The following is a 45702-nucleotide window of genomic DNA, read 5'->3' on the forward strand; positions in this document are numbered from 1 at the left end:
TCAAACACTTGGCTCGCTGCGATCTCTCGTAGCGGGAGGCGAATCATACAGCGTTTAGAAGCGCTGTCAACCACCATCTTAACCGCTTGCGATCAGTTGATCGTAGCCCTTTCAGCATCTTCCGAACTATCTAACTCGTTGAATTTCAAGGAGTTTGTCGTTCCGTTGTCGCTGGAAGTGGGGCGCATTATAAGGGGATTCGAGAGGGCGTCAACCTTTAATTTCAAGAAAGTGAAATATAAGGGGAAAAGACCGCATTAAGGCCGCAGGTGCTCGCCACAGCCCTTGCAGCGCCTATGAGATCGAGCGCCGCCCGCGCGGCGCTTCGCGGGACAAGCCCGCTCCCACATTTGTTGCAACGTGACCACGCCTGCGGGTGAGGCGCTGCCCGCCTTGGTGTATGGCTCAAGGCAGATGGGGCGGCGGCAGAGCCACCGAAGAATCGAGCCGGCCCGACAAGGCTGGCAACCATGGCCTGTCAGGTTCGGCACGTTGCAACAAATGTGGGAGCGGGCTTGTCCCGCGAAGCGCCGCGCGGGCGGCGCTCGATCTCACAGGCGCTGCATATGTTGTGGCGGACACCTCAAACCCAACACTATCAATAGACAGGCCCATCGCCGCTCTGCCCCAGCAACAGCCAAAAACCCAAAAACAAAGCGGGGAGGCCTACCGGCCTCCCCGCTTTAGTTACCCGCCTTAAAGGCTAGGGAATGCAAATTGCGATGCTTCATGACTTGCCCGCTGCGGCCAGCGCTGGGTAATCGCCTTGCGACGGGTATAGAAGCGCACCCCGTCCGGGCCATAGGCATGCAGGTCACCGAACAGCGAACGCTTCCAGCCACCAAAGCTGTGATAAGCCACCGGCACCGGCAGCGGTACGTTCACACCGACCATGCCCACTTCGATCTCGTCGCAGAACAGCCGCGCCGCTTCACCGTCACGGGTGAAAATGCAGGTGCCGTTGCCATATTCGTGATCGTTGATCAGCTGCATGGCCTGCTCCAGGCTGTTCACCCGAACCACGCACAGCACCGGGCCAAAGATCTCTTCCTTATAGATGCGCATTTCCGGGGTCACCTTGTCGAACAGGGTGCCACCGACGAAGTAACCATCTTCATTACCGGCTACACGGAAACCACGGCCATCCACCACCAGCCTGGCGCCAGCGGCAATACCGTCATCGATGTAACCCACCACCTTGTCACGCGCAGCTGCAGTTACCAGCGGCCCCATGTCCAGGCCACACGAAGTGCCAGCACCAATCTTCAGCGCCTTGATCTGCGGCTCCAGCTTGGCAATCAGGGCATCGGCTACCTGGTCGCCCACGCAAACCGCCACTGAAATAGCCATGCAACGCTCACCGCACGAACCGTAGGCGGCACCCATCAATGCGCTCACGGCGTTGTCCAGGTCAGCATCGGGCATCAGCACCGCGTGGTTCTTCGCACCACCCAGGGCTTGTACACGCTTGCCGCGCTTGGTGCCTTCGGCATAAATGTACTCGGCGATCGGCGTCGAACCAACGAAGCTCAGTGCCTTCACTTCCGGCGCTTCGATCAGCGCATCCACCGCTTCCTTGTCGCCGTGCACCACGTTGAGGATGCCTTTCGGCAGGCCGGCCTCCAGCAGCAGCTGGGCAATGAACAGCGTCGAGCTTGGATCACGCTCGGAAGGTTTGAGGATGAAGGCGTTACCGCAAGCGATGGCCAGCGGGTACATCCACAGCGGCACCATGGCCGGGAAGTTGAACGGGGTGATACCAGCGACCACTCCCAGCGGCTGGAAGTCGGACCAGGCATCGATGTTCGGGCCGACGTTGCGGCTGTACTCGCCTTTCAACACTTCTGGCGCTGCACAGGCGAACTCGACGTTCTCGATGCCGCGCTTCAGCTCGCCGGCGGCGTCTTCCAGGGTCTTGCCATGCTCCTCGCTGATCATCTGCGAGATCTTGGCTTCGTTCTGCTCCAGCAGTTGCTTGAAGCGGAACATGACCTGGGCGCGCTTGGCCGGCGGGGTGTTGCGCCAGGCCGGGAAGGCTGCCTTGGCAGAATCGATTGCTTCCTGCACGGTCGCGCGGCTGGCCAGCTCGACCTTGCGTACTGCCTGGCCGGTGGACGGGTTGAAGACATCGGCAGTGCGCTCGCCCTTGGTAACCAGCTCGCCGTGAATCAGGTGCTGAACAATGCTCATGCATAACTCCAGATAAAGAAGGTAGAAGCAGGCGCGCTACACATACACGCGCCTGGCATCAAAATCGGAAAGATCAGTCGATCAGGTTCAGGTTTTCGCCCACGGCATCAAACAGGCGATCCAGTTCCTGCGGCGTGGTGTTGAACGTTGGGCCGAACTGCAGGGTGTCGCCACCGAAGCGTACATAGAAGCCTGCCTTCCACAACTTCATCGCCACTTCGTACGGGCGGACGATGGCATCACCGTCACGGGCGGCGATCTGGATGGCGCCGGCCAGGCCATAGTTACGAATATCGACAACGTTCTTGGTGCCTTTCACGCCGTGCAGCAGCTTCTCGAAGTGCGGCGCCAGCTCGGCGGCGGACTGCACCAGGTTTTCCTTCTGCAGCAAGTCCAGCGCGGCGATACCGGCGGCACAGGCGACCGGGTGGGCCGAGTAGGTATAGCCGTGCGGGAATTCCACCGCGTATTCCGGGGTCGGCTGGTTCATGAAGGTCTGGTAGATCTCGCTGCTGGCAATTACCGCGCCCATCGGGATAGCGCCGTTGGTTACCTGCTTGGCGATGCACATCAGGTCCGGAGTAACGCCGAAGGCTTCAGCGCCGGTCATCGCCCCCATGCGGCCGAAACCGGTGATCACTTCGTCGAAGATCAGCAGGATGTTGTGCTGGGTGCAGATTTCACGCAGGCGCTTCAGGTAACCCTTCGGCGGCGGCAGTACCCCGGCCGACCCGGCCAGCGGCTCGACGATGACTGCCGCGATGTTAGAAGCATCGTGCAGCTCGATCAGCTTGAGCATTTCGTCTGCCAGGGCAATACCGCCCTCTTCCGGCATGCCCTTGGAGAAGGCGTTCACCGGCAGCACGGTGTGAGGCAGGTGATCGACATCCAGCAACTGACCGAACAGCTTGCGGTTGCCGTTGACGCCACCCAGGCTGGTACCGGCGATGTTCACACCATGGTAGCCACGGGCGCGGCCGATGATCTTGGTCTTGGTGGCCTGGCCTTTCAGGCGCCAGTAGGCACGTACCATTTTCAGCGCGGTGTCGGCGCACTCGGAACCCGAGTTGGTATAGAAGACGTGATTCAAGTCACCCGGCGTCAGCTCGGTGATTTTTTCCGCCAGCTGGAACGACAGCGGGTGGCCGAACTGGAAGGCAGGGGAATAGTCCAGGGTACCCAGCTGGCGGGTTACCGCTTCGGTGATTTCCTTACGGGTATGCCCGGCACCGCAGGTCCACAGGCCAGACAAGGCATCGAAAATCTTGCGCCCCTGGTCATCGACCAGGTAGTTGCCTTCTGCCGCCACGATCAAACGTGGGTCGCGGTGGAAATTGCGGTTGGCGGTGTAGGGCATCCAGTGCGCATCCAGCTTGAGCTGGCTGGCGATACCGGCTGTAGCGGTTTCGGGCATGTTCATCGGCGGTTCCTCGGAAGACGATTAGGCAACGATGGATCTTGTTGCAGCTAAATTGGCACGCAGATAAAGTCTGAAAAAGACTACATTTCTAATCTTCAGAAAGGCCACGACTAAACTAATGAGCCGACGCCCCGATCCACTCGCCCAAGTCAGCGACTTCGACATCCGCCTGCTGAAGATCTACCGCAGCGTCGTCGAGTGCGGCGGCTTCTCGGCCGCCGAAAACGTACTGGGCATCGGCCGCTCGGCCATCAGCCAGCAGATGAACGACCTCGAACAACGCCTTGGCCTGCGCCTGTGCCAGCGCGGACGCGCCGGCTTTTCGCTAACCGAAGAAGGCCGCGAGGTCTACCATTCAGCCCTGCAACTGCTCAGCGCCCTGGAAAGCTTCCGCACCGAAGTCAACGGCCTGCACCAGCATTTGCGCGGCGAGCTGAACATTGGCCTGACCGACAACCTGGTCACCCTGCCGCACATGCGCATTACCCATGCCCTGGCCGAACTCAAGGACCGCGGCCCCGACGTGCGCATCCAGATCCGCATGATCGCCCCCAGCCAGGTTGAACACGGTGTGCTCGACGGCAGCCTGCATGTGGGCGTGGTCCCCCAGACCAGCCCGCTGTCGGGCCTTGAATACCAGCCGTTGTACAGCGAACGTTCGCTGCTTTATTGCGCCGTTGGCCATCCGCTGTTCTATGCCGATGACCTGCAGATCGATGACCAACGCCTCAACAGCCAGGAAGCCATCACCCCAACCTTCCGCCTGCCGGCCGAGGTTCAGGCCCATTACCAGGCGCTTAATTGCACGGCCAGTGCTTCGGACCGCGAAGGCATGGCGTTCCTGATCCTCACCGGGCGCTATATCGGCTACCTGCCAGACCATTACGCCATGTTCTGGGTGCAGCAAGGCCGCTTGCGTGCCCTCAAGCCTCAGCAGCGCTTCTATGACTTGAGCCTCAGTTGGGTAACACGCAAAGGCCGGCGGCCTAACCTGGTGCTGGAAAGCTTCCTCGAGAGCCTGGCTGCGACACGTTGATGCCAGTCTCTGCCGCAAATGCTTGTCACTTCGGCGCAGGCAGGTAATCTTGTCCGACAGCCGCAGCCACTGACCCGTACGGAATCGTCCATGACCCTAGAAGTCCCTGCGCACCGCCTCTCTGCCTCGGGCAAGCCCGCAGGCCGCATTCGCCAGAAGAACGAACAGGCCATTATCCAGGCCGCCGAGGACGAATTCGCCCGCCATGGTTTCAAGGGCACCAGCATGAATACCATCGCCCTCAAGGCGGAGTTGCCCAAGGCCAACCTGCATTATTACTTCACCAACAAGCTGGGCCTGTACATTGCCGTGCTCAGCAACATCATCGAGTTGTGGGACAGCACCTTCAACGCCTTGAGCGTCGAGGACGACCCAGGGGAAGCCCTGAGCCAGTACATCCGCACCAAGATGGAGTTCTCGCGGCGCAACCCGCAGGCCTCGCGCATTTTCGCCATGGAAGTGATCAGCGGTGGCACCTGCCTGACCGAGTACTTCAGTGCCGACTATCGCGAATGGTTCCGCGGCCGGGCTGCCGTGTTCCAGGCCTGGATCGACGCCGGCAAGATGGACCCGGTCGACCCGGTGCACCTGATCTTCCTGCTCTGGGGCAGTACCCAGCACTACGCTGACTTCGCCACCCAGATCTGCCAGGTCACCGGCCGCAGCCGCCTGACCAAGCAAGACATGGAAGACGCGAGCAACAACCTTATCCACATCATTCTGAAGGGCTGCGGCATCAAGCCGGCTGTGTGACCGTCATTTATGCCTTCTACCCTGCTTGACCTCTGCGAATACCGCGAGGAAATTCGCAAAAGCCGCTTCATTACCCTCGCCGGGCCGATCAGCAGTGCCGCCGAAGCGATGAGCTTCATCGAACGCCACAGCGACCTGGCCGCCACCCACAATTGCTGGGCCTGGAAGCTTGGCGCGCAGTACCGCAGCAGCGATGACGGCGAACCCGGCGGCACTGCCGGGCGGCCGATTCTGGCAGCCATCGAGGCGCAGGACTGCGACCAGGTGGTGGTGCTGGTGATCCGTTGGTATGGCGGTATCCAACTGGGTACCGGCGGCCTGGCCAGAGCCTATGGCGGCGGTGCCAACAAGTGCCTGCAGCAGGCGCCCAAGCGGCTGCTGGTGCAGCGCAGCGAATTCACCTGCAGTTGCAGTTTCAGCGAACTGGCACTGGTGAAGTTGCGCCTGGCTGAGGTTGATGGCCTGGTGCTGGATGAACAATTCACGGCCAATGGCGTCGACCTGCTGATTGCGCTCGGCGACGCCCACCTGGCACCGCTACAGCAGCAACTGGCCGACCTGAGCCGCGGGCGCATCCTGCTCGAAGCACGCTGAACATTGCCCACAACAACTGTGGGCCGGGCTGTGGATAAGCTTGGGGCAGCCCCTTGCAGCCTGCGACTCTAAAGGCCTACAGCGCTTTGATCATATTTTGATCACCGTTTGATGACAGCCGCAAACTGCTGAAAGGTGGAGAGTTATCCCCAACATGCAGCCAAGCCAGCTTCCCAGTAGCCTTCTGGGCTTGCACACAATAACTGTGGACCAGCCTGTGGATAACCCGTGCGCCAACAGGCGAAGCGCCCGGTCAGGCAAGGGTGCGGCGCGACTGATCGTTTTTTAGCCAGGCGGCGGGCAAGGCTTGAGATTGCCGGGGCTGCTTTGCAGCCCTTTCGCGACACAAGGCCGCTCCTACAAGAGTACGCGATCCCCTGTAGGAGCGGCCTTGTGTCGCGAAAGGGCCGCAAAGCGGCCCCCGGTTGCACTATGCTCAATTCCTTTTCCTGAACCGATAAAGGAATGTTCCAATGGCTAATTCAAAAACCGCATTGATCATCGGCGCCTCCCGCGGGCTTGGCCTGGGCCTGGTGCAACGCCTGCACGAAGACGGCTGGAACATCACCGCCACCGTCCGCAACCCGCAGCAACCCGGTGCACTGGCGGACGTACCCGGCGTGCGCATCGAGCAGCTGGAAATGAACAACACCGCCCAACTCGATGGCCTGCAGCAGCGCCTGCAAGGCCAGGTGTTCGACCTGGTGTTCGTCAACGCCGGTGTCATGGGCCCCCTGCCGCAAGACCTGGAGGCGGTAAGCAACAACGACATCGGCGACCTGTTCATGACCAACGCCGTTGCACCGATCCGCGTCGCCCGCCGCCTGGCTGGCCAGGTACGTGAAGGCAGCGGCGTGCTGGCCTTCATGAGCTCGATCCTGGGCAGCGTGACTATCCCCGACGGGGGTGAAATCTGCCTGTACAAAGCCAGCAAAGCCGCGCTGAACTCAATGATCAACAGCTTCGTCGTCGAACTGCAGCGCCCCGACCTTTGCGTGCTGGCCATGCACCCTGGCTGGGTTAAAACCGACATGGGCGGCGAAAACGCCGAAATCGACGTGCTCACCAGCACCCGCGGCATGCTCGACCAGATCAACGCACAAAGCGGCAACGGCGGCCTGCGCTTCATCAACTACAAGGGTGAACCCTTGGTCTGGTGATTCACCGGGTCGCAGCCTGGCCGGGCGCAATGCCCGGCCAGGCCCTGTAGAATGGCGGCAACCGTACCTGATTGAGAAACCCCTATATGTATGACTGGTTGAACGCCCTGCCCAAGGCCGAACTGCACCTGCACCTGGAAGGCTCACTGGAGCCCGAGTTGCTGTTCGCCCTGGCCGAGCGCAACAAGATCGCCCTGCCCTGGGGCGATGTGCAGGCCCTGCGCAGCGCCTATGCCTTCAACAACCTGCAAGAGTTCCTCGACCTGTATTACCAGGGCGCCGACGTGCTGCGCACCGAGCAGGACTTCTACGACCTGACCTGGGCCTACCTGCAACGCTGCAAGGCGCAGAACGTGATTCACACCGAACCGTTCTTCGACCCGCAAACCCACACCGACCGCGGCATCCCCTTCGAAGTGGTGCTCAATGGCATCAATCAGGCGCTGAAGGATGGCCGCGAGCAACTGGGTATCAGCAGTGGCCTGATCCTCAGCTTCCTGCGCCACCTCAGTGAAGAGGAAGCGCAAAAAACCCTCGACCAGGCTTTGCCGTTCCGCGATGCGTTCATCGCCGTTGGCCTGGACAGCTCGGAAATGGGCCACCCGCCGAGCAAGTTCCGGCGCGTGTTCGACCGTGCCCGCAGCGAAGGCTTCGTCGCCGTTGCCCATGCCGGTGAAGAAGGCCCGCCCGAGTACATCTGGGAAGCGCTGGACCTGCTGCACATCAAGCGTATCGACCATGGCGTGCGCGCCATCGAGGACGAGCGCCTGATGCAACGCATCATCGAGGAACAGATCCCGCTCACGGTGTGCCCGCTGTCCAACACCAAGCTCTGCGTGTTCGACCACATGAGCCAGCACAACATCCTCGACATGCTCGAGCGCGGCGTGAAAGTCACAGTCAACTCGGACGACCCGGCCTACTTCGGCGGCTACGTCACGGAAAACTTCCACGCCCTGCACACCCACCTGGGCATGACGCAAGACCAGGCCCGACGCCTGGCGCAGAACAGCCTGGATGCCCGGTTGGTCTGATTGAAGGACGGCGTTGCGTTCACCCGACCTGCAACGTCGCCACGCGGGCGATGCGATTGATCTGCTGGATACCCAGCGCCGAGATATGCAGTGCCCGCGTGTCCTCTGCCTCACGCATCCAGCCAGATTGCAGGAACAGCCTGAACAAAGCCTGGCCCAGCACGCCCCCCAGGTGCGGCGCCTGGTCGTTCCACTCGGTGCAGCGGCAGATCACACAGCCGCGTTGCTGGTCTGGCGCCAGGGCATCGATGTAAACCCCGACAAGCGCCAATTGCGCTCGTCCCTCATCACTCACCATCAGTTGCCTGCCGCTGCCCTCCAGCCAACCGGCCACTATCATGCGGTGATACAACTCACCGGCCATCTCACCGCCCAGGTGGTCACCGCAGCGGCGCGCCCTGCGCATCGACATGGGCAGCGGTGATGCAGGCGCCTTGGCCCGCTCGCCCCTGGCGCTTTGCAGTTGCACGCTGGCCAGGGCCTCGACCGCCGCCCCTACCTGCGGGGTCGCCAGCCGGAAATAGCGTTTGCGGCCCCGTGCTTCATGCCTGAGCAAACCCGCCGACGACAGCAGCGAAAGATGAGCGCAAGCTGAAGACGACGTCAGGCCGGTCATAATTGCAAGTTCATTGGCCAGCCGTGGCGTACCGTCAATCAATGCCCACAACATGGCACTGCGTTTGGGGTCGGCCATCAGGCTGGCGATCTGGCTGATACTGCTGGCTGCGTTCATGTCCTTGTAACTCCCTGCAAGTTCACGGTGTGGATGCGATGGCCAACCCTGGCAGGGAAGCCCCTCTCGCTGGCACTGGCCTGGTTCGCCAGTATAAGCCGCTACAAACGTCGCTCAGACGGCGACGCGCCGCAGCTTTTGCGTCAAAAGCCACTGGGTATGCCTACCCATGGCAAGCAGTGAACAGGTACCGAAAAGTGGCGCGAGTCCCGGTCAGCCAGCGCGCCGATAGCACTCGCCAGCGTGCTGAAATATCTTGATGAAAAAAGGCTTGCTGCAATTTCAGATACGGCCCACAGCCGTCTTCCGTAAATAGCGCGAGATAAAGCGAAGGTTCCACAGACTAGCGGGCGTTACGCCCTTCGACCGTCAGTCAGGACACTGAGCCAGCTCATGGCAGCTGGGGAAGGCGGCGCTACACTTGAGCGGCTCCCCCCTCTGGAGGTATGCCGCGATGAAAATTGTCGTCAGTGCATCGAGCCGCAACCCTGCCTGCCCCTGGCAGGTCCAGCTCGATCAACACGTGGTCAGTTTCCGCAGCGAGGCCGAGGCGCGGGCCTTTGTCGCCACGCTGGAAACCCGCCTGCAGGCACCTCACCCGCTCATGCGGGACGCTTGGCCTGCAAGCGCCGGGTCAGCAGCGCGACACTGACCGCCAGTGCCCCGCACAGGCTGATCACCAGCGCCATCGGCACCGCACTGCCATCATGCAGCAGCCCGACCAGCGCCGCCGCGCCTGCGGCGACGCTGAACTGCACGCAGCCCATCAATGCCGAGGCGCTGCCGGCCCGTGCACCCTGCCCGCTCATGGCGCATGCAGAGGCATTTGGGATGATGCAGCCAAGGCTGGCAATGCAGACGAACAGCGGCACCAGCAACGGCCACAGCTGCGTTGGCCGCAGCGCCGCCACGCCCAGCAGCACCAGGCCCGCAGCCAGATACAGCCACACCGCACGCGCCAGCAGGAAAGCCGGCCCACGCTTGGCCAGCAAGCGGGCATTCACCTGTGCCACCAGGATAAAGCCCGCAGCATTGCTGCCGAAGAACCAGCCGTAGTGCTCGGCCGGTACGTCATAAAGCTTGATGAACACGAAAGGCGAACCGGCGATGTAGGCAAACATACCGGCGATGGCGATACCACCGGTCAAGGCATGGCCCAGGAACACCCGGTCAGCCAGCAGGCGCAGATACTGGCGCAGCGCACCGGACAGCGGCTGACGCGGTATGTGCGCAGGCAGGCTTTCCGGCAGGCCCAGGCTGACCGCCAGCAGGCAGCCTGCACTGAACAGGCTCAGTACCAGGAAGATCGACTGCCACCCGGCCAGGTTGACCAACACCCCACCCAGCATCGGTGCCAGGATCGGCGCCAGGCCCATCACCAGCATCAGTTGCGAAAACACCTTGGCCGACGCCACCGGGTCGCACTTGTCGCTGACGATGGCCCGCGACAGCACCATGCCGGCACAACCGCCCAATGCCTGGACGAAGCGCGCCAACACCAGGGTGTCGAGGTTAGGGGCGTAGGCACAGGCCAGTGACGCCAGGGTGAACAGGGTCACCCCGAACATCAGCGGTTTGCGGCGCCCAAAGCGGTCAGCAACCGGCCCGTAGCCCAACTGGCCGATGGACAGGCCCAGGAAGTAGGCGGCCAAGGTGGCCTGCACGTGTTTTTCATCGGTAGCGAACGCCTGTGCCATGGCCGGGAAGGCGGGCAGATAGAAGTCGATCGCCAAGGGCCCGAACGCACTGAGTGCGCCCAGGATGAGCACCATTCGCAGGTTCATCAGGAATCCATAGCAGGCTAAGCAAGTGGGTGATTCTACCTGCTGTGGACCCCATCAGTATGAAAACATTTGCAACAAACCAGGTAAGCCTTCAGGCAAGTTCGGCCTGGTAACCTTCATCCCGGATAGCCGTAAGAATCTGCTCCTGGGCCAACTCACTCTGCACGCGCACCTGTTTAGCCGCCAGGTCGATCTCGACCTTGGCCGCAGCATCCTGCTCCTGCACTGCCCGGGTCACGGCTTTCACGCAATGGCCACAGGTCATGCCTTGTACATTGAACACTTGCATGGGGGACTCTCCTTCAGGTTTTCAACAAGTCTCAAGCTTGCCATCGGGGCAAGGTCAAGCACTGCCAACAACAGCCGGGCTGGCAATCCGCGGCGGCGTCGGCCAAGCTTCGCGTTTGACGATCAGGCAAGCAGGAGACTTTTCATGTTCAGGGCAGCATTGGGCGTCGTCGGGCTATTGAGCACGCTGGCTGCGGTGCCACCGGCCAGCGCCGAGGGCAACTCGGACTACAGCGTACTGATCATTTCCCGGGAGCGCCTGGAGGTGGCCACCAGCTGCGAAATTGGCGTCTACCTCAACGACCAGCTCTCCGGGCGCGTGTTCCAGGAGCAATCCACCTCGTTCAACCTGCCACCCGGCCCGGTGGATGTGCGTCTGCGCCTGCTACCAGGGCAGATGCCAGGCTGTGCAGCGGGCATCGAAGACCAACGCAGTACACGTTTGAACCTGCAGGCGGGCCAGATCAACAAATACCGCATCGCCATGGGGCAACATGGGCTGGAGTTGAAGCGAGCCGGCCTGGGCTATTGACCTTACCTGGGTGGCAAGGTTGATGCTGGAGGCCTGTCCAAGGAGGAGAGCCATGCCCGCATCCACCACTTACGACCTGCCGATCTCCGGCATGACCTGCGCCAGCTGTGCCGGCCGAGTCGAGCGCGCCTTGCGCAAGGTCACCGGCGCTGAACAGGTCAGCGTCAACCTCGCCACCGAACAGGCCCGGGTCCAGGCCCCGGCCAACAGCCTGCCCGCCCTGGTCGACGCCGTGCGCGAAGCCGGCTACGGCGTGCCCACCCGTACCGTCGAACTGCAGATTGGCGGCATGACCTGCGCCAGTTGCGTCGGGCGCGTAGAGCGCGCCCTGGGCAAGTTGCCCGGGGTCGAGCAGGTCAGCGTCAACCTGGCCAGCGAACGCGCGCACCTCGAGGTGCTCGCTGCCCTCGACAACCATCTGCTGATCGCCACCGTTGAAAAAGCCGGCTACAGCGCCAGCTTGCCGCAAGCGGCCAACAACGACCAAAGCACTGCCCAACGCCGCTTGCGCAATGAGCGCTTGGCAGTCGGGGCAGCCTTGCTGCTGGCCCTCCCGCTGGTCTTGCCAATGCTCGTGCAGCCGTTCGGCCTGCACTGGATGTTGCCGGCGTGGGCGCAGTTCCTGCTGGCCACGCCGGTGCAGTTCATTCTCGGCGCCCGCTTTTATGTAGCGGCCTGGAAGGCCGTGCGCGCCGGTGCCGGCAACATGGACCTGCTGGTGGCCCTGGGCACCAGCGCCGGGTACGGCCTGAGCCTGTATCATTGGGCACAGGCCCCCGCCGGCATGGTCCCGCACCTGTACTTCGAAGCCTCCGCAGTGGTCATTGCCCTGGTGTTGCTGGGCAAGTACCTGGAAAGCCGTGCCAAGCGCCAGACCGCCAGTGCCATCCGCGCCCTCGAAGCCCTACGCCCGGAACGGGCCTTGCGTGTGGTCGATGGCCGGGAGGAAGACGTGGCCATCGCCCAGTTGCGCCTGGGTGACCTGGTCCTGGTCAAGCCCGGCGAGCGCTTCCCGGTCGATGGTGTGGTCGAAGACGGCAGCAGCCATGCCGATGAGGCCCTGATCAGCGGCGAGAGCCTGCCGGTGCCCAAGCAACCTGGCGACAACGTAACCGGCGGCGCCATCAATGGCGAAGGCCGGTTGCTGGTACGCACCCAGGCGCTGGGCACCGAAACCGTGCTGGCCCGAATCATCCGCCTGGTCGAAGACGCCCAAGCCGCCAAGGCGCCGATCCAGAAACTGGTCGACCGGGTCAGCCAGGTGTTCGTCCCAGCCGTACTGGTGCTGGCCCTGATCACCCTGACCGGCTGGTGGCTGGCCGGCGCACCACTGGAAACAGCGCTGATCAACGCTGTTGCCGTGCTGGTCATCGCCTGCCCCTGCGCCCTGGGCCTGGCCACGCCTGCAGCAATCATGGCCGGAACCGGGGTAGCCGCCCGCCACGGCATCCTGATCAAGGACGCCGAAGCCCTGGAGCGTGCCCATGCGGTGAACCGTGTGGTCTTCGACAAGACCGGTACCCTTACCTCCGGCAGCCCGCGGGTGGTCCACAGCCAGGCGCAGGCAGGCAGCAGCGCCGACCTGCATCGCTTGGCCGGCGCCCTGCAGCGCGGCAGCGAGCACCCACTGGCCAAAGCGGTGCTGGATGCCTGCGCCGAACAAGGGCTGGACGTGCCGAGCGTTACCGACAGCCAGTCGCTGACCGGGCGTGGCATCGCCGGGCGCGTGGAGGGCCGCGAGCTGGCGCTGGGCAACCGCCGCCTGCTCGACGAAAGCGCCCTGCAACCCGGCGACCTGGCTGCCAAGGCCCAAGCCTGGGAAGCCGAGGGGCGCACCCTGTCGTGGCTGATCGAACGCGGCGCGCAACCGCGTGTGCTGGGCCTGTTCGCCTTTGGTGACAGCCTCAAGCCCGGTGCTGCGCAAGCCATCGACACCCTGCATGCACAACACATCACCAGCCACCTGCTGACCGGCGACAACCGCGGCAGCGCCAAAGTGGTTGCCGATGCCCTGGGCATCGACGACGTGCACGCCGAAGTGCTGCCCGCCGACAAGGCGGCTACCGTGGCCGCGCTCAAGCAGGATGGCGTGGTCGCAATGGTCGGCGATGGCATCAACGATGCCCCGGCACTGGCCGCCGCCGACATCGGCATTGCCATGGGTGGCGGTACCGACGTGGCCATGCAGGCCGCCGGTATCACCCTGATGCGCGGCGACCCACGCCTGGTGCCGGCAGCCCTGGAGATCAGCCGCAAGACTTATGCGAAGATTCGCCAGAACCTGTTCTGGGCGTTCATTTACAACCTGGTTGGTATCCCGCTGGCCGCGCTGGGTTACCTCAACCCGGTACTGGCTGGCGCCGCCATGGCCCTGTCCAGCGTCAGCGTGGTCAGCAACGCGCTGTGGCTCAAAGCGTGGAAACCCACCAGCAGCAACCAGGAGACACCATGAATATCGGCCAGGCCGCCCGCCGCAGCGGGCTCAGCACCAAGATGATCCGCTACTACGAATCCATCGGCCTGCTAAAGCCTGCCACACGCAGTGACAGCGGCTACCGCCTGTACCAGGCCGAAGACTTGCACAGCCTGGCCTTCATCAAGCGCTCCCGTGACCTGGGCTTTTCCCTCGAAGAGGTCGGCAAGCTGCTGACCCTGTGGCAGGACCGCCAACGAGCCAGCGCCGATGTGAAGGCGCTGGCCCTGCAGCACATCGATGAGCTGAACCGGCGTATCGAGGAATTGGTGAGCCTGCGCGATACCCTTGGCGAGCTGGTTTCGCATTGCCAGGGAGACGACCGCCCGGACTGCCCGATCCTCAAGGACCTGGCCAACGGTGCTGCTGGCAGCTGTTGTCACTGAACTGTCAGCAGGGTTTGGTATGCCATATACGTCCAAACGCGACCGAATAGTCACCAAGTACGACTTAATCCAATAAATACGGGCGTTTTCCTACATAAAACCCGGATGCTGCCGATGCAGTTGCTACCTGCCTCGTGTGTCGACAATAAAAATTTCGGGAGCGTCGATGAGCATCAAACAGAAACTGACCTGGGCATTCGCGGTCATCGCCGGCTTGCCCATCGTCCTTGTGGCCACCCTGGTGGTCCTCAACCTGCGTGGTGAAGCCCGCGACGGATTCCTCGACGGCAGCAGCCGGGAAATCCGCCAGGTCAGCAACGCGATGAACATCTTCTTCCAGGGTATCAACCAGAACGTCGAGTACCTGGCTGCGCAACCCATGGTCGCCGCCACCGGCAGCAACCTGAACAAGTTCACCAGCGCCAACCCGTCCTACGAACTGGGCGAGCAGGACAAGCAACTGCTGGACTTCTTCACCCGCCTGGCAGACTCGCACCCAAACTACGCCTACGTATCCTACGGGGTCAGTGACGGTGGCTATGTCGGCTGGCCGGCCGGGCAAAAGTTCGTCAACTACGACCCGCGTCCACGCCCTTGGTACCAGCTGGCCATGGCCAACCCGGGCAAGACCGTGCGCACCGGCGCCTACTACTGGGCCGCCGACGACGCGGTGCTGGTCAGCACCGTGCGCGCCGTCGCCAACCAGCTTGGCAACCCCGGTGGTGTGGTCAACATTGACGTGTCGCTCAAGGGCCTGACTGAAATCGTCAAGCAGATCAAGCTGGGCGAAAGTGGCTACCTGATGCTGGTGGAAAGCAACGGCAACGTGATGGTCGACCCACGCGACGCCGGCCACAACTTCAAGCAACTGGCGAGCTTTGGCGACGGCTATGCCGAGTTGGCCAAGGCCGGCAAAGGCCTGGTCGAGGTCGAGCTCAATGGCGTGCGCTTCATGGCCAACGTCTACCCCGACGAGCAACTGGGCTGGACCTTCATCGGCCTGATCGAACAAAGCGAAGTGATGCAGACCACTACCCGGCTAACCTGGCTGATCGGCGCCATCGCCGTGGTGCTGGCCGCGTTGTTCGCCGTAGTCGGAGCGGCCTTCGCCAAGCTGATCGTGCGCCCGATCAACAGCGTTACCAACGGCCTGGAAGACATTGCCCAAGGCGAAGGTGACCTGACCCGCAACCTGGAAATCCGTGGCCGCGACGAAACCGCGCAACTGGCCAGCTGGTTCAACCAGTTCCTGGGGGCCATTCGTAGCCTGATTCAGCACATCGGTGCGGCCGCCGGCAAGATCCTCAGCACCTCCACCAGTTCAACCCGTGTCTCCAGCGACATGGCCGAGGCCGCAGGCCGCCAGCGCGAAGCCGTGGACATGGTGTCCACCGCCTTCCATGAAATGGTCGCCACCGCCAACGAAGTGGCTCGCTCATGCAGCCAGGCGGCGCAATCGGCCGACAGCGGCCAGCAGCAGGCCCGTGAAGGCCAGCAGCAGATTGATGCTGCGGTAAACAGCGTCGATCGCCTGAGCCAGGAAATTGAACAGTCGGCGCAGTCGATCCAGCAACTGGAGCGCGACAGTAACGCTATCCAGTCGATCCTCGGCACCATCCGCTCGATTGCCGAGCAAACCAACTTGCTGGCACTGAACGCCGCCATCGAAGCGGCCCGAGCGGGTGAACAGGGCCGCGGCTTTGCCGTGGTGGCAGACGAAGTGCGGGCACTGGCCAAGCGCACGGCCGACTCCACCGCAGAAATCGACGGCCTGCTGGGCAACCTGGCCAGCCGCACGGCCGAAGTGGCCGAGCAGATGCATGCCAGCCTGGAAGTGTCGCAGCAATCGGTGAGCCGCATTGGCCTGGCCCGCGACAGCTTCGGGCAGATCCGGGAGTCGGTGGACGTGATCCGCGACATGAACACGCAGATCGCCACGGCAGCCGAGGAACAGCACCAGGTGGCCGAGGACATCAACCGGCACATCAGCCAGATCCACGGGGATGCGCAGCTGGTAGCCGAACTGGCCCAGGCGGCCCGCCACGACTCCGAGAGCCTGGCAGGGCTATCCAATGAGCTGGATGCGCTGGTGCGCAGGTTCCGTACCTGATTGATGCACTACCTGTACCGGCCCTATCGCTGGCAAGCCAGCTCCCACAGGACCCCGCTGCCCTCAAGGGCTGTGCAGTACCTGTGGGAGCTGGCTTGCCAGCGATAGGGCCTGTACAGGCTGCACAATACCTAGAGCTTCAACTCCCCCGGAGTCGCCCCAAACAACTGCTTGAACGCTGCAATGTAGGCCGAGGTGGAGTCATACCCACACCCCAGCGCCGCCTCGGTCACACTCTCCCCCGCCTCCAGCAACGCCAGCGACGACAGCAACCGCATACGCTGGCGCCAGCTACGAAAGCTCAACCCGGTCTCCCGCTGAAACAGCCGCATCAGTGTCTTCTCCGAACACCCCAGCTCCCGCGCCCACTGCTGCAACGTCTGCGCCTGGTCCGGCGAGGCGATCAAACCGTTGCACAGCGCCAGTAACCCCGGGTGGCGTGGCAACGGTAGCGAGAACCCGACCTCAGGCAAGGTCCGCAACTGGTCAAGCAGCACTGCCACCAGGCGCGCCTCGGCGCTGTCACCCTCGGGGTAATCCGCCGGGAACAGGCAGAACTGCTTGATCAGCTCGCGCGCCAGCGGCGTCACTTCCAGCACCCGGCATTGCGCCGGCGCCCACGGGCAGGCATCGCGGCGCACGTACAGGCTGCGCATCTCGGCTTGCATCGATGTGACCACTTCGTGCTCGGCATCGGCAGGGATCCACACGCCCCACTGGGGCGGAGCAAAGTAACTGCCGTCATGGGTGTAAATGCCAAGTACGCCACTGATGGCGTAGGAAAACTGCACCCAGTCGTGCTGGTGCCGAGTAGTCCAGGACCCCGCGCCGAGGCTTTCGGCACGGGCATAGAGGGGCCTGGGCAGATGGTCCAGCGCTGGAATGGCGCGGGGGTGTCCGATGATCGGCATGGTGGCTTCTTGTAGTTCTGAGCAGACAAGCCTAACAGCTCACTTATAGTCCAGTCAGGCGCAGTCCCGATGTGGGAGACTTTTATTCAAACCTGAAAGCCTGCGCGATCCCTGTGGGAGCGGGCTTGCCCGCGAACACCGGCAAAGCCGGTGCCATCCACTGCGTTGCCTGTTTCGCGGGCGCGCCCGCTCCCACAGGAAGTCCGGTCATCGCTCAACGATGACCGTGACCCCCTGCCCACCCGCCGCACAAATCGATATCAACCCTCGCCCCTTCCCCGCGGTCGCCAGCAACTTCGCCAGGTTGGCCAGTATCCGCCCGCCAGTCGCCGCAAACGGGTGCCCGGCCGCCAGCGAGCTGCCTTTTACATTCAGCTTGCTGCGGTCAATCGCCCCAAGCGGTGCCTCCAGCCCCAACCGCTCCCGACAGTAGTCAGCATCTTCCCAGGCCCTGAGCGTGCACAGCACCTGGGCAGCGAAAGCTTCGTGAATCTCGTAGTAGTCAAAGTCCTGCAACGTCAGGCCGTTGCGCGCCAGCAAGCGCGGCACGGCATACACGGGCGCCATCAACAGCCCTTCGCGACCGCTGACGAAGTCCACCGCTGCCGTCTCACCATCAACCAGATAGGCCAGCACCGGCAGCCCTTGCTGCGCTGCCCATTCTTCGCTGCCCAGCAGCAGCAGCGAAGCACCGTCGGTCAGCGGCGTGGAGTTGCCGGCAGTCAACGTGCCCAGCCCACTTCGGTCGAAAGCGGGCTTGAGCCTGGCCAACTGCTCAAGGGTCAGGTCCGGGCGCAGGTTGTTGTCGCGGGTGAGCGATAGAAACGGCGTCAGCAGGTCATCCTGCCAGCCTTCGGCATAGGCGGCAGCCAGCTTCTGGTGGCTGTGCAGTGCCAGTTCATCCTGCTCGGCGCGGCCTATGCGCCAGGCCTGGGCCATGCGCTCGCAATGCTCGCCCATCGACAGCCCGGTGCGCGGTTCGCCATTGCGTGGCAACTCGGGCTTCAGGTGGTGAGGTCGCAGTTGCAGGAAGGGTTTCAGCCGCTCGCCCAGGTTCTTGCCACGGTTCGCCGCTAGCAGGATATGGCGCAAACCTTCGCTGACCGCAATCGGCGCATCCGAGGTGGTGTCCACCCCGCCGGCAATACCGCTGTCGATCTGCCCCAGGGCAATCTTGTTGGCCACCAGCAGCGCCGCCTCAAGCCCCGTGCCACAGGCTTGCTGGATGTCATAGGCCGGCGTCTGCGGCGACAGGCGCGAACCCAGCACACATTCGCGGGTCAGGTTCATGTCCCGCGAGTGCTTCAGCACCGCACCCGCCACCACCTCACCCAGCCGCAGCCCATGCAGGCGGTAGCGTTCAATCAGCCCTTCGAGGGCGACGGTGAGCATCGCCTGGTTGCTGGCCGTGGCGTAGGCGCCATTGGAGCGGGCAAAGGGGATTCGGTTGCCGCCCAGGATCGCGACCCGGCGAAGTGAACGCATGTGCTTGTTCCTCCTGAAACATTTTGATCCGTACAGCCTAGGTGTTTTTACCGCGTTCGAACGACCTTGCCACAAAGTTGGTCCACACTTTCAAGCTTGCCTTTGCGGAGACCCACTCATGAGCGATCGCTACCTCGGTTTTGCCAACTCCAACCTCGGCCGCCGCCTCGTGGATGCCCTTGGCCTGCCACGCCCGGCGCCACTGGAGCGCTGGCAGGCCGGCCGCCTGCGCCCGGTGGAGGGGGCCCTGGTACTGGGTGGCGGGCCACTGGCAAGCCAGGTGGAAGCCATCGCTCCACGCCTGACCGACGAGGTTTACCGCTTCAATGCCGACAACCTTCAGGCCGACGCCTGGGTGGCCGGCCTGGGGCCGAAAATCCAGGCCGTGGTGTTCGATGCCAGTCATTTGTCCGACAGTGATTCACTGAAGCAGTTGCGCGAATTTTTCCAGCCGTTGTTGCGTAGCCTGGCGCCCTGTGCCCACGTGGTGGTGCTGGGCCGTGCGCCGGAAAGCCTCGACAATCCGCTGGCCAGCGTTGCCCAGCGGGCCCTTGAAGGCTTCAGCCGCTCGCTGGCCAAAGAACTGCGCAATGGCGCGACGGCCCAGCTGCTGTATGTCGCGACCGGTGCCGAGAACCAGCTGGAGGGTGCCCTGCGCTTCTTCCTTTCGCCCAAAAGCGCGTTCATCTCTGGCCAGGTACTGCGCCTGGACGCCTGCACCCAGCAGGTGGAGGACTGGACCCGCCCGCTGGCCGGCCGCCGCGCGCTCATCACCGGGGCAGCGCGCGGCATCGGCGCTGCCATTGCCGAAACCCTGGCACGGGACGGCGCCGATGTGCTGCTGCTCGATGTGCCGCCAGCCAGCCAGGACCTCGACGCCCTTGCCGCACGCCTGGGCGGCAAGGCATTGCCACTGGATATCTGTGCCAGCGACGCGGCAACGCAACTGCTCGCGGCCCTGCCCGACGGCATCGTGGTGCACAACGCTGGCATCACCCGCGACAAGACCTTGGCCAACATGACGCCGGACTACTGGGACGCGGTCATGGCGGTCAACCTCAAGGCACCGCAAGTACTGACCCAGGCGCTGTATGACAACGGCGCACTGGGCGAAAACGCGCGCATCACCCTGCTGGCCTCGGTCAGTGGCATCGCCGGCAACCGCGGTCAGGCCAACTATGCCGCAAGCAAGGCCGGGCTGATCGGCCTGGCCCAGGCCTGGGCACCCCGCCTCGCCGAGCGTGGTGGCAGCATCAACGCAGTGGCCCCCGGCTTTATCGAAACCCACATGACAGCCGCCATGCCCATGGGCCTGCGCGAAGCCGGGCGGCGCCTTAGCTCGCTGGGCCAGGGGGGGCGCCCACAGGACGTCGCCGAAGCCATCGCCTGGCTCAGTCAACCTGGCTCCGGCGCGGTGAACGGCCAGGTGCTGCGGGTGTGCGGCCAAGCATTGATGGGGGCCTGAGCATGAGCCGACACTGGCAAGACCTGCACAGCCCGGCGTCGCGCGCCAGCCTGTACCTGCGTGCAGCACGCAAGCGCGCGATCAGCGGTGACCGCCTGCCGGACGATGGCCTGCGCTGCTTCATCCGGGTTCAGCCGGGCAACCTGAGCGCCTATCGCAAGCTCTGCCACTTTCCCGACGATGGCCGCCTGCCGGGCACTTACCCCCATGTCATGGCGTTCACGTTGCAGTTGCAGTTGATGACCGCCCCGGGTTTCCCCTTTCCGCTGCTGGGCCTGGTGCATCTGTACAACCGCATCGAAGTCCTGCGCCCGCTTGGCGGTATCGAAGGGCTGCGTTTCTCGGTGCACGCACACAACCTGCAACCCCATGCCAAGGGCGGCACCTTCGACCTGGTCACCGAAGCCGAAGATGGCATCGGCCTGCTCTGGCGCGAAACCAGCCGCATGCTGGTGCGCGGGCTGAAGCTGGAGGGCGAAGCAGCGGCCCCGGCCGAAGATGAGCCTGCGCCATTGCAGGAGGCCACCCGCTGGTACGCCGACAGTGACATCGGCCGGCGTTATGCCAAGGTGTGCGGGGACTACAACCCTATCCACCTCAGTGCCGCCAGTGCCCGGCTGTTCGGCTTCCCCACGGCCATTGCCCATGGCATGTGGAGCAAGGCCATGGCGCTGGCGGCACTGCGTGGGCACCTGCCGCACAGCGGCTATGCCTTTGAAGTGGACTTCCGCAAACCGGTGCGGTTGCCGTCGGAGGTGGTGCTCAGTGCCAGTGAGGCGGGGCCTGCCGGAGCGCTGCGGCTCGATGGGCACGGAGACATACTGCATATGTCAGGACAGTGGGGTCCCCTGTAGGAGCGGCCATGTGTCGCGATCGGGCCGCAAGGCGGCCCCAGCAATTTCAGCGGCGAAGCTGAAACCCGGGGGCCGCTGTGCGCCCCATCGCGACACAAGGCCGCTCCTACAGGGACCGTGCAAGCCCTGGTGTTATGCGCTTGCTTTGCATCGGGCCTGGGCAGAAGCTATGCAGCATTAGGAGACCCCCGATGAACCTGCAAGAACTCACCCAACGCCTGCACCAGATCCGCGACAACAACGACTGGCGCGGCTTCCACAGCCCGAAGAACCTGGCCATGGCCGCCAGCGTCGAAATGGCCGAGCTGGTGGAAATTTTCCAATGGCTGAGCGAAGACGAATCGCGCCAGCTGCCTGACGACAAACTGGCCCACGTTGGCCAGGAAGTCGGTGACGTAGTGCTTTACCTGTTGCTGCTGTGCAGCGAACTGGGCCTGGACATGGACCAGGTGGTGCGGGCCAAGCTGGCCGACAGCGAGAGGCGCTTCGCCCGATGAACGACCGTCACTTCGATGAACTGGCCACCCGCTTTGCAGAGAAGATCTACGGTGGCGCCAAAGGTGCGATCCGCCTGGCCGTGCTCCAGGCCGACCTGGCCGAGGCACTGCCCGACCGCCCCCTGCGCATCCTCGACATCGGTGCCGGGTTGGGCCACATGGCCTTGTGGCTGGCCCAGCGTGGCCATCACCTGACCCTGGCCGAACCCGCCGCCCCCATGCTTGACGGCGCCCGGGCACGCTTCGCCGAGGCCGGCCAGGCCGCCACGTTCATCCAGGCCCCCTGGCAAGACCTGCTTGGCCAGCTCACCGAACCCTACGACCTGGTGCTGTGCCACGCCGTGCTCGAATGGCTGGCAGAACCGGAAAGCATCCTGCCCGTACTGCACCAGCTCACGGCGCCCGGCGGGTGGCTGTCACTGGCCTTCTACAACCGCGACGCACTGGTCTATCGCAACCTGCTCAAGGGCCATTTCCGCAAGTTGCGCAGCAACCGGCTGGAAGGCGAAAAACAGAGCCTGACCCCACAAAAACCGCTTGATCCACGCGAACTCAAGGCGCAACTTGACCCTATGTGGCAGGTTGAAAGCGAGAGCGGTGTGCGGGTTTTCCACGACTACATGCCCAAAGAGTTCCAGGGCAAGGCCGAGCTGCTCGACCTGCTGGAAATGGAACTGGCCTACCGCCGTCACCCAGGCTTCGCCGGGCTTGGCCGCTACCTGCACTGGGTGTGCCGCCCCCGCTAACCCGCCCCGCCGGGAGGAATACATGCCGTACCGTCTGTTGTGCCTGGCCCTGCTGCCGCTTGCCTTGGCTGGCTGCCAGGGCAGCAACCCCTACGTAGCCAGCAGCCGCCCGTTGCCGCCGGCCCCCGCCCAGGCGGCCAACACCTTCGACAGCAGTGCCTACCCGGCACCCGCCCGGGATTACGGGCGCTACCGCAGCTGGAGCTGGCGCAACGGCCAACTGCCCAGCGGCTCGGCCAATGCCGACCCGGCGCAACTGGCCGATGCCGTCAGCGGCGCACTCGACCAGCATGGCCTGCGCCCTGCCCGAGGGGCATCCGGCGACCTGCTGGTAAGCGCCGACATGCGCCTGGAAAAACGCTTGCGCCAGGTGCGTGACTACGACACCTACGACCCCTACTACGGGCCCTACCCTTACGGCGGCGTCGGCTATGGCGGTTATCGGCATGGCTACGGGGGTTATGCCAGCGTGCCCATCGTGCGCACCTACGAGGTGGAGGTGATGGTGGTGCGCATCGACCTGTACGACGCCCGCAGCGGCCAGCCGGTGTGGAGCGCCAGCGCCGAAAGCGGCAGCGACAAGGACTCGCCGCGTGAACGCGAAAGCGCCCTGCGCGATTCTGTGCACAAGGCGCTGAGCGGCTATCCTCCCAGTTAACGCTTAACGGAGAACCATCATGTTGCGCCGTCTCGTTCTACTGTCATTCGCGTTATTGCTCGCCGCCTGCTCCAGCAATAACGTCCAGCAGGATTTCGATGCCAGCCGCGATTTTGCCGCCTACCGCAGCTGGGCGTGGCAAGAGCCGGGCCTGCAGTACCGCCCGGACGACCCGCGCATAAAAAGCGACCTCACCGAGCAGCGCATCCGCCAGGCGGTCGCGGACCAGCTCGACCAACGCGGCCTGCGCCCTGTCCAGCCTGGCGCGCGGCCTGATCTGGGCGTGCGCGCGTACCTGATCGTCGAGCAACGCCAGCAACAGATCACCACCAACTACGGCGGTGGTTGGGGTGGTTATTGGGGCGGTTACTGGGGTGGGCCGATGTACAACGAAACCCGCAGTGTCGACTACAAGGTCGCCACCATTCAGGTGGACATGTTCGACGGGCGTGACGGCAAGCTGGTATGGCGCGGCAGTGCCGAGCAAATCATGAACAACTACCCGCCAAGCCCGGAAGAACGCAACAGCGCCATTCACAACACCGTGACCAAGGTGCTGGCCAACTACCCGCCGGGTAGCAAGAAGTAAAGTTTAAAACTTGATATCGCTACGCGCCGCGGTCCCCTGTGGGAGCGGGCTTGCCCGCGAAGCAGACGCCGCGGTGGATGGCATGGGCATCGCCCGTGTTCGCGGGCACGCCCGCTCCCACATGAATGGTGTCAGGAACGACAAAATCGATTCCGACTACGCCTTTTTCCCCTTCCCGACCACTCGTCCGCCGGTTCCCGTCTATCTTCACTTAAGGAAACCTGACTGACCGGGTAGATGTGTTCAACATTTGGGAAAGGCGACCTGCCAATGCAAAGCATTGTTCTCCTGCTGTGGCTTGCCTTGTGCTCCGAACAGGATGTGCGTCAACGCCAGATATCCAACCTGCTGACCTTGGGCGTGGCAACTGGCGCGCTGGTCTGGCTGTTCGCCACCGGCCACAGCTGGATCGGGGCCGATGCCAGCGATGCTGGCTGGGCTCTGGCCATCGTCATGCTGCTCACGTTGCCTGGCTACATGCTTGGCCGTTTTGGTGCCGACGATGTCAAGCTGATGGGCGCCCTGGCCCTGGCCACCAGCCCGCAATACGTGCTCGGCACCTTCATCGGCGCCGGCGTCAGCGTGCTGGTGTGGCTCCTTACCCGCCAGCGCCTGTGGACCCTGCTCAACCCTAAAGTGAAGAAGCGCTTGCAGGCCCTGACCGAAGAAATGGGCGACAAACAGGCATTCGTACCCTACGTGTTATCAGGTTTTCTTCTAACTGCCGTATGGATCCAATAGTCACTCCTGTGGTCCGAATCCTTGTACACGCCTTGTACATAATCGCAAAGTAGGACTATTTTTAAGCTGCCAGAGCGTCTGGCCCGGGAGCAGGGCCGCATACGAACAGGGAGTTGATCGTGTCCAGACCGTTCAGTGAAGTGAAGATATTGGTAGTCGATGACCAAGCAGTCATCGTCGAGCAACTGTGTGAATTTCTCGAATCCCAGGGTTACCACGCCCTGCCGGCCCATTCCACCGACGAAGCCATTGCGCGCTACCTGGCCGACGAGGCCATCGGCCTGATCATCTGCGACCTGCACATGCCCGAACGCGATGGTATCGAACTGGTCCGCGCACTTAAGGAAGTCCCTGGGCAACGCATGTTCGAAGCCATCATGCTGACGGGCCGTGCGGACAAGCAGGATGTGATCCGCGCCCTGCGTGAGGGCTTTGCCGATTACTACCAGAAGCCCATGAACCTCGAGGAACTGCTGGAGGGCGTGCGCCGTCAGGAAGAAGCCCTGCAGGAGCGCCAGCGAAACTTCCGCGACCTGGGCGGGCTGAACCAGCGTTTGCAGGAGCTGGCCGAGTCGGTGGACGAACTGTACCAGGACCTGGAGAAGGCCCGCGGTCAAGGTACTCACCGGCGTGCCACCGATGTGGAAGAGAGCGAGAGCGAGAGCGAGCTTCCCGCGGCGTTCGAGAAGCTGTCGCCACGGCAGCTGGAAGTGGCGCGGCTGGTGAGCAAGGGCAAGACCAATTACCAGATTGCCTGTGAACTGGGCATTACCGAAAATACCGTCAAGTTGTATGTGTCGCAGGTGTTGCGTTTGACCCACATGCACAACCGTACCCAGCTGGCCTTGGCGCTGACGCCCAGCTCGTCGCCGGTGCATCTGAGGTTTACTACCCATTGAATTGAGGGGGGGCTTCGAGATCTTGGGGCTGCTGTGCAGCCCATCGCGACACAAGGCCGCTCCTACAGGTACCGCGCAACCCTCAGGATAACGGTGGACCTGTGGGAGCGGCCTTGTGTCGCGAAAGGGGCGCGCAGCGCCCCCCTTACAGTTGAAAACCCAACATCAGGGTCAGCCGGGGGCCACGGTCCATGCTATCCAACGCTACATCCGCCAAAGGCTTCGCCAGCTCCAGCGCAACGTTGAACATGCGCCCATCCCCCAGCCGTACACCCATTGCCACTGAAGCCAAATGGGCATCGTCCACCGGCCCCCGGTTATGCCAGGCCTGCGCCATATCCACTGCCGCATACGGCTGCATCAGCGCCAGCCCGTAGCCTCGCAAGCTGTAGTTCAGCTCATAAGCCACGCCCCACCCCTTGTCCCCATCCGCCTGGTCTCGCGGATAACCACGCCCGAAGCTCTGCCCGCCAAAATCCACCCGTTCGTTGTCGGGTAGCCGGTCATCACTCCAGTACAGCGCGCCCGAAACCACGCCCTGCAAACCTACTGACAGCTGGTCACTTTGCAGCCCCGACAACCTGAACCGCAGAAAGTCCATGTCGTAGTCGGCATCGCTGCGTGCGCCCAGGTAATCCAGCCCTTGATAGACCCCGGCACTGACAATGCGCAGGCGCCCTGCCTGCACTTTGCGCCAGTCGCCTTCAAATGACAGTGCACGCACAGCGGTGTCGTAGTCCGCTGACAAAGGCTGCCGCTCTTCGACGTGTTCACTGACCGCATACAGGTGCCCTTGCACGGCCAGCCATTCATCCGGCCTGACAATCACCGGCTGAAGCAAGCCCACCGCATAGCGCTGGCTGTCGCGCTCACGGGTGATATCGCGGCCATCGTCCAGGCGAATGCGCGTGCCTGGCTCACTGCGGTAGCGCGAAGCCGACAGCAGCAGTTGGCTGCCGGCAGCGTCCAGGTACTGGCTGTAGTCCAGCCGCTGGTAATGCACCTGGTCATCACCCGGGGGCAGCAACAGGCTGGCCTTGAACTGCTCGGCAAAGCGGGTCTGGGCATTGCTGGTGGCCGTCAGCAGCGCCTGCGCATCGTCACGGTTGGAATCCGCCGCGGTAACCGCAGCGCTGAACGGCTTGCGCCACGCATGCAAGGTCAGGTGGGCTGCACCGTCAGCGGTTTGCGCCATCGCCAGCTCAGCCTCTGTCGACACGCCCGGCAGGTGTTCGGCGAGCCCCAGGTAGCGCTCCAGCGTTTCACGGGTCAGCGGACGCTCGGCTTGCAGCCGCGCCAGCAACTGATGCAGGTAGTCGCTGGCCGGGCCGATATCGCCTTGCACGCGATAATCCCGGATGTACCCTTCGACCAGCACCACGTTGACCCGGCCCTCGGTCACATCCTGAGGTGGCAGGTAGGCGTAGCACAGCAGGTAACCTTCCTGCCGGTAGCGCTGGGTCAGGCGCTGGGTGTACTGCTGCAACTCGCCCAACGTGGTCTTGCGCCCGATCAGTGGCTGATAGTGCTCGCGCAGGTCGCTCAAGGGGAACACCGTGCCACCCTCGAAGCGCACTTTATGCACGACCATGGGGGTATCCGCAGGCGCCCAGTCGAGGCTGCTGCCATCCGGCCCGACCCGCGTCAGGCTGGGGCTGACGGGGCGGTAGTGGTTGATCGGCAGGTTGGCCTCGGGCAAGCGGCGTTCGTACTCTTGGCTGTCGAGAAAACCCGGCAACCGCTCGGCTTGGGCCGCAAGCGCCCAAGGCAGCAATAACAGGGGCACGGCCACAAGACGCATAGGGCGCTCCATGTTCCCTTGGTTCGCGGGGCGCCAGCCGGTCACTCCCGTTACGTGCAAGCGTAGGTGCTGGCCCGACTGCCGTCGAACGCCTACTCGCTGACCTGGAACGCCACCCGCGCCGTCTCGCCGCTTTCATCCAGCGCACTGAGCTCGGCTTGCCCGGCCTGCGGCAACCGCACCAGCAGGCTGCCCTGCCCTTGGGTTTCGCCCAAAGGCTGGCCGTTGAGGAACCACCAGCGCCGCCCGCCACCGCCCAAGGCCGACACATAGAGCTGCAACGGCTCGCTGCTGGTAGCCGGGCGACGCAGGTTGTCGCCAGGGCGTACGCCAACGATCGACAGCGGCGGCGCGCTGGCAGGCACCTGCGGTGGGCAAGACGGGTCAATCGCCGGCAGGCGCACGGCACGCTGCTCCACGCGGGGCAGCCAAGGTTCCAGCGGGGCCGGCCATAAAGCGATGTCGCGGGTTATGGCGCCTGGGCAGCTGCCATCCACACGCAGCCCCTGTTCGTTGACCCACACACGTTCGCGCAGGCCCAGGCCCAGCGGCTGGTCAGCGGCTTGCAGGGTTGGCGGCGTAGTGCCGTCCAGGGTCCAGGCAAAACGCTGACGCCGGCAGTTGGGGTCCTGCTTGCTCATCGGCTGGCCCAGCGGCCAGCAGATCGCGGCCACACCCACATTCGCCGGGACACGCGCCACCGGCACGCTGATGCCGCGCTGGCTATCGCGGTTGCTCAGCAGGTCGTGTACCTGCAGCATCAAAGGCGCCGCCGAGGCCAGGCCGAACTGGCCGGGGACCGGTGTGCCATCGGGGCGGCCGATCCACACGCCAATCAGGTAGCGCGGGCCCACGCCAATCGACAAGGCATCGCGAAAGCCATAGCTGGTGCCGGTCTTCCAGGCCAGTTGCGGGCGTTGCACCAGCTCTGCATGCGGGTCACGGTCGGGGCGCGCCTGGCCACTGAGAATGCGCCGGATGATCCACGCTGCGCCCGGCGACAGCAGACGACGTTCGAGCAGCGGGTCCTGCGGTTGCAAGCGCACCTGCGCACTGTTGCCACCCCGCGCCAACGCCGCGTAGCCACCCACCAGATCTTCCAGACGGCTACCGGCGCCGCCCAGTATCAACGACAGGTTGGGCTCGGCCAAGGGCGGCAAAGCCAGTGGTATGCCCGCCATGCGCAGTTGCGCCGCAAAGCGTTTCGGGCCATAGGCCTCGAGCAGCTGCACGGCTGGCAGGTTGAGTGACAGGGCCAGCGCCGAGCTGGCCGACACCGGTCCACTGAAACCCATGGAGAAGTTGCCAGGGCGGTAATCGCCGTAGCGCCGCGGCACATCCTGCAGCAACGATTCGGAATGGATCAGGCCATCGTCCAACGCCATGCCGTAGAGGAACGGCTTGAGGGTGGAGCCTGGCGAACGTAGCGAGCGCACCATGTCGACATGCCCGAAGCGGCGTTCATCGGCCAGATCGATCGAGCCCAGGTAGGCACGCACCGCCATGGTCTGCGCCTCGACCACCAGGATGGCGGCCGACGTGCGCTCCGGCAGCCGCGCGCGCCAGCCCAGCAACAAGTCTTCCAGGCGCCGCTGCAGTGCGGCATCCAGCGTGGTGCGGATCAGCGGTGGGCTGTCGGCACTGTTCAGCCGGCGGGCCAACAAGGGCGCGAGGGCGGGCTCCTGACGAGGTGCCAGCACCAGCGGCTCCTCGGCAGCCTCACGGATTTGCTGTGCAGGCCACACCTGGTATTCGGCCAGGCGTTGCAGCACTTTGTCGCGGGCACGCTGGGCACGCTCGGGGTGGCGATCCGGGCGCAGCCGGCTGGGGGCCTGTGGCAGCACCGCCAGCAGCGCGGCTTCGGCCGGGGTCAGGTGCAGGGGCGACTTGCCCAAGTACGCCCAGCTGGCTGCCGCCACACCCTGCAAAGTGCCGCCGAAGGGCGCGCGGTCCAGGTAGATCTGCAGGATTTCACGCTTGGACAAATGCCATTCCAGCTGCGCCGTCCGCCACAACTGGCGCAATTTGCCGGGCAAGGTGCGGTCGTGTGGGTCGAGCAGCCGTGCCACCTGCATCGACAACGTGCTGCCACCCGACACCACGCGCCCACCCCGCAGGTTCAGCCAGGCAGCACGGGCCAGGGCGAAGGGGTTGACCCCGGGGTGACGGTAGAACCAGCGGTCCTCATAGGTCAGCAGTGCCTGCAGGTACAACGGCGAAATTTCGTCGGGGCTGACCGGGTAACGCCATACGCCCTCGGCATCGGCGAAACGCCACAACGGCGTACCGTCTTCGGCCAGCACCACCCGGGCCAGGTCGTCACCCGGCAGGGGCAGCGGCCAGATTCGGTCGGCCAGCCACAGCAGCCCGAACAGCAACAGCACGCCAATTGCCGTAGCGCGCAACCACTTGCCCGCACGCGTGCGCGGCCGCGCTAAGCTTGGCATCGGGAACCGACCTGGCCAGGTGATGGCCAAAGACTTGGGAACGGCAACCTCGCCGAATTGTTCATCAGGAAGCAACTATGCATGTAGAAGGTTTTTTCGAGTGGCTGGGCCAGGCACTGGGGTCGTTGATCCGCTTCATCGTCGACGCATTGAGCGGGTTGTTCAACCTGCTGGCCAACGCCGGCGGAAATTTCATCGACGGCCTGGCGCGCACGTTGGGCATGGACACCTCGCTGCTCAGCATCCTGGCCCTGATCATCGGCCTGATGCTGCTGTACTCGGCCATCCGCGCGTTCATGCGGGCCTCGATCATCCTCGGGATCATCTGGCTGGTGCTGGGGTTGTGGGTGATGAGCTGGGTGATTCACTGAATTTCGCAGCAGCCTTGCGCGGTCGGGTGTAGGAGCGGCCTTGTGTCGCGATCGGGCCGCAAAGCGGCCCCAGATTTTCAGCTGCGCCGCTTGAATTGCTGGGGCCGCTGCGCGGCCCGATCGCGACACAAGGCCGCTCCTACATCAGACCGCGGCGCTTTAGCGGGCTTTTACGGTCATCTCCCCTTGCCCATCCCCCACGGCCTGCAGGTTCGGCCGGTACATCGACTCAACCTGCGGCGGCGGCACGCGGTAGGTGCCCGGGGTCACTGCCCGTGCCAGGTACAACAAATGCGTGGTGCCGTAGCCGTCGAGCTTGAGCGCGGCAACATAACGGTCATCACGGTATTCCTGATGCACCACGCTGGCGTTCTGCATCGATTCGCGCCACTCCTTCACCGCACTGCTGGCGTTGTCCAGGCTGGCAGCACTCTGCGCCAGGTTCTGGTTTTCCAGCTCCAGGCCTGCCGGCAGCAAGTCCACCACCAGCGCATCCGGCACACGGTCTTCGGCCTTGAGCGCCAGGTGCACCAGCACCAGGTCGCCACTGCGCAGGTTGTGCAGGTCCAGCGGCTGGCCATTCATGCCCAGGTACTCTCGGCGAATCTGCATACCGTTGCCGCCGGCAGCAGGTGCCTGGCGAGGGTAACCGGACAAGGTCAGCTGCTGGTACAGCGTGTCGCTGCCTTCGTTCTGCACACTCAGCGGCGAGGCCAGTAGCGGCCCTTCCAGCTTCATGCCGGCCTCGGCATTGTTGAACTCGCGCACCTCGCCTGCACTGTCCAGGCGTGCCTGCCACTTGCCTTCCGGCTTGCCCAGCAGCCCACGGCCGGCAAGGAACAGCGCGTTGCGCTCCTGGGTCGACAGCCAGCGGTTGGCTGCCAGTTCGTCCGACAAGGCGAACAGACGCTGGTCGACCTGGCTGCTGGCCAGGTTGCTTTCCTGCAACAGTGCCAGGATCAGCGCCTGGTCACGCAGGGCGCTGCCGTAGTCAGCCATCCAGCCTTTGCCACGGCTGATGCCCAGGCCGGCCTGCAAGGCCTGTTCGGCACGCGGCTTGTCGCCCATCTTGTCCAGCGCCACCGCCAGTTGCACCAACGGCAGGCCAGAGCGAGCATCGGCGCGGCGCTCGAACAGCCCACGCAAGGCACCCAATGGCGCCTGCTGGCTGCGCGACAGCACCAGCGCCGCGTAGGCCTGCACGGCAAAGCGGGTGTGGTCGGCGTTTTCGCTGTAATCCACTTCGATCAGGTTGCGCTCCTGCAGGTAGCGCAGCAGGCGCTCGCTGGCCTTCTTCAGCGCTTCGGCCGGTACGCCATAACCCTGGTCTCGGGCACGCTGCAGGAAGTCGGTGACATAGGCGGTCAGCCAGTACTCTTCTTCGCTGTCCGAGCTCCACAGGCCAAAGCTGCCGTTGTAGCGCTGCATGCCCAGCAGGTGCTCGATGCCCATTTCTATCTTGCGCTTGCGCACGTCTGCCGGTTCACCCTTGATACCCAGGCGCTTGAGGCTGTCGGCATCGGCGTACAGCGAGGGGTACAAACCGCTGGTGGTCTGCTCAAGGCAACCGTAGGGGTAGGCTTGCAGGGCGCGAATCTGCTCGGCCAGGTTCAGCGGTGGCCGGCTCGACAACGCCAGGCTGGCTTCCAGCCCCGCAGGCTCGAAGGCCGCCAGGTCTGCTTCGGGCAGTGTCCATGGCTGGTCTTTCAGGGCCACGCGGTAGTGCTTGAGCATCGCCGGGTAGGCAGGGCGCACACCCAACGTCCACTCCCGCTCGAACGCGGTGGTCGGCTCGTCTGGCAGTTGCAGGCCCGTGACCCGCACATGCACCTTGCCTTGCCCCAAGCCGCCCTGGGCCTGCACCGGGATCATCAGCGTCGAGCGCTGGCCTTCGGCCAGGGCTACGTTCTGCACGGCACTGGCCGCGACGCTCAATTGCCCATCGGTGGTGACTTCAACGTTCAGTTGCTGAGCGCGGCCCGACAGGTTGGCCAGGTCCAGCGCCAGGCTGGTGCGGTCGCCGCCGGCCAGGAAGCGCGGCGCCGACAGTTCGGCAATCAGCGGTGCGGCAACCACGGTCTTGCCTTCGGCCATGCCGAAGTGTTCTTCGGTCCAGGCCTGGGCCATCAGCCGCAGCTCGCCGTTGAAGTCCGGGATATCGACCGTAGCTTCGCCCTCACCCTTGTCGTCCAGGGTTACCGGCAGGCTCTGCTGGGCGACGATGGTCACCGTGGTATTGGGGCGCTTGCCCCCCTTGGCCATGGCCGCGTCACCACCAAACGCCAGGCTGGCCAGGCGGCCCTGCCCGGCTTCGATCAGTTGGCCATAGATGTCCAGTTGGTCGGCGCCATAGGCCTTGCGACCGAACAGGCTGGCGAACGGGTCGGGGGTTTTGAAATCGGTGATGTTGAGGATGCCCACGTCAACTGCCGACAACAGCACATGCACTTGCCTGGGCACGCTGCCATCGGCATTGGCGGCCTTCACCTTCACGGTCAGCGGCTGTTTCGGGCGCATCTTGTCCGGTGCCTGCAGGCTCACCGCCAGCTTGCGCTCAGCACGGTCCAGCGGCAGGTGCAGTACGCCGACCGAACGCTTGGGCGTGGCGTTGGCCTTGCGCTCACCCGGGCGAATCACCAGCGCGCTGATGTACAGGTCGTGGCGGGCCCAGGCTTTATCCAGTTGCACATCAAACGTCTTGCCTTCGGCAGGCACGTCGATTTCCTGCCACCACAGCGGGCCATCGCTGGACTCAACCATCAAGTAGCCGCTACCTGCAGCAGGCGCAGTGACGGTGACCTTGGCGGTAGCGCCGTCGGCGTAGGACGGTTTGTCCAGTGCCAGCTTGACCTGGTCCGGGCGCACGGCGCCGCCTTCGGCGTTGTCCTGGGCGCGGTAGCCGGCCCAGAAGCGTTCACTGGACACCAGGCCAGTCTGCGGGTCCTCTACCTCGACGCGGTACGGGCCCCACTCCACCTGGAAGCTCAGTTTGGCGGTGGAACCCGCCTTGACGCTGACCGTCTCTTCGCTCTGGGTGAGGAACTTCTCGTTGTAGGCGTAGCTCCACCCGTCGCTTTGCGAGTAGTTCCAGTAGTAGTCGCGGCGCTCACGGATCAATCGCACCTTGAGATCGTTGGCCGCCAGCTTGTTGCCATCACGGTCGGCCACCAAAAACTCGAATTCCACCGGCCCGTCACTGTCGGTTTCCTCACCATCGAACAGGCCACGCAGGCCCGGCAAGCGTTCGGCAGGCCAGATCGGCTGTTCCAGGCGGCGGGTGATCGGCCGGCCGCCAGACTCCTGCAAGCTGGCCTGCACGGTCAGTTGCAGCGGGGAGCGGGCTTCGGCCCAGCGGCTTTCGATATCGACCACGGCCTTACCGGCCTGGTCGAGGGTGACTTCGTCCAGCTCCAGGTCCTGGTTCAGTTCGGTTTCGGTAACCGAGCCAAATTGGTAGCCGGGTAGCGCAGGCACCGCCTCGCGCAGGGGGCGCACATAGGCCTGGCCACTCAGGCGATTACCGGCAGCCGGGGCGCCATACAGGTAACGGCCATTGACCTGAATGCGCGCATCCTCATCGGGTGACAGCGGCGTGCTGCTGCCCTTCAACTCCAGCGCCAGGCGCTCGGGCAGGAAGTCTTCGACGAGGAATTCATAAACCTGTTTGCGCCCGCCGCCCAAGTCGAGCAGCAGTTGCCAACGGCCGGTCGGGGCTTCGGTGGCCAGCTGCAATTGGTACTGGTACAGGCCATTGCTATCGGCTTCCCAGACGAACTTGCGGCTTACCTGCTCATCCGGGCGGCGCACTTCCACGCTCACCGGCTGGGCTTTGACGGGTTTGCCGTCCTGGTCGCGCAGCAGGCCGTTGAGCAGCACGGTTTCGCCCGGGCGATACAGGTCGCGCGGGCCGAAGATGAAGAATTGCAGCGGGTTGGCCTGGGGCCCGGTGATGTCGAACTCCGCGAGGTCGAGCGCAGCGGTGTTCAAGCGCAGCAGGGTGGTGTGCACACCTTGGGTGGCGATCAGGGTATCGGCCTTGGGCGTGATCGGCAGTTGGGCGTGGCCTTTGCCGTCGGTGGTGGCCTGGGCCAGCAACTTGCCCTTCTCGTCATGGATTTCCAGGTTGACGCCATTCATCGCCTTGCCGCCTTCCAGGGCTTGGGCGAACACGTCGAGGCGGTCGCGGTAACGGTGCGCCGACACGCCAATGTCACTGAGGGTGAACAGGGTCGCTGGCTGCGAGTAATCGTAGGTGCCCGAGGCACGCATCACGGCCAGGTACACACCAGGGTCCTGCAGTGGCTTGATGCCAGCAATGGGCAGCAACACGGTCTCGCGCGTGTTGCGGGCGGGGTTGAGGTCGAAGCGGCCGCTGTAGACCAGTTCGGCCATGTCCAGGGTTTCCTTGGACTGGTAGTAGTACAGGCTGCTGTTGCGTCCCCAGCTGGCCAGGAAGGTCGAGAGCATTTCCGGCTTCACCCGGAAGAACTCGACATCGACCTTGTCGACGTTCAGGGCAATCACCGGCAGGCCTTCGGCCAGGCGGGTGGGCAGCAGCGAACCGCGGCTGGCGAAGCCGATGGTCGGCTGCATGTCGCGGGTTTCCAGGCGGGTGATCGACTCGCTGTCGAGCTGCTTGCCGTTGACCGCCAGCAGGCCTTTGTCGACGGTAAGCACCAGCTTGCGCTGCGGCTCCAGGTGGCGCAGGCGCAGCTCCATCTGGTTGTCGGAGAGCTCCCAGGCGCCGTCGAGCTTGCCTTTGACGGTATCGACCAGGTGCACCTTGGTGGCGAAATCCTGCTTGGCATCCAGCGGTGCAGAGAAGCTGATCGACAGCGTGGCTGCGCCGTCGAGTTGCACTTCCGAAACGTCCAGCACCGTAAGCTCGCGGCCCTCGTAGCGCTTGGCAAGCACGGCCGGGTCTTCGCGCTTGGGCGCAGGGGCTTCAGCGGCCGCGGTGGCAACAGGTTTCTCGGCCGGCACCGGTTTTTCCGGCGTGGAAGAGTCACAGGCACTGAGCAAGGCCAGCGCGCAGGCCAGCAACAATCCTTTGTTGAACATGGAGTAGGAACTCTTTGGCAGCGGGTACTTGAGGGCAGCAACTATAGCTCAACGTCAGGTGCAGCACCCGGGCGTTGCGCGGCAAGTGAGACCATGGTCGCGCGAATTGGTTGCCTGGCCGTTACACTGTGGCATTCGTTAAAGGGGGCCGCTGTGCGCCCCTTCGCGGGCCTGCCCGCTCCCACAGGTTTGGCGCCGGCCGCAAGAGCAACACTTTCCTGTGGGAGCGGGCAAGCCCGCGAAGGGCCGCATAGCGGCCCCAAGTCTCATGGAATGCAAATGCCCCAACTCTCTGCCGACTGGCGTCATCGCCCCACCCACCACAAGGTCTGGGCGCTGGCCGCGCCGATGATCCTGTCCAACATCTCCGTTCCCCTGGTGGCGCTGGTGGACAGCACCGTCATCGGCCACCTCCCCCACGCCCACCAACTGGGCGCTGTGGCCGTGGGCGCCACACTATTCACCTTCATGGTCGGCCTGATGGGCTTCCTGCGCATGGGCTCCACCGGCTTTGCCGCCCAGGCTGCCGGTCGCGGCGACGGCGCAGCGTTACGCCAGGTGCTGGTGCAAGGGCTGCTGCTGGCGGTCGGTTTTGCCCTGCTGATCGGCCTGCTGGCCCTGCCGTTCAGCCAGCTTGCACTGCATGCGATGCAACCTAGCGCCGCCCTGCAGCAATCCACCGAAGAATTCTTCCATACCCGCCTGCTCGGCCTCCCGGCGGCGTTGGCCAGCTATGCCCTGGTGGGGTGGTTCCTTGGCACACAGAACGCCCGGGCGCCGCTGGCGATCCTGCTGACCACCAACTTGCTGAACATCGCCTTGAACCTGTGGTTCGTGCTGGGCCTGGACTGGGGCGTGCTCGGTTCGGCGCGGGCGTCGGTAATCGCCGAATGGAGTGCCGCCCTGCTCGGCCTGGCCCTGACCCGCCCGGCGCTGCGGGCTTACCCAGGGCAGATCGTGTGGGCAGCGCTCAAGCGCTGGCAGGCCTGGCGCCCGCTGCTGTCGGTCAACCGCGACATCTTCCTGCGCAGCCTGGCGCTGCAACTGGTGTTTCTGCTGATCACCGTGCAAGGCGCGCGCCTGGGCGAAGCCACCGTGGCGGCCAACGCCCTGCTGCTCAATGGCCTGCTGCTGACCGCCTATGCGTTGGATGGCCTGGCGCATGCCGTAGAGGCCTTGTGCGGCCACGCCATCGGCGCCCGAGACCGAGATACCCTGCGCCGTTCGCTGGTGGTGGCCTGTGGCTGGTCGCTGATCACCAGCGTGGGATTCGCCGGGTTGTTCCTGCTGGGTGGGCACTTGTTCATCGACTTGCAGACCGACATCGACAGTGTGCGGGCGGCGGCTTATCCGTACTTGCCGTATCTGGCGTTGCTACCGTTGATTGCAGTGTGGAGTTACTTGCTGGACGGGTTGTTCATTGGTGCGACGCGGGCACGAGAGATGCGCAATGCGATGCTGCTTTCGGTGTTGATTGCGCTGCCGGTGGCGGTGGCCATGAGCGGGTTGGGCAACCATGGGTTGTGGTTGGCCTTCCTGGGGTTCATGGGCTTGCGGGCGGTGACATTGGGGTGGGTGGGGTGGCGGTTGCAGCAGAGCGGTGCATGGATTCGGTAATGCCGGGTACCGCGGGTGGATCTGGCATCGCGACCCCCTGTAGGAGCGGCCTTGTGTCGCGAAATGAGGGCGAAGCCCTCACCGCGTCATACCCGGTAATGATCAGCCCACGCCACCTCAGGTCACGACACCTATCCTGCGAATGTAATGTTCAAAGGAAGTCGACATGGATCGTCAAGGCAATCACCGCTTGCGCCAAGGGCGCTATTCAGAGCCAGGCAGGCTCTACCTGCTAACCACCATTACCCGCCAGCGCCTGCCTCTGTTCCAGAACCTCTGGTTTGCACGCGCGGCCATCCATCAAATGCGTCTGAGTGATCAGGAAGGCAGTTGCCGCTCATTGGCTTGGGTTCTGATGCCAGACCACCTGCATTGGTTGATCGAACTGGGGCCAACGAGCCTGGACAGACTCATGTGCGCCTTCAAGTCACGAAGCAGCTGTGCGCTTTACCGTAAAGGTGCCGAGCGTGAGCACATCTGGCAGCCTGGTTTTTATGACCGGGCGTTGCGCAAGGACGAGGATGTCAGGGTTGCTGCCCGCTATATCATCGCCAACCCCATTCGGGCTGGCCTGGTGCGGCGGGCTGGTGAGTATCCCCATTGGGATTGTGTGTGGGTGTGAGAACGAAGGTGAGGGCTGCGCCCTCAGATCGCGACACAAGGCCGCTCCTACAAGGGATCGCGTATGGCAGATAGTACGCGATTACCTGTAGGGGCGGCCCCGGCGATCACGACGACAAGTACGAAGACCGGGTCAACCCAAGCCGCAATGCGTCCAGATACTGGGTGCGCTCGCGCGCGGTGATCTTGGCGCTGGCCACCTTGTCGCGGTAGTGGGTCATCAACTCCTCCGGCGACAGGTGCACGTAGCGCAGCATGTCTTCGATGGTGTCGTGGGTTTCGATACCGGCGTGGTACACGCTGCCATCGGCGTTCTGGTAGATGTTCACCGAGTCGGTGTCACCGAACAGGTTGTGCATGTCGCCAAGGATTTCCTGATAGGCACCAACCAGGAACACGCCCAACAGGTAATCCTCGCCTTCCTTCACCGCATGCACCGGCATGCTGGTCTCGATGCTCTGCTCGTCGACGTACTGGTTGATCTTGCCGTCAGAGTCGCAGGTCAGGTCCTGCAGTACCGCACGACGCATCGGTTCTTCGTCCAGGCGGTGCAGCGGGATGATCGGCAGTACCTGGCCGATGGCCCAGGTGTCCGGCAGGCTCTGGAACACCGAGAAGTTGCAGATGTACTTGTCGGCCAGCTTGTCGTTCAGTTCGTCCAGCACCTGGCGGTGCGAGCGCTGGCGAGCTTTGAGCGAGTTGTGCAGGCGGCGGCACACGGCAAAGTAGCACTGCTCGGCCAGGGCTTTCTCGCCCAGGCTGATCTTGCCATCGGCATACTGCGCGGCCACATCACCCATGTAGTGGGTGGCGCGCCAGTATGTCTCGGTGACCATCTCGATGTCGGTCGGGCCCAGCAGGTCGACCAGCCACTGCACGGTCTCGGGCAGCGCTTCCTTGTTTTCAATGGTCGGCACGTCGTCGTTGTGCTTCTCAACGTCGGTGACCTGGATCACCAGCATGGCGTGGTGCGCGGTCAGCGAGCGGCCGCTTTCGGAGAAAATGTGCGGGTGCGGCAGGCCCTGCGCGTCGCAGAACTCCTTGAGCATGCCCACCACCACGCCGGCATAGTCGTCCATGTCGTAGTTGATGGAACTGGCATTGCGCGAGTGGGTACCGTCGTAGTCGACACCCAGGCCACCGCCCACGTCGATGTGGTCGACCGGCAGGCCCAGTGCACGCAACTCGCCGTAGTAACGGATGGCTTCCTTGAAACCATGCTGGTAATCAGCCAGGTTGGCGATCTGCGACCCCATGTGGAAGTGCAGCAGGCGGATGCCCTGATCCAGGCCGGCATCGCGGAAGCGCTGCACCACCGAGATCAACTGGGCAGCGGACAAGCCGAACTTGGACTTCTCGCCACCGGTATCGGCCCACTTGCTGGAGGCCAACGACGACAGGCGCACGCGCAGGCCAACCTGCGGCTTCACCTTGAGTTCGGCGGCCTCTTCGATCACCAGGGCCACTTCCGACTCTTTCTCGATGACGATGAACACGTTGTGGCCCAGCTTCTGGCCCATCAATGCCAGGCGGATGAACTCACGGTCCTTGTAGCCGTTGCAGACAATGGTGCCGCCCTTTGGCGCCAGCGCCAGCACCGCCAGCAGCTCTGGCTTGGAGCCGGCTTCCAGGCCAATGGAGACGTTTTGCGTGGCGATGATGTTTTCCACCACGGCTTCTTGCTGGTTGACCTTGATCGGGTACAGCGCGGTGTACTGGCTCTGGTACTCCAGGCGCGCGATATTGGCGTCGAAAGCGCCGGTCAGCTGGCGTACGCGGTCCTGCAGAATGTCGGGGAAGCGGACCAGCAATGGCAGCGACAGGCCGCTCTGGCGCAGTTCGTCCACCTGTTCAAACAGGTCGATCGGTGCGCTGTCGGGGCCGTTTGGGCGCACTTCGACGCGCCCGGCTTCATTGATGGCGAAATAACCAGCGCCCCAATGGCGGATGCCATAAACACTGCGGCTGTCGGCCACGGTCCATTGGCTACCATCGTCTTTGCGTGTGCGTCGTACGGACATTGAAGTCCCCTATAGATAAGTCGAAAACACTGCCCCGCGGACAGCGGAGCGAGTGTAAAAGCTGAAAATGACGATTCATCCGTGCTCAGGCATAGACCCTGGCCACGGGAACGAGTTTAGAAAGCGCTGGGCGAAAAATCGCGTGGTGGCCTCAGCCGCCGGACTTTTTCGCCTTGAAACCCTGTTTGGTCAGCTCGCCGATCAACAGCTCGACATGGTCGCCCTGGATCTCGATAACCCCATCTTTCAGGGCGCCGCCGGTGCCACAACGGCGCTTGAGGGCGGCCGCCAGGTCCTTGAGCTGGTCGGGCGGCAGCGGCACGCCGCTGACGGTGGTCACGGTCTTGCCGCCACGGCCTTTGCTCTCACGGCGCACACGGGCAATGCCGTCGCCTTCGGGGATGATTTGCTGCTTGCAGATGCAGGCATCCACCGGCTGACCACAGTCGGGGCAGTGCCGACCGGCATCGGTGGAGTACACGAGACCGCCAAGGGCGGAAAAGGAAGAAGCTTTCTTGGCCACTTTTGTTCCTCTGTGCTGAGGACAAAAACTGGTCGTGCCTTGGGGTTGAGGCCGACCGCGAAGCCCCACTCTGGCAGGGGCGGCGCTACTGCCGCAAAATCCTGCGACAGCCCGAAAAGGGCGCGCAGTTTAACGATAAATGGGGCGGTTGCTAAGTACCGGATTGCGGCATTTTGCGAATGTTTTGCGACTATCCGGGAACTGGGGCTGCTTTGCAGCCCTATCGCGACGCAAGGCCGCTCCCACAGGGTCCTGCATACACCGATCAATGTGGGAGCGGCCTTGCGTCGCGAAAGGACCGCAAAGCGGTCCCCTGCGTCATCCCAGGCTAGCTTTATAGCGCTGCAACGCCGCCAACGAGTCCGGGCAATAGGGTTTTGTCAGGCTTTCCTTTTCAGCCTGCTCCAGCCCTATGAACCGAGCCTCAATCACCTCTTCCGGCTGCAACCGCAGCGGCGCATCCGACACTGCCGAATACACCCCACACCACAAGCGGTTATCCGGCTGGTCAAAGTAGAACCGCTCATGAAAGCGCAACTCGACGCCTTCAATGCCCAATTCCTCGGCCAGCTCACGCGCCGCCGACTCGGCATAACCTTCCCCGGCCGTGACCATGCCACCCGCCGCCACATCCCAGTACCCCGGGTACAGCGCCTTGCTCAAGGTTCGCCGGTGCACACACAACTCACCGGCGCTGTTGAACAGCAGGATGAACGTACAACGCCCGATCAACCCGCGCTCGCGCAGTTCGGCGCGGGGCAATGCCCCCAGCACCTGGTCGGCCTCGTCCACCCAGCTGACCAGTTCGCGGTCGGAAGCCGCCCGGTGGGCGGCCTCGTTTGGGCCGATAGCCATGATCAACCCTGCGACAGCAGCTGACGCAGGTCGATGACCGCAGCGTTGGCTCGGGAAATGTAGTTGGCCATGACCAGCGAGTGGTTGGCCCACATGCCAAAGCCACTGCCATTGAGCACCATCGGGCTCCACAGCGGCTCTTGCGAGGCCTCCAGCTCACGGATGATCTGGCGCACGCTGACCGTGGCGTTCTTCTTCGCCAGCACGTCGGCAAAGTCCACCTCGATGGCGCGCAGCAGGTGCGACAGCGCCCAGGCCTGGCCACGGGCTTCGTAGAACACGTTGTCGATCTGCAGCCATGGGGTTTCCACCAGCTCTTCATCCACCTGCGGCGCCTGGCCGGCAACCACCGACTCGGTCTTCAGCGTGGAGTTCAGCTTGACCCGCCCAACACTGGCCGACAGGCGCTGCGACAGCGAGCCCAGGCGGGTGGCAACATCACCCAGCCAGTTGTTGAGGTTGTCGGCACGGGTGTAGAAGATCGCGCCCTTGTCGCCAGCGGCCAGACGGGTCTGGTAGCGGCTCAGCGACTTGATGCCCTCTTCGAACTCCGACTCGCTCGATGGCAGGATCCAGCTCTTGTTGTCGAAGTTGAAGCGCGGCTCGGCCTTGGCCAGGTCGGCGTCTTCGGTGGACTGCGACTGCGAACGGGCGAAGTCCTTGCGCAGGGCACGGGACAGGTCGCGCACCTGCACCAGCACGCCGTACTCCCAGCTCGGCATGTTGTCCATCCACAGCCCAGGCGGGAAGCGGTCGTTGGAAATGTAGCCGCCTGGCTTGTTCAGCAAGGTACCGGCCACGGTCTTGAGGGTTTCGATGGTGGTGTAGCCCACCACCATCTGCTGGCCACCGCGCTCAGCGGCAGCCTGGGCATTCTGCTGCACCGGGAACAGCGCAGGCTCCTGGCTCCAGTACCAGCCCAGGCCGATGCACACCAGCAGGTACAACCCGATCAGGGTCCCCAGGGCGCGGCTCCACAGGCCGCCAAGGTAGCTACGGGCAGCAGCGCCGCGGCCATCGACACGCTCGCGGGGCTCGGCTTTGGCCTCGCGGTTTTTCCAGTCCAGCATGGCTTTGTCCTTAATCAGTCACGACGGTTCAGGGGCTTTGACCACAGGCCTGCGCCAGGGTGCCACGGCAAGCCCGCGTGGCAGCACTATAAAGCAGACACTACCGTACGCATAAGCGACCATTCAGTCAGTAACTGAATATTGGTTCTGCCCGCTTTGTTGATGCAGGGCACTCACGCCTGTGAAAAGAGCTGCTAGCATAGAGCCATCATTGCCCCTGCATATCCCAACCTATAAGTAGCCAGGACATGAGCCAAGCAGTCGAGCCGAGCCCGCAGTGCCCCGCCCAGCAGGCGACGCGTAGCGGCCTGCGCAAGGATGACCCGCTCGACCAGGTGCTGCTGCCGCCCCTGCGTAAACCGGTGTACATCCTGCTGCAGGACTACGGGCGTGCCCAGCGCCTGGCCCAGCAACTGGAATTCTTCGGCCTGGTGGTGCAAGCCCTGCCTAGCGCTGCGGCGTTCTGCGCCTCGATCAGCGAATACCCGCCTTCGGCCATCGTCATGGACGTCGACTTCACCGGTGCCGGCCAAGGCCTGCGGCTGGCCGCTCAGGTGCAGTTAGGGCTGGCGCAAGCTATTCCGCTGCTGTTCTTCAGCCACCATGATGCCGACACCCCAACCCGCCTGGCCGCCGTGCGTGCCGGTGGCCAGGACTTCCTCACCGGCAGCCTGGAGGCTTCCAGCCTGCTGGAAAAGGTCGAACTGCTGACCAACGCCACTGCGCAAGACCCGCTACGCGTGCTGATCATCGACGACTCGCGCACCCAGGCCCTGCATACCGAGCGTGTGCTGGCCAGCGCCGGCATGCTCACCCGCAGCCTGACCGACCCGATCCGCACCATGGCCGAGCTTGCCGACTTCCAGCCCGACCTGATCATCCTCGACCTGTACATGCCAGCCTGCACCGGCCCGGAACTGGCCAAGGTCATCCGCCACAGCGACCGCTATGTGAGCGTGCCGATCATCTACCTGTCTGCCGAGGACGACCTGGACAAGCAGCTGGATGCCATGAGCGAAGGCGGGGATGACTTCCTGACCAAGCCGTTTCGCTCACGCCACCTGATCACCACCGTGCGCAACCGCGCCGCACGCGCTCGCCACCTCAAGGCGCGCATGGTACGCGACAGCCTGACCGGGCTGTACAACCACACACATATCCTGCAACTGCTGGAAGACTGCAGCTTCCGCGCCCGCCGTGAGCAGCAGCCGTTGAGCTTTGCCATGCTCGACATCGACCACTTCAAGAAGATCAACGACCGCCACGGCCACCCCATGGGCGACCGGGTCATCAAGAGCCTGGCGCTGTTCCTCAAGCAACGCTTGCGCAAGACCGATTTTATCGGCCGCTATGGTGGTGAGGAGTTCGCCATTGTCATGCCCAACACGGCACTGGATGCGGCGCACAAGGTACTGGACGAGATTCGCCGGCGTTTTGCCGAGATTCTTTACCCGGCGCAGCCGCGGGATTTGCAGTGCACCTTCAGTGCCGGGGTGGTGCAGCTGGATGAGGGGCTGGATGCGCTGACCATGGCCAGTGCAGCGGACGAGGCGCTGTACCGGGCCAAGCATGCGGGGCGTAATTGCGTGGTGCGTGTTGAACCCTGATACGGCGTTAACTGTGCTGGCCCCTTCGCGGGCTCGCCCGCTCCCACAGGGATAACACAAACCTCAGGTTGTCGCTGTACCTGTGGGAGCGGGCGAGCCCGCGAAGAGGCCGGCACAGCTCCTCACCAATACAGGCACTGTGCCACTTTTTTCTGGCGCCAACCCGTCGGCGTCATCACCCGGTCACAAAATCGCAATAACTTCAGGCGCCTACCTCTCCCCTGCGCAGGAAGTTCGCAGCTATGCGCCTGAAGTGGCTGACCAATTTCAACACCCTGTTGCTGGTGACCGTGTGCCTCGCCCTGGGCGCCACCTTATGGTGGTCGCAGCGGGCACTGGAGCGCCCCTACCAGATGATGGAGCACTACCTGGGCCTGTCCCAGCAGTTCCAGAACCAGGCAGCACGCAATATCCAGGCTTACCTCGGCAGCGGTGACGCACTTCGCCATGCAACAGCCATGGAGGGCAACCAGCAATTGCAGGCCGCCCTGGCCGATTGGCCCGTTGAGCTGGCCGACAAACTGCGCCCCAGCCTGGACAGCCTGCAAGCGTTTACCGCCAATGAACTGCTGGCAGCCGGCAAACTGGCCGGCGATCCACAAGCCCTGCTGTTGCAGGCCGAGCGGGAGCTGGGGGCCAACTTCGAGCAACTGGCTGGCTACGCCCGCGACAGCGGTAGCGCCGATGCCAACCGTTACCTGTTGCCATTGCTCGACGCCACTGTGCACCTGAGCCGCCTTTCGCTGGCCCGGGACAAGCTGGTCAGCAGCGGCCGCCCGGAACTGGCCGACGAGGTGGAACGCGAACTGCAACTGATCCGCACCCAGGCCCAGGCCATCGACGCGTTGCCCTTGCTTGGCGTAACCCGCGCCGCCGAGTCCGGTGCAGACGACTTCGCCGCGATGATGGGCCTTGAAACCCAGGCCAATGCCCAGCAAGAGGACATCGCGGTTGGCCTCAAACGTGAACTGCAAAGCCTGCTAAGCCGCTACCCGGCTGAATTGCAGCGCACCCGCGAACAGATCGAACGCCGCGGCGCCCTGGCCGCCAGCACCAATCAACGCCTGGAGGCCGTGCAGCTAGCCATCGCAGCGTTGGAGCCCGAAGTACGTGGCCAGCATGCAAAAATTGCCGCCGAAGTGCGCATCATCCAGGGTTTGATGATTGGTTTGATCCTGCTGATCGCCTTGTTGATCGACACCCTGCAGCGGCGCCTGACGCGCACCCTCACCGGCCTGGCACCAGCCTTGTCGCGCTGGGCCGAGGGTGACTTCGCCCAGCCAATCGACCTGGGCAAGACCAACCGCGAACTGCACGACATCCAGGAGTCGCTCAACCGCCTGCGCCAGTACCTGGTGGAACTGGTCGGCACCATCCGCCACAACGCCGAGCAGGTGGCCGGCAGCAGCCATGCCCTGGCCGGCATGAGCGCCGCCCTGCACGACGGCGCCGAACGCCAGGCGGGCGATACCGGGCAGATCCGCGATGCCCTGGGCGAACTTGAAGCGACCATCCAGCAAGTGGCAGGTGATGCCAGCGCCGCCGCCGATGCCAGCCGCGATGCCGGGCGTGCGGTGGAACAGGGCCAGGCGGTGATCGGCCAAAGCTTGTCGGGCTTGCGTGAGCTGGTTGACGAAGTGCAAGGCAACGCCCGCATGATCGAACAACTGGCGGAAGAGTCGGCGACCATTGGCGGGGTGCTGACAGTGATCCGCTCGATTGCCGAGCAGACCAACCTGCTGGCGCTCAACGCCGCAATCGAGGCGGCCCGTGCGGGCGAGATGGGCCGGGGGTTTGCCGTGGTGGCCGATGAGGTGCGTTCGCTGGCGCAACGCACCACGGGGGCTACTGGCGAGATTCAGGCGCTGATCGACCGCTTGCAGCAGGCGGCCAGAAGCTCGGTGACCGGAATGCGAGCGCAGCTTGAACATGCCGAAGCCACCGCCAGCCAGGCCCAGGCGGCGGATGGGGCGCTGGACGAGATTGTCAGCGCCATTCGCACCATTTCCGATACGGCGGTGCGGATTGCCGACGTCACGGCGCAGCAGAGTGGCGCGGTGAGTGAAATCCGCGACCACAGCGAGCGGATTCATGAGCTGGGCGAAGACAACCTGCTGCGCATTGGCGAGGGGCGTGAGCAAGGGGAGCAGTTGTTGAACCTGGGTGGCGAGCTGAACCGCGCGGTGGGGGCGTTCAGGGTATGAGCCGCAGATGTTCGCCATGACATCTTTGTTGCCTGGAAGATCGAGCGCCGCCCGCGCGGCGCTTCGCGGGACAAGCCCGCTCCCACATTTGTTGCAACGTGCCAAGCCTGACAGGCCATGGCTGCCCGCCTTGTTGCCCTGACTGGATTTCTCGACTGGCGCATCC

38 protein-coding genes and 1 pseudogene are annotated in these 45702 nt (G+C 63.8%); 25 read left to right on the forward strand and 14 right to left on the reverse strand.

The window, feature by feature from the left end:
• Window positions 1-261: hypothetical protein (locus ACIQUI_RS26400; protein WP_403203675.1), on the forward strand; the 261-nt coding region annotated here is incomplete at its 5' end.
• 435 nt (window positions 262-696) lie between these two features.
• Here the strand turns inward: ACIQUI_RS26400 and ACIQUI_RS26405 are convergent.
• Together ACIQUI_RS26405 and ACIQUI_RS26410 are read right to left on the reverse strand one after the other, a co-directional pair.
• Complete coding sequence (locus ACIQUI_RS26405; protein ID WP_403203677.1) at window positions 697-2190, reverse strand: CoA-acylating methylmalonate-semialdehyde dehydrogenase; 1494 nt, start codon at window positions 2188-2190, stop codon at window positions 697-699.
• A gap of 73 nt (window positions 2191-2263) precedes the next feature.
• A complete protein-coding gene (locus ACIQUI_RS26410) occupies window positions 2264-3610 on the reverse strand; it encodes an aspartate aminotransferase family protein (RefSeq protein WP_403203679.1) in 1347 nt (448 codons plus the stop codon).
• Window positions 3611-3728: 118 nt separating this feature from the next.
• Here ACIQUI_RS26410 and ACIQUI_RS26415 point away from each other — a divergent pair, with 118 nt between their 5' ends.
• From ACIQUI_RS26415 to ACIQUI_RS26435, 5 genes are all read left to right on the forward strand, one after another.
• The gene (locus ACIQUI_RS26415; protein WP_403203682.1) at window positions 3729-4646 is read left to right on the forward strand and encodes a LysR family transcriptional regulator; all 918 of its coding nucleotides are present in this window, start codon (window positions 3729-3731) and stop codon (window positions 4644-4646) included.
• A gap of 90 nt (window positions 4647-4736) precedes the next feature.
• On the forward strand, window positions 4737-5399 hold the full coding sequence (locus ACIQUI_RS26420; protein WP_043198725.1) for a TetR/AcrR family transcriptional regulator: 663 nt from the start codon (window positions 4737-4739) through the stop codon (window positions 5397-5399).
• A 9-nt stretch (window positions 5400-5408) separates the two neighbouring features.
• Window positions 5409-5993, forward strand: a complete 585-nt coding sequence (locus ACIQUI_RS26425; protein ID WP_012270359.1) for a YigZ family protein — start codon at window positions 5409-5411, stop codon at window positions 5991-5993.
• Between the two features lie 473 nt (window positions 5994-6466).
• On the forward strand, window positions 6467-7153 hold the full coding sequence (locus ACIQUI_RS26430; RefSeq protein WP_403203684.1) for an SDR family oxidoreductase: 687 nt from the start codon (window positions 6467-6469) through the stop codon (window positions 7151-7153).
• A gap of 86 nt (window positions 7154-7239) precedes the next feature.
• The gene (locus ACIQUI_RS26435) at window positions 7240-8187 is read left to right on the forward strand and encodes an adenosine deaminase (protein WP_403203686.1); all 948 of its coding nucleotides are present in this window, start codon (window positions 7240-7242) and stop codon (window positions 8185-8187) included.
• Window positions 8188-8206: 19 nt separating this feature from the next.
• Here the strand turns inward: ACIQUI_RS26435 and ACIQUI_RS26440 are convergent, their stop codons facing one another.
• A complete protein-coding gene (locus tag ACIQUI_RS26440) occupies window positions 8207-8920 on the reverse strand; it encodes a transcriptional regulator (protein WP_403203688.1) in 714 nt (237 codons plus the stop codon).
• A 454-nt stretch (window positions 8921-9374) separates the two neighbouring features.
• Between ACIQUI_RS26440 and ACIQUI_RS26445 the strand changes: the two genes are divergently transcribed.
• Entirely contained in the window at window positions 9375-9572 is a 198-nt protein-coding gene (locus ACIQUI_RS26445; protein ID WP_080640992.1) for a hypothetical protein, read from the forward strand.
• On the opposite strand, the gene ACIQUI_RS26450 is transcribed toward ACIQUI_RS26445, so the two are convergent.
• Together ACIQUI_RS26450 and ACIQUI_RS26455 are read right to left on the reverse strand one after the other, a co-directional pair.
• Window positions 9523-10704, reverse strand: a complete 1182-nt coding sequence (locus ACIQUI_RS26450) for a multidrug effflux MFS transporter (protein ID WP_403203690.1) — start codon at window positions 10702-10704, stop codon at window positions 9523-9525. The genes ACIQUI_RS26445 and ACIQUI_RS26450 overlap by 50 nt on opposite strands.
• Before the next feature lie 91 nt (window positions 10705-10795).
• Window positions 10796-10993, reverse strand: a complete 198-nt coding sequence (locus ACIQUI_RS26455; protein WP_012270354.1) for a heavy-metal-associated domain-containing protein — start codon at window positions 10991-10993, stop codon at window positions 10796-10798.
• A 144-nt stretch (window positions 10994-11137) separates the two neighbouring features.
• Between ACIQUI_RS26455 and ACIQUI_RS26460 the strand changes: the two genes are divergently transcribed.
• The 5 genes and pseudogenes from ACIQUI_RS26460 to ACIQUI_RS26480 all read left to right on the forward strand — a co-directional run bounded on the left by ACIQUI_RS26460 (window position 11138) and on the right by ACIQUI_RS26480 (window position 16493).
• Entirely contained in the window at window positions 11138-11524 is a 387-nt protein-coding gene (locus ACIQUI_RS26460) for a hypothetical protein (RefSeq protein WP_403203693.1), read from the forward strand.
• Window positions 11525-11576: 52 nt separating this feature from the next.
• Window positions 11577-13976 (forward strand): heavy metal translocating P-type ATPase, encoded by a 2400-nt coding sequence (locus ACIQUI_RS26465; protein ID WP_403203695.1) that lies wholly within the window; start codon window positions 11577-11579, stop codon window positions 13974-13976.
• Window positions 13973-14383, forward strand: a complete 411-nt coding sequence (cueR, locus tag ACIQUI_RS26470; protein ID WP_391130849.1) for a Cu(I)-responsive transcriptional regulator — start codon at window positions 13973-13975, stop codon at window positions 14381-14383. The genes ACIQUI_RS26465 and cueR overlap by 4 nt, the downstream gene beginning before the upstream one ends.
• Before the next feature lie 322 nt (window positions 14384-14705).
• A pseudogene (locus tag ACIQUI_RS26475) lies at window positions 14706-15635 on the forward strand (sensor histidine kinase); the annotation flags it as partial.
• 129 nt (window positions 15636-15764) lie between these two features.
• Window positions 15765-16493 (forward strand): methyl-accepting chemotaxis protein, encoded by a 729-nt coding sequence (locus tag ACIQUI_RS26480; protein ID WP_391131145.1) that lies wholly within the window; start codon window positions 15765-15767, stop codon window positions 16491-16493.
• A gap of 131 nt (window positions 16494-16624) precedes the next feature.
• On the opposite strand, the gene ACIQUI_RS26485 is transcribed toward ACIQUI_RS26480, so the two are convergent.
• Both ACIQUI_RS26485 and ACIQUI_RS26490 read right to left on the reverse strand, forming a co-directional pair.
• Entirely contained in the window at window positions 16625-17404 is a 780-nt protein-coding gene (locus tag ACIQUI_RS26485) for an AraC family transcriptional regulator (protein WP_403203697.1), read from the reverse strand.
• Window positions 17405-17611: 207 nt separating this feature from the next.
• Window positions 17612-18889, reverse strand: a complete 1278-nt coding sequence (locus ACIQUI_RS26490; protein ID WP_403203699.1) for an acetyl-CoA C-acetyltransferase — start codon at window positions 18887-18889, stop codon at window positions 17612-17614.
• 118 nt (window positions 18890-19007) lie between these two features.
• Between ACIQUI_RS26490 and ACIQUI_RS26495 the strand changes: the two genes are divergently transcribed.
• From ACIQUI_RS26495 to ACIQUI_RS26530, 8 genes are all read left to right on the forward strand, one after another.
• The gene (locus ACIQUI_RS26495) at window positions 19008-20354 is read left to right on the forward strand and encodes a 3-oxoacyl-ACP reductase (RefSeq protein WP_403203701.1); all 1347 of its coding nucleotides are present in this window, start codon (window positions 19008-19010) and stop codon (window positions 20352-20354) included.
• A 2-nt stretch (window positions 20355-20356) separates the two neighbouring features.
• Window positions 20357-21208 carry a MaoC family dehydratase gene (locus tag ACIQUI_RS26500; RefSeq protein WP_403203703.1) on the forward strand — a complete coding sequence of 284 codons (852 nt, stop codon included), beginning with the start codon at window positions 20357-20359 and terminating at the stop codon, window positions 21206-21208.
• Between the two features lie 191 nt (window positions 21209-21399).
• The gene (locus ACIQUI_RS26505; protein WP_391130864.1) at window positions 21400-21705 is read left to right on the forward strand and encodes a MazG-like family protein; all 306 of its coding nucleotides are present in this window, start codon (window positions 21400-21402) and stop codon (window positions 21703-21705) included.
• A complete protein-coding gene (locus tag ACIQUI_RS26510) occupies window positions 21702-22451 on the forward strand; it encodes a methyltransferase (protein ID WP_403203706.1) in 750 nt (249 codons plus the stop codon). Before ACIQUI_RS26505 ends, ACIQUI_RS26510 begins: the two co-directional genes overlap by 4 nt.
• Before the next feature lie 22 nt (window positions 22452-22473).
• Window positions 22474-23109 (forward strand): DUF4136 domain-containing protein, encoded by a 636-nt coding sequence (locus ACIQUI_RS26515; protein ID WP_403203708.1) that lies wholly within the window; start codon window positions 22474-22476, stop codon window positions 23107-23109.
• Window positions 23110-23128: 19 nt separating this feature from the next.
• On the forward strand, window positions 23129-23698 hold the full coding sequence (locus ACIQUI_RS26520; protein WP_391130871.1) for a DUF4136 domain-containing protein: 570 nt from the start codon (window positions 23129-23131) through the stop codon (window positions 23696-23698).
• A gap of 270 nt (window positions 23699-23968) precedes the next feature.
• A complete protein-coding gene (locus ACIQUI_RS26525; RefSeq protein WP_403203710.1) occupies window positions 23969-24439 on the forward strand; it encodes a prepilin peptidase in 471 nt (156 codons plus the stop codon).
• 119 nt (window positions 24440-24558) lie between these two features.
• Complete coding sequence (locus tag ACIQUI_RS26530) at window positions 24559-25338, forward strand: response regulator (RefSeq protein ID WP_403203712.1); 780 nt, start codon at window positions 24559-24561, stop codon at window positions 25336-25338.
• A 145-nt stretch (window positions 25339-25483) separates the two neighbouring features.
• Here ACIQUI_RS26530 and ACIQUI_RS26535 read toward each other — a convergent pair whose 3' ends face one another.
• The gene (locus ACIQUI_RS26535; protein ID WP_403203714.1) at window positions 25484-27139 is read right to left on the reverse strand and encodes a ShlB/FhaC/HecB family hemolysin secretion/activation protein; all 1656 of its coding nucleotides are present in this window, start codon (window positions 27137-27139) and stop codon (window positions 25484-25486) included.
• A gap of 92 nt (window positions 27140-27231) precedes the next feature.
• Complete coding sequence (gene pbpC / locus ACIQUI_RS26540) at window positions 27232-29586, reverse strand: peptidoglycan glycosyltransferase PbpC (protein ID WP_403203716.1); 2355 nt, start codon at window positions 29584-29586, stop codon at window positions 27232-27234.
• 77 nt (window positions 29587-29663) lie between these two features.
• Here pbpC and ACIQUI_RS26545 point away from each other — a divergent pair, with 77 nt between their 5' ends.
• Complete coding sequence (locus tag ACIQUI_RS26545) at window positions 29664-29957, forward strand: hypothetical protein (protein ID WP_012270337.1); 294 nt, start codon at window positions 29664-29666, stop codon at window positions 29955-29957.
• A gap of 159 nt (window positions 29958-30116) precedes the next feature.
• On the opposite strand, the gene ACIQUI_RS26550 is transcribed toward ACIQUI_RS26545, so the two are convergent.
• On the reverse strand, window positions 30117-35018 hold the full coding sequence (locus tag ACIQUI_RS26550; protein WP_403203719.1) for an alpha-2-macroglobulin family protein: 4902 nt from the start codon (window positions 35016-35018) through the stop codon (window positions 30117-30119).
• A 279-nt stretch (window positions 35019-35297) separates the two neighbouring features.
• Here ACIQUI_RS26550 and ACIQUI_RS26555 point away from each other — a divergent pair, with 279 nt between their 5' ends.
• Both ACIQUI_RS26555 and ACIQUI_RS26560 read left to right on the forward strand, forming a co-directional pair.
• The gene (locus ACIQUI_RS26555) at window positions 35298-36635 is read left to right on the forward strand and encodes an MATE family efflux transporter (RefSeq protein WP_403203721.1); all 1338 of its coding nucleotides are present in this window, start codon (window positions 35298-35300) and stop codon (window positions 36633-36635) included.
• A 166-nt stretch (window positions 36636-36801) separates the two neighbouring features.
• Window positions 36802-37257, forward strand: coding sequence for an REP-associated tyrosine transposase (locus ACIQUI_RS26560; RefSeq protein WP_403203723.1), 456 nt, complete (start codon window positions 36802-36804; stop codon window positions 37255-37257).
• A 106-nt stretch (window positions 37258-37363) separates the two neighbouring features.
• Here ACIQUI_RS26560 and speA read toward each other — a convergent pair whose 3' ends face one another.
• From speA to ACIQUI_RS26580, 4 genes are all read right to left on the reverse strand, one after another.
• Entirely contained in the window at window positions 37364-39277 is a 1914-nt protein-coding gene (gene speA, locus ACIQUI_RS26565) for an arginine decarboxylase (protein WP_403203725.1), read from the reverse strand.
• 151 nt (window positions 39278-39428) lie between these two features.
• A complete protein-coding gene (locus tag ACIQUI_RS26570; protein WP_391130893.1) occupies window positions 39429-39800 on the reverse strand; it encodes a translation initiation factor Sui1 in 372 nt (123 codons plus the stop codon).
• A 318-nt stretch (window positions 39801-40118) separates the two neighbouring features.
• Entirely contained in the window at window positions 40119-40655 is a 537-nt protein-coding gene (locus ACIQUI_RS26575; protein WP_403203727.1) for an NUDIX hydrolase, read from the reverse strand.
• 2 nt (window positions 40656-40657) lie between these two features.
• A complete protein-coding gene (locus tag ACIQUI_RS26580) occupies window positions 40658-41725 on the reverse strand; it encodes a DUF2333 family protein (RefSeq protein ID WP_391130898.1) in 1068 nt (355 codons plus the stop codon).
• 248 nt (window positions 41726-41973) lie between these two features.
• Between ACIQUI_RS26580 and ACIQUI_RS26585 the strand changes: the two genes are divergently transcribed.
• Both ACIQUI_RS26585 and ACIQUI_RS26590 read left to right on the forward strand, forming a co-directional pair.
• Window positions 41974-43332, forward strand: coding sequence for a diguanylate cyclase (locus ACIQUI_RS26585; RefSeq protein WP_403203730.1), 1359 nt, complete (start codon window positions 41974-41976; stop codon window positions 43330-43332).
• A 1424-nt stretch (window positions 43333-44756) separates the two neighbouring features.
• Window positions 44757-45536: a methyl-accepting chemotaxis protein gene (locus ACIQUI_RS26590; protein WP_403203733.1), complete on the forward strand. Its 780-nt coding sequence runs from the start codon at window positions 44757-44759 to the stop codon at window positions 45534-45536.
• Window positions 45537-45702 lie beyond the last annotated feature (166 nt).

It is taken from the genome of Pseudomonas sp. NPDC090592 (assembly GCF_044769185.1).
Lineage (GTDB): Bacteria > Pseudomonadota > Gammaproteobacteria > Pseudomonadales > Pseudomonadaceae > Aquipseudomonas.

Coding starts and splice junctions, on each gene's coding strand:
- ACIQUI_RS26510 (WP_403203706.1), top strand. CDS start 21,702: ATGAACGACCGTCACTTCGATGAACTGGCCACCCGCTTTGCAGAGAAG.
- ACIQUI_RS26465 (WP_403203695.1), top strand. CDS start 11,577: ATGCCCGCATCCACCACTTACGACCTGCCGATCTCCGGCATGACCTGC.
- ACIQUI_RS26590 (WP_403203733.1), top strand. CDS start 44,757: ATGAGCGCCGCCCTGCACGACGGCGCCGAACGCCAGGCGGGCGATACC.
- ACIQUI_RS26495 (WP_403203701.1), top strand. CDS start 19,008: ATGAGCGATCGCTACCTCGGTTTTGCCAACTCCAACCTCGGCCGCCGC.
- ACIQUI_RS26555 (WP_403203721.1), top strand. CDS start 35,298: ATGCCCCAACTCTCTGCCGACTGGCGTCATCGCCCCACCCACCACAAG.
- ACIQUI_RS26520 (WP_391130871.1), top strand. CDS start 23,129: ATGTTGCGCCGTCTCGTTCTACTGTCATTCGCGTTATTGCTCGCCGCC.
- ACIQUI_RS26580 (WP_391130898.1), bottom strand. CDS start 41,725: ATGCTGGACTGGAAAAACCGCGAGGCCAAAGCCGAGCCCCGCGAGCGT.
- ACIQUI_RS26405 (WP_403203677.1), bottom strand. CDS start 2,190: ATGAGCATTGTTCAGCACCTGATTCACGGCGAGCTGGTTACCAAGGGC.
- ACIQUI_RS26545 (WP_012270337.1), top strand. CDS start 29,664: ATGCATGTAGAAGGTTTTTTCGAGTGGCTGGGCCAGGCACTGGGGTCG.
- ACIQUI_RS26425 (WP_012270359.1), top strand. CDS start 5,409: ATGCCTTCTACCCTGCTTGACCTCTGCGAATACCGCGAGGAAATTCGC.
- ACIQUI_RS26435 (WP_403203686.1), top strand. CDS start 7,240: ATGTATGACTGGTTGAACGCCCTGCCCAAGGCCGAACTGCACCTGCAC.
- ACIQUI_RS26535 (WP_403203714.1), bottom strand. CDS start 27,139: ATGCGTCTTGTGGCCGTGCCCCTGTTATTGCTGCCTTGGGCGCTTGCG.
- ACIQUI_RS26410 (WP_403203679.1), bottom strand. CDS start 3,610: ATGAACATGCCCGAAACCGCTACAGCCGGTATCGCCAGCCAGCTCAAG.
- ACIQUI_RS26460 (WP_403203693.1), top strand. CDS start 11,138: ATGTTCAGGGCAGCATTGGGCGTCGTCGGGCTATTGAGCACGCTGGCT.
- ACIQUI_RS26430 (WP_403203684.1), top strand. CDS start 6,467: ATGGCTAATTCAAAAACCGCATTGATCATCGGCGCCTCCCGCGGGCTT.
- ACIQUI_RS26525 (WP_403203710.1), top strand. CDS start 23,969: ATGCAAAGCATTGTTCTCCTGCTGTGGCTTGCCTTGTGCTCCGAACAG.
- ACIQUI_RS26490 (WP_403203699.1), bottom strand. CDS start 18,889: ATGCGTTCACTTCGCCGGGTCGCGATCCTGGGCGGCAACCGAATCCCC.
- ACIQUI_RS26420 (WP_043198725.1), top strand. CDS start 4,737: ATGACCCTAGAAGTCCCTGCGCACCGCCTCTCTGCCTCGGGCAAGCCC.
- cueR (WP_391130849.1), top strand. CDS start 13,973: ATGAATATCGGCCAGGCCGCCCGCCGCAGCGGGCTCAGCACCAAGATG.
- ACIQUI_RS26585 (WP_403203730.1), top strand. CDS start 41,974: ATGAGCCAAGCAGTCGAGCCGAGCCCGCAGTGCCCCGCCCAGCAGGCG.
- ACIQUI_RS26550 (WP_403203719.1), bottom strand. CDS start 35,018: ATGTTCAACAAAGGATTGTTGCTGGCCTGCGCGCTGGCCTTGCTCAGT.
- ACIQUI_RS26500 (WP_403203703.1), top strand. CDS start 20,357: ATGAGCCGACACTGGCAAGACCTGCACAGCCCGGCGTCGCGCGCCAGC.
- pbpC (WP_403203716.1), bottom strand. CDS start 29,586: ATGCCAAGCTTAGCGCGGCCGCGCACGCGTGCGGGCAAGTGGTTGCGC.
- ACIQUI_RS26515 (WP_403203708.1), top strand. CDS start 22,474: ATGCCGTACCGTCTGTTGTGCCTGGCCCTGCTGCCGCTTGCCTTGGCT.
- ACIQUI_RS26440 (WP_403203688.1), bottom strand. CDS start 8,920: ATGAACGCAGCCAGCAGTATCAGCCAGATCGCCAGCCTGATGGCCGAC.
- speA (WP_403203725.1), bottom strand. CDS start 39,277: ATGTCCGTACGACGCACACGCAAAGACGATGGTAGCCAATGGACCGTG.
- ACIQUI_RS26445 (WP_080640992.1), top strand. CDS start 9,375: ATGAAAATTGTCGTCAGTGCATCGAGCCGCAACCCTGCCTGCCCCTGG.
- ACIQUI_RS26415 (WP_403203682.1), top strand. CDS start 3,729: ATGAGCCGACGCCCCGATCCACTCGCCCAAGTCAGCGACTTCGACATC.
- ACIQUI_RS26560 (WP_403203723.1), top strand. CDS start 36,802: ATGGATCGTCAAGGCAATCACCGCTTGCGCCAAGGGCGCTATTCAGAG.
- ACIQUI_RS26575 (WP_403203727.1), bottom strand. CDS start 40,655: ATGGCTATCGGCCCAAACGAGGCCGCCCACCGGGCGGCTTCCGACCGC.
- ACIQUI_RS26455 (WP_012270354.1), bottom strand. CDS start 10,993: ATGCAAGTGTTCAATGTACAAGGCATGACCTGTGGCCATTGCGTGAAA.
- ACIQUI_RS26505 (WP_391130864.1), top strand. CDS start 21,400: ATGAACCTGCAAGAACTCACCCAACGCCTGCACCAGATCCGCGACAAC.
- ACIQUI_RS26450 (WP_403203690.1), bottom strand. CDS start 10,704: ATGAACCTGCGAATGGTGCTCATCCTGGGCGCACTCAGTGCGTTCGGG.
- ACIQUI_RS26480 (WP_391131145.1), top strand. CDS start 15,765: ATGGTGTCCACCGCCTTCCATGAAATGGTCGCCACCGCCAACGAAGTG.
- ACIQUI_RS26485 (WP_403203697.1), bottom strand. CDS start 17,404: ATGCCGATCATCGGACACCCCCGCGCCATTCCAGCGCTGGACCATCTG.